Origin of the sequence: Gluconacetobacter tumulicola, assembly GCF_014174215.1 — a bacterium.
GTDB classification, from domain to species: Bacteria; Pseudomonadota; Alphaproteobacteria; order Acetobacterales; family Acetobacteraceae; genus Gluconacetobacter; species Gluconacetobacter tumulicola.
The window spans coordinates 57,672-107,917 of the sequence record NZ_JABEQL010000015.1 but is presented as its reverse complement, the minus strand read 5'-3'; the positions used below and the strand labels follow the sequence as shown (position 1 = coordinate 107,917).

Sequence of the window (50,246 nt, the reverse complement as noted above, 5' to 3'; positions counted from 1 at the left end):
CGCCGGCGCACCGCCGCAGCCTGAACCCCCTCGTGCCACGGAGGGCGAGAGAGCTCACCTGATAGATGATGATCGGTCGATCCGACGATCCGGAACACTCCGTGATGCTCACAGGCCATCAAGGTCGTGGCTGTGTTTGGAGCCGGATCGCGGAACCCATCTGGGCCAGCGGGCATGAGCCCGCACCAACAGGCCGGACACATGACCGCAATCGCTCCGATCCTCACATATCAGTCAGATCCCTCTTGCTTTCCCAGGGCCGTCCACACATGACCGCAATCGCTCCGATCCTCACATATCAGTCAGATCCCTCTTGCTTTCCCAGGGCCGTCCACACATGAGCATCGGAGCACAGGAAACGCGCGCTGGATCGCCGCCAGCGCGCATTTACGAGCAGGGTCTCAGGGTTGGCGGCGGAGGAAGGCGGGGATGTCCAACCCCACCTCGTCGGCCGAGGCCTGGCGGACCGTGGCGGAGGGTTCCTGTTCCGGCAGGGCGGGTTCGGCGCGCTGGGTATCCTGAGCCGGGGGCGCGCCACGGCGCAGGACGCCGGTGACGATGTTGAACAGGCTGCCGCGCTGGGCCGTGGGCTGCGGTTCGGGCGCGCGCGGCTGTTCGGAGAACAGGGACGAGCGCGGCGAGGGGCGGGCGCCCTGGTGGAACATCTGCTGCGGCGTGGAATGGGGCGAGGGGGCCGACACCGGCGGGGTGTTCATGAAATTGGGCGCGGGGCGGGCGGCCTGTGCGGCGGCATCGGCCTGCGCCTGGGCTTCGGCCGTCGGGTGGGCAGCGGCCGAAGCCGGCTGGGTGTCGATGCCCTGCGCCGGTGCGGCTTCGGCGGGTTGCGGCTCTGCCGCGCGGACCGAGGGCGTGTCGATGCCCGTGGCGACCACGGACACGCGGATGCGGCCGGTCAGCGATTCGTCGATGGCCGAGCCGAAGATGATGTTGGCGTCCTCGGCCACTTCCTCGCGGATGCGGTTGGCGGCCTGATCGACCTCGTACAGCGTCATGTCGTCGCCGCCGGTGATGTTGATCAGCAGGCCGCGTGCGCCGGCCATCGAGGTATCTTCCAGCAGCGGGTTGGAGATGGCGTCCTCGGCGGCGGAAATGGCGCGGTTGTCGCCCTCGGCCTCGCCGGTGCCCATCATCGCCTTGCCCATCTCGGCCATGACGGTGCGGATGTCGGCGAAATCGAGATTGACCAGGCCGGGTGCCATCATCAGGTCGGTGACGCCGCGCACGCCCATATACAGGACGTTGTCGGCCATCTTGAACGCGTCCTTCCAGCTCGTCCGCTCGGTGGCGAGGCGGAAGAGGTTCTGGTTGGGGATGACGATGAGCGTGTCGACATATTGCTGAAGCTCGGCGATGCCGGCATCGGCCGATTTGGTGCGGCGGCCGCCCTCGAAGGTGAAGGGCTTGGTGACGACGCCCACGGTGAGGATGCCGCGCTCGCGCGCCATGCGGGCGATGACCGGTGCCGCACCCGTGCCCGTGCCGCCGCCCATGCCGGCGGTGATGAAGACCATGTGCGCGCCTTCGAGATGGCGCGCCAGTTCGTCGGCGGCTTCCTCGGCGGCGGCGCGGCCGATTTCCGGCTTGGCGCCGGCGCCCAGGCCCTGCGTGAGATGCGGGCCGAGCTGGACGCGGCGATCGGCCCGGCTGTGGGACAATTGCTGCGCGTCGGTGTTGGCGACGACGAATTCCACGCCCTGGAGCTGCGACTGGATCATGTTGTCGACAGCGTTGGTTCCGCCGCCGCCCACGCCGATCACGGTAATCCGCGGCGTGAAATCGGAGTGGTTTTGCTGCGGAATGCTGAGATTCAGGGTCATCGACGTCTCCCAGGACGAGTCGTTAGATTTTGGGTACCGATTCGCATGCGGATTTTCAGGGGATAGTGTGAATCATCTTCCTATACCCTGTCTCGTATGAATTCCACGACGCGGCGAAGGAAACCGCGCGGCCGGGGCTCGGAGAAATCCATGTCGCCCAGCGCGCCGCCGCCGCCCGCCGCCCAGGCCAGCAGGCCGGCCGAGGTGGCGAAGGAGGGCCAGGCCGCCGCATCCTCGGGCAGGCCGCGAATATTGTTCGGCCGGCCCAGCCGCACCTGGCGGTTGAGGATGCGCGCGGCCATGTTGCCCACCCCGTCGAGCAGGGACGCGCCGCCCGTCAGGACCACGCGGCCGTCGGTTGCCCGGCCGACGCCCGCCGATTCCAGCCGGTCGCGCACCATCTCCAGCGTTTCCTCGATCCGTGGCCGGATGATGGAGACCACCTTGGAGCGGGAAATATTGACGAATTGATGTTCGTTGTCGCCGATGAGCTGCACCGGCAGCACGTCCAGATCGTCATCGCCCGACAGTTCGGCCGAACCATACATCGTCTTCAGCCATTCCGCGCTGTCGATCGAGGTGGACAGAACATGGGCGATGTCGCGGGTGACATGCATGCCGCCGACCGGCAGGCAGGCGGTGTGCAGCAGATGGCCCTCGCCGAAGATGGCGATGGAGGTGGTGCCGCCGCCCATGTCGACCACCGTGACGCCCAGTTCGCGCTCGTCCTCGTCCAGCACCGACAGGCCGGAGGCGAGGGGGGCGGAGACCAGTTCCTCGATCTTGAGTTCGGCGCGCGAGAGCACGGTTTCCAGGTTGCGCAGCGCGGTGGTCGATGAGTCGATGACGTGCAGGCGCGAAGTGAGCTGGTCGCACAGATGGCCGCGCGGATCGGGGACGCCGGCGGTCTCGTCCACCGAGAAATCCAGCGGGATGGTGTGGATGGTCGAGCGGCCCTCGGTCTGGGCGCGCATCTGGCCCTCGGTCACGACGCGGCGGACGTCGGCGGCCGTGATCTCGCGCCCACCCACCGGCCAGCGGACATTGAACAGCCGGCTTTCCGGATGGCCGCAGGACAGGTTGACATACACGCGGTCCAGCCGCCGTTCGGCGGCGTCCTCGGCCTGGCCGACCGCGGCGCGGATGGCGGCCTCGGCATCGTGCAGGTTGACGATGCCGCCGCAGCGCACGCCATGCGACCGGCGCCAGCCATGGCCCAGCACGCGCAGCGTGCCGTCGGCCTCGCCCCGTCCGATCAGGCACATGATCTTGGTCGAGCCGATATCCAGCACCCCGAACGTGCCCGGCCGCCAGGCGCGTGGCGGCACGGGTTCGTCCGGCGGCGGCAGCGCCACGCTGCGGCCGGACTGTGTGGCCGGCACCAGGGACTGGTCGCGCCGCCGGGCACGGCGGCGGCGCGGGGCGCGGGGGGCGGATTCGCTATCCTGCGGGACCACGACCAGATCGTTCATGCGCGCCTCCTCGCTTCGGGCTCGCCATTCGGCGGCAGGTTGGGAACCGGTGGGGGCAGGGCCTTGCGGGGCTGGGCCTGCCCGGATGGGGTAGACGGGAAGGCGGCTGGCGGTGCCAGCGCCGAAACCGGCGGCGGGAGGCCGTGTGGCGCGGCGGCAGGCGCGTGGGAGGGCGCCCGTTGGTCGGTGGGCGGTACCCGGGGGGCGGCCTTGGGCGGCGGGGCGCTGCCGTTGCCGGCGGAGGCGGCGGGTGCGGTGCCGTCATGGGGTGTGGCGGCCGGCTTCGGTGCGCCCGGCGTGGTCGGGGCCTGCGGGTTTGCCGCGGGCTGGCCGTTGGCGGCGGGGTCGGCCGGGGGGGGCTGTTCCACCACCATCCGGTCGGGCAGGCGCAAATCGATGCTGATCACCGGGCGGTCCAGCAGCTTCATCGCGGCCTGGAGATCGGTCAGCCGTTTCAGGGCCGGGATTTCCTCGCCTTCGGGCAGAAGCACTGTGGTGCCGTCGCGCAGGACCAGGTTCCAGCGGCGCAGGCCGACGCGGACGGCGGCGGCCACATGGTCGCGTACCACGGGCTGGCCCGTCAGCGCGTCGATCAGCGGTGCGGCGGCTTCATTGGCGCCCAGCCCCACCACCAGCGGCAATTGCATGAAGGCCTGGGCGTCCTTGCCGGTCATGCCCTGGTCGCGCACCTGGTTGCCGGCGCGGTCGATCAGCATGAAGCGCCCTTGGTTCTGCCAGACGGCGAAGGGGCTGCGTTCGGTCAGGCGCACGACGATGGTGCCGGGCAGGTGGCGTTCGACCACCGAATGATCGACGAAGGGCAGGGCGTCGATCCGTTCGCGCGCGCCCTCGACCGAGAAGCCCAGGACCGGATCGCCCACATGCACGCCCAGCGCGTCGCGCAATGCGGCCTCGCTGGTCAGCACGCGGCCGCTGACCTGGATATCGGTGATGCGCAGCGGCAGCATGCTGACCAGCCGGGCGCGGATCGGGGCGAATTGTTCCTCGGACTTCATGTCGCGGACCACCACCGCGCCGCCGGCCCCGGCGGCCAGGAGGACGATCGCCAGCCCAAGCGGCCGCACCATGCGGCGTCGCCGCCGCAGGAAGATCGACAGCCGCGAGGGGCGGTCGTCGCGATTGTCTCCTGTCCGTCTCATGGAAGGCTCATGGGGGAGGGCTCATGGGATCGTCAGCCGCCCGTGCGTATCGTCATGTGCGGCATGCGGCGTGCTGGACCATCCAGCGGCAGAGCGCGCCATAGCCGATTCCCTGCGTCTGGGCCTGTTCGGGCAGCAGGGAGGTCGGGGTCATGCCGGGTTGGGTGTTGACCTCCAGGATGACGAGGCGGCCGGGGCCGTCGCCGCACTGCGTGTCGTCATAGCGGAAATCGGTGCGGGTGGCGCCTGTGCAGCCGAGCGCGCGGTGGGCGGCGACGGCGAGGTCCAGCGCCTGGGCGAAGGCATCCGGATGGATCCGCGCGGGCAGGACGTGCTGCGATCCACCGGCCTGGTATTTGGCGGCGTAATCGTAGAATTCGTGCCCCGTGGCGGGATTGGGGGTGATGTCGGTGACGGTGAGGGCGCGGTCGCCCATCACGCCCACCGTCAGTTCGCGGCCGGGGATGAATTCCTCGACCAGGGCGTGGGGGCCGAAGGTCCAGGCGGTGGCAATGGCGGCGCGGCGGTTGGAGCCGGTGCGGACGATTTCGACCCCCACCGACGAGCCCTCGTTCAGCGGCTTGATGACATAGGGGGCGGGCAGCGGGTCGGCGGCCGGGAAATCGGCGATGTCGATGACGGCGCCCGCGGCCACCGGCAGGCCGGCGGCGAGGAAGACGGCGCGGGCCGCTGCCTTGTCCATGGCGGTGGCCGAGGCGCGGACGCCGGAATGGGTGTAGGGGATGTCCATCCAGTCCAGCACGCCCTGGATCGCGCCATCCTCGCCCAGGCGGCCGTGCAGGGCGTTGAACACCACGTCGGGGCGGTGGGTGGTGAGGTCGGCCACGATCGCGCCCAGGTCGGGGCCGGCATCGAGCACGCGGACCTCGTACCCTTCCTCGCGCAGGGCGGCGCTGATGCCCGCGCCGCTGGAGACGCTGACCCTGCGCTCGGCGGAGATGCCGCCCATCAGGACGGTGACGCGCCGCGCCGGGGTGCGGGTGGTCATGGCGTTTCCCCTGTCTCGGCGTCGGTGGGCGTGGCATCGACTGGCGGGGTGGCGCGACCGATGCGCTTGATTTCCCATTCCAGCAGGATGCCGGTGCGGGCCTGCACCCGCGCGCGGACCATCTCGCCCAGTTCTTCCAGGTCGGCGGCGCTGGCGTGGCCGGTGTTGAGCATGAAATTGCAGTGTTTCTCGCTGATCTGCGCGTCGTGCAGTGCCAGGCCCCGGCAGCCGGCGGCGTCGATCAGTTCCCACGCCTTGCCGTGCTCGGGATTGCGGAAGGTCGAGCCGCCGGTGCGGGCCCGCGTGGGTTGCGACTCTTCGCGCGACTGGCGGATGGTGGCGATGGCCTGGCGGATCTCGGCCGGGTCGGCCGGGGTGGCGCGCAGGCGGGCGCGGGTGACGACGGCGCCGGCCGGCAGGCGCGAGCGGCGATAGCCGAAGCCCAGCGCCGGGCCGGACAGGCGGACGGTGCTGCCGTCGCGGGTCACGATGTCCGCCCAGTCGAGGACGGTTGCGATGTCCGAGCCGTAGGCGCCGGCATTCATGGCCACCGCGCCGCCGATCGAGCCGGGGATGCCGGCGAGGAATTCCAGCCCCTTGAGGCCGGCGCCGGCCGCGTGTTCGGCCACCACCATGTCGAGGCACGCGGCGCCGACGACCAGCCCGTCGGGCTCGACCGTGATGTCGGCGAAGCCGCCGCCGAGGCGGATCACCAGCCCGTCGATGCCGCCGTCGCGCACGATGACGTTGGAGCAGGCGCCCAGCACCGTGACCGGCAGGTCCGGCGGCAGGTGGCGCAGCGCGTGGGCGAGATCGTCGGCGTCGGCCGGTTGCAGCAGCAGGTCCGCCGGGCCGCCGACGCGGAACCAGGTGCGCGGGCCCAGCGGCGCGTCCGCGCTCAGCCGGCCGCGCAGGCCGGCGAGGGCCGCGCGGACCGTGTCGGTCCAGTTCTGGTCCGTGGTGGCGGCCGGCATGGTCATGCCGCGCAGTCGCCCTTGCGGGCATTGGGGTTCTGCAGGGTGGCGAGCTGGGCGGGGAGGGCCTGCGCCCAGCCGGTGATGTTGCCCGCGCCCAGGCAGACGACGAAATCGCCCGGCTTGGCGATGGCATGGACCATTTCCGCCAGATGTTCCGGATCGGGCAGCGGCACCACCGAACGGTGGCCGCGCTCGCGCAGGCCGTCGACCAGCGTGTCGCGGTTGATGCCGTCGATCGGGGCTTCGCCGGCCGCGTAGACATCGGCGACGATCACGGTGCCGGCGTCGTTCATGCAGGTGCAGAATTCGCCGAACAGGCTTTGCAGGCGCGAATAGCGGTGGGGCTGCACCACGGCGATGACGTCGCGCGCGCCGGCCTGGCGGGCGGCCTTGAGCACGGCGGCGATTTCCACCGGGTGGTGGCCGTAATCGTCGATCACGGTGATGCCGCCGGTCTCGCCCGTGCGGGTGAAGCGGCGCTTGACGCCCCGGAAGCCGGCGAAGGCCGAGCGGATGGTGGCGTCGTCGATATCCATCTCCACCGCCACGGCGATCGCGGCCAGCGCGTTCTGCACGTTGTGGTGGCCCAGCATCGGCAGGCGGAACGGCCCCGCGCGGCGGGTGCGGTTGCGGTTGCGGTTGGTGACCACGACCTCGAACGTCGCGCCCAGCTTGTCGGTGATCACCTTCTCGGCGCGGATGTCGGCCTGGGGCGAGAAGCCGTAGGTGACGATCCGGTGGTCGGAGAGGCGGGGGATCATCTGCTGTACCGCCGGGTGGTCGATGCACAGGACCGCGAAGCCGTAGAAGGGGATGTTGGAGACGAACTGGTCATAGGCCGCCTGCATGGCCTCCGGCGTGCCCCAGTGATCCAGATGTTCCGGGTCCATGTTGGTGACCACGGTGATGACCGAGGGGAGGCGCAGGAACGAGCCGTCGCTCTCATCGGCCTCGACCACCATCCAGTCGCCCGAGCCCATGCGGGTGTTGGTGCCGTAGGCCTCGATGATGCCGCCGTTGATGACGGTGGGGTCGAGCTTCGCGGCTTCCAGTACCGCCGCGACCAGGCTGGTGGTGGTGGTCTTGCCGTGGGTGCCGCCGACCGCGACGGACCAGCGCAGGCGCATCAGTTCGGCCAGCATCTCGGCCCGGCGCACGACGGGGATGAGGCGGGCGCGTGCGGCCACGACCTCCGGATTGTCGCGCTTGACGGCGGTGGAGGTGACGACGACCTGGGCCTGGCCGAGATTGGCGGCGTCGTGACCGATGGCGACCGGGATGCCCGCCGCGCGCAGGCGCAGCACGTTGGCGCTCTCGGCGATATCCGAACCCTGCACGGCATAGCCCAGCATGTACAGCACCTCGGCAATGCCGGACATGCCGATGCCGCCGATCCCGACGAAATGAATGGTGCCGATGGAAAGGGGCAGGGCTCTCATGAGGTGGTCTCCGTGGTGGCGGCTGTCAGCGTGGCGGCGGCTGTCGGATAGGCGGGGTCGGGGCGGTGATGCAAGAGTCCTTCGACCAGATCGGCCAGACGTTCCGCGGCGTCGGGCCGGCCGAGGCTGCGTGCGGCTGCTGCCGCGCCGGCCAGGGTGGCGGGGTCGGAGAGCAGGGACTCCAGCCGTGCCGCCAGCGAGGGGGCGGTGAAATCGGGCTGGCGGATCATCCAGCCGGCGCCGGCCGCGACCAGGGAGGCCGCGTTGGCGCCCTGTTCGTCGCTGGCGGCGATGGGCAGCGGGACCAGGATCGCCGGCCGCCCGGCATCGGTCAGTTCGGCCACCGAGGAGCCGCCGGCGCGCCCGATGACCAGATGGGCCGCGCCCAGCAGGTCGGGCACGTTGGAGAAGAAGGGCGAGATCTCGGCGGGGATGCCCAGCGTGGCGTAGGTGGCGCGCACGCGCTCGGCATCCTCGGCGCGGGCCTGCTGGGTGATGCGCAGGCGCGCGCGCAGGGTGGCGGGCAGGCGGGTGATGGCGCCCGGCACCACGTCGCTGAAGACCCGGGCCCCCAGCGATCCGCCCCAGACCAGAAGGCGGATCTCGTTCCCCGGCGGGGTGTAGGGCCGGTCGTGCAGGGCGGCGATGGCGTCGCGCACGGGCATGCCGGTCAGGGTGGTGCGGGCGCCGGCCGGCAGGCGGGCGACCTGGGGGAAGGAGGTGGCGATGCCGTCGGCGAAGCGTGCGAGCTGGGCGTTGGCCTGGCCCAGCACGGCATTGCCCTCGTGCAGGATGATCAGCGGCCGGTGGCGGCCGAGCAGGCGCGCGCCCAGCAGCGGGGGCACGGACGGGTAGCCGCCGAAGCCCACCACCGCCGCCGCATCCAGCCGGCGCAGGATCGCGCGAGCCTGGAGCGTGCCGCGCGCCAGTGCCACGACGGCACGGGCGGCGCGGGCCAGCCCGTGTCCGGCGATGCCGGCGCCGGGGAGGACGAATTGCTGCCCCTGGGCGAAAATGCCGTGGTCGCGCGCGCCCGCGCGCTGGTCGGTCATCAGGGCGATCGCGTGTCCGCGTGCCGCCAGCGCGTGGGCCAGGGCCTCGGCCGGAATGAAATGGCCGCCGGTTCCGCCGGCGGCGATGACGATCGGGCGGGGTGCGCCGGCGGGGGGCTGCGTGCTCATGCGGTGGCCTTTCGTGCCCGGAAGGCGGGGCGCCCGCGCGGAATCCGGCTTTCGCCCACGCGGTGCCGTGTCAGGGCCAGCACCATGCCGATGGTCAGCGCCACCGACATGGCCGACGAGCCGCCATAGGAGATGAACGGCAGCGTCATGCCCTTGGTCGGGATCAGGTGCAGGGTCGAGCCCATGTTGACGAAGGCCTGGAGGCCGAAACCCGTGACCAGCCCCACGGTTGCCACGACGATGAACGGGTCGTCCTCGCGCAGCAGTTTCAGCAGGGTCCGCACCACGATCAGGCAGAACACGCCGATGATGAACAGGCAGACCAGCATGCCGAATTCCTCGCCCGCGACGGCGAAGACGAAATCGGCATGGGCGTCGGGCAGCAGGTCCTTCACCCGACCCTCGCCCGGGCCGCGCCCCATCAGGCCGCCATTGCCGAAGGCGCGCAATGCGGTGTCGATCTGGTAATGGTCGCCGACATTGGGGTGCAGGAAGCGTTCGACGCGCGAGCGGACATGGGGAAAGGCCACGTAGGCGCCCAGGAAGGCCGCGATCATGCAGCCGGCGCCGGCGCCGACGAAGAAGATGTTCAGCCCGTCGATGAAGAGCTGGGCCATGAAGACCGTGGTGATGACGCTGAGCATGCCGATATCGGGCTGCGATTTCAGCAGCAGCAGGATGACGGCGAACAGGCCCAGCGCGATGGGCATGCCCGGCAGCAGGCGGCGGTGGCGGCGTTCGGTCAGCAGCCAGGCCGTGACGACGGCGAAGCAGGGTTTGAGGAATTCCGAGGGCTGGACAGACATCATCGGCAGGGCGATCCAGCGCCGGGCGCCCTTGATTTCGATACCGTGGACCAGGGTGAGGGCCGTGGCGGCGGTGGCCAGGACGAAGCCCGCCAGCGCCAGCCGCCGGATGCCGCGCGGCGAGAGCAGGGAGGTGGCCACCACGATCAGGCCGGCCAGGGACAGGAAGACCACCTGCTTGAGGATGAACATGTCGCGCGAGGCGCCGATGCGCGTGGCCACGGCCGGGCTGGCGGCCAGCATCAGCACATAGCCGAAGCCGATCAGGATGCAGACGCAGGAGAGCGTCACGCGGTCGACATTGCGCCACCAGCGGGCAAGGAACGAGGTATCGACGCGTGACGCGGCCATCAGCCTTCTCCCTTAGCCAGTTCGTGGACGCGCTCGGCGAAATGCCGGCCGCGATGTTCGAAGCTCTTGTACTGGTCGAAGCTGGCGCAGGCGGGGGACAGCAGGACGGTGCCGGCGCCGGTCTGGCGTGCCAGGTCGAAGGCCAGGGGAACGGCTGCTTCCATCGTGCCCGCCAGCGTATGGGGGACATTATGCGCCGCCAGTGTCTCGGCCAGGGCCGGGGCGTCCTGCCCGATCAGCATGGCATGGGCGATGCGGGGGAAAAGCGGCGCGAGGTCGTCGATTCCGCCGGCCTTGGCGACCCCGCCCGCGATCCAGACCAGCCGGTCGTAGCAGCTCAGGGCGCGGGACGCGGAATCGGCGTTGGTGGCCTTGCTGTCGTCGATGAAGAGGATGCCCGCCACCGTGGCGACCGGTTTCTGCCGGTGGGGCAGGCCGGCGAAGCTGCGCAGGGCGGGGGCGATGTCGGCGCGCGGTACGCCCAGCGCCAGGGCCATGACCGTGGCCGCCGCCGCGTTTTCGGCATTGTGCGCGCCCGGCAGGGCGGGGGCCTGGGCCAGGTCGGCGATCACGCCTTCATCGTCGCGCAGGATGCCGCCGGCGCCGGAGAGGTCGGCGTTGGGGGAGGTGCCCGAGATCGTCAGGACCCGGTCGCCGCTGGCGGCCAGCCTGTCGACCATGAGGGGAACGCTGTCCCCCGGCGCGTCGCCGAAGCCCAGCACGGCCAGGTCGCCCATGCGCTGGCTGTCGAAGATATGCCATTTGGCGCGCAGATAGCCCTGCATGTCGCCATGGCGGTCCAGATGGTCGGGCGTCAGGTTCAGCAGGCAGGCGACGGTGAAATGCAGGTCCTGCAGGCGTTCCAGCATGTAGGACGACATTTCCAGCACGTAGACGCCATTATCAGCCAGCAGCGGCAGGGACAGCGATGCCGGCCCCAGATTGCCGCCCGCCACCGCCGGGATGCCGGCCGTGGCCAGCATGTGCGTCAGCAGGGCGGTGGTGGTCGATTTGCCGTTCGTCCCGGTGATGCCGACGAAGCGGGCCCGCGAACCCGCGCGGCGTACCGCCTGGAACAGCAGGTCGGCGTCGGACAGGATGGGGATGCCGGCCTCGCGCGCCATCAGCGCCACCGGATGCGGCTTGGGCAGCAGATGCGGGATGCCCGGCGACAGGATCAGCGCGTCCAGCCCGTCGAGGGATTCGAAGGGGGCCACGGTGACGCCGGGGATGTCGCCCAGCGCCTGGCGGGCGCCCGCGTTGTCGTCCCATGTGCGGACCGAGGCGCCCATGGCGGCCAGGGCGCGGACCACCGGGGCGCCGTTATTGCCCAGGCCCAGCACGGCGTAGCGCCGCCCGGCGAAGAGGAGGGTGGGAAAGCGGCTCATCGCAGTTTCAGCGTGGCGAGGCCACACAGTCCCAGCACGATGGAGACGATCCAGAAGCGGATCACGATCTTGGGCTCCTGCCAGCCTTTCTTTTCGAAATGATGGTGCAGGGGGGCCATCAGGAACACCCGCCGGCCGGTGCGGCGGAACCAGAAGACCTGGATGATCACCGACAGGGTTTCGACCACGAACAGGCCGCCGACGATGCACAGCACCAGCTCATGCTTGACCGCGACTGCGACCGCCCCCAGCGCGCCGCCCAGCGAGAGCGAGCCGGTATCGCCCATGAACACCGCCGCCGGAGGGGCGTTGAACCACAGGAAGCCCAAGCCTGCGCCGACCAGGGCCGAGCAGAAGACGCAGAGTTCGCCCGTGCCCGGCACCGCGTGCAGTTGCAGATAGTCCGCGAAGACATGGTTGCCGACCAGATAGGCGATCAGCCCGAAGACCAGGGCGGCGATGATCACCGGCACGATCGCCAGCCCGTCCAGCCCGTCGGTGAAATTGACCGCGTTGCCGAAGCCGGTGATCGTGATCATGGCGAAGAGCGGGAAGGCGAAGCCCAGCGGCAGCAGCCAGTCCTTCATGAAGGGAAAGGCCAGGTGATTGGCCAGGTCGGCCGGCATCAGGCTTTGCAGCCAGTAGCCGCCGATCAGCGAGACGGCGAATTCGCTGCCCAGCCGGGCGCGCTTGGACACGCCGGCCGTGTTGCGCCGCGAAAGCTTGAGGTAATCGTCGGCGAAGCCCACGGCACCGAAGCCGAGCGTGATCAGCAGCACCGCCCAGACGAAGCCGTTGGTCAGGTCCGCCCACAGCAGGGTGGAGGCGAACAGGGCGACCAGGATCAGCACGCCGCCCATGGTGGGGGTGCCGGCCTTTTCCAGGATATGGCGTTCCGGCCCCAGGGCGCGGATCGGCTGGCCGCCGCGCTGGATGCGGCGCAATTGCGCGATCAGCGGCTGGCCCAGCAGCAGCGAGATGACCAGCGCCGTCAGGCACGCCGCCCCGGCGCGGAAGGTGATGTAGCGGAACAGGTTGAGCGCCGTGATGTGCGCGCCGGCGTGATGCTGGACGAGATCGTAGAGCATCAGTGCGTATCCGTCCCGGCGGTGGTCAGCACCGCGACGACATCGCGCATGCGGCTGCCCAGGCTGCCCTTGACCAGGACGGTGTCGCCGGGGGTGAGGGCGGCCAGGACCATCGGGGCCAGGGTGGCCGCGTCGGGCGCCCATGCGCCGCGTCGGGAGGGGGGAAGCAGGTCGAAGAGATATTGCATGTTCGGGCCGGAGCAGAAGACGAGGTCCGCATGTGCCAGGGCGGCGGACAGGAGGGATTCATGTTCGGCGCGCGCGAAGGCGCCGAGTTCGCGGATGTCGCCCAGCACGGCGACGCGGCGGGCGGCGGCGAGCAGGTCGAGCACCGCGAGCGAGGAGCGGATGGACAGGGTGGAGGCGTTGTAGCTTTCGTCGAGCAGCGCCGCCCTTCCGCCCAGGATCGGCGCCAGCTGGCCGCGTCCGGCGCCGGGGCGGAATGCGGCGAGGGCCGACGCCGCCGTCGCGATATCGGCGCCCAGGGCCGCCACCGACGCCAGGACGGTGGTGGCGTTGCGTGCCAGGTGGCGGCCGGGGGCGTCGAGGCGCAGCGGGTAGGGCCGGCCGGCGATGGTGACGACGGCGTCGCTGCCGTCGGCGGCGAGGGTGAGGTCCGAAAGGATGGCCATGCTGTCGGGGGCCTGTCCGGCCCGCCATAAATGGGCGTCGGCGCGGGCCGCCTGTTCGGCGAAGATCGGCTGGCCCTCGGCATCGTCGGGGACGATGGCGGTGCCGCCGGGCGGCAGGGCGGTGATCAGGTCCGATTTTTCGCGCGCGATGGCGTCCAGGCTGCCCATATGGCCCAGATGGGCGCCGGCGATGGTGGTGACGATCGCGACCTCGGGACGGACCACGGCGGCCAGTGGGGCGATCTCGCCCGGATGGTTCATGCCCACTTCGCACACGCAGAACGCGGCGTCGGCGGGCAGGCGGGCCAGGGTCAGCGGCACGCCCCAATGGTTGTTGTAGGACGCGGCGGCGACATGGGTCGGCCCGATGGCGCCCAGCGCCAGGCCCAGCATGTCCTTGGTCGTCGTCTTGCCCACGCTGCCGGTGACGGCGACCATGCGGCCGGTGAAGCGGGAGCGCGCATGGCGGGCCAGGTCGTTCAGCGCCGCCATCGTGTCGGGCACCAGCAGGACGCGCGGGTCGACGGCATCGGTGCCGGCGGCCGCGCGGTCATGGATCAGCACTACCGAAGCGCCGCGCTCCAGCGCCGTGCGGACATGGGCGTGGCCGTCGCTGCTGTCGCCGACCAGGGCGATGAACAGGTCGCCGGGGGCCAGCGTGCGGGTGTCGATGGAGATGCCGGTCACGCTGACCGGTGCGTTGCCGGCGAAATGGCCGCCGGTTGCCGCTTCCAGCGCGTCGCGGGTCCACAAGACCGTCATGCCGCCACCCCGGCCATCTGGCGGATGACGGACGCGTCGTCGAAGGGCAGGGTGGTGGTGCCGATGGTCTGGCCCTGTTCGTGGCCCTTGCCGGCCACCACCAGCACGTCGCCCGACCGCAGCATCGACAGGGCCTCGGCAATCGCGCGGGCGCGGTCGCCGATTTCGATCGCGTTTGGCGCGCCGGCCAGCACGTCGCGGCGGATCGCTTCCGGGGCCTCGGTGCGGGGATTGTCGTCGGTGACGATGGCGATATCGGCGCGGTTGGCGGCCTCCTGCCCCATCAGGGGCCGTTTGCCGCGATCGCGGTCGCCGCCGGCGCCGAACACGGCGATCAGCCGGCCGGTGGCGTGGGGGCGCAGCGCGTCCAGCAGGCGGGCCAGGGCGTCGGGCGTGTGGGCGTAATCGACATAGGCCGCGGCGCCGTTGGGCAGCAGGGCCGCGCGTTCCATGCGGCCGCGCACCCCTGTCAGCGTGGGCAGGAGGGCGATGGCCTGGGCCAGCCCCTCGGCGCCCGGTGCGGCCAGGGCGGCGGCCAGTAGGGCGTTGTCGGCCTGGAAGCGGCCGGGCAGGGCCAGGGTGATGTCGTGGATCGTGCCGCCGGAGTCCAGCCGGAGGTGCTGGCCCTCGGGCAGCGGAGTGCTTTCGATCAGGCGGATCGCGTCGCCTGCCATACCGACCAATCGCAGGTCGAAGCGTCGCCGGGCCGCGATGGCGCGCAGGGCGGCCAGGGTTTCGGGCGCCATGTCGGCATTGGCGGCCGCCAGCGCGCCTTCCGGCAGCAGCCGGTCGAACAGGGCCAGCTTGGCGGTGCGGTAGGCGTCCAGCGTGCCGTGATAGTCCAGGTGGTCGCGGGTGAGGTTGGTGAAGCCGGCGGCCGTGAGGCGCAGCCCGTCGAGCCGGTGCTGTTCCAGCCCGTGGGAGGAGGCCTCGATCGCCAATTCGGTCACGCCGCCCTGTGCCATGGCGGCCAGCGTGTCGGCCAGCACGACACTGTCGGGCGTGGTCAGGACCGGGCCGGTCGGGGGGAGGGCCACCGGCGCGATGACGCCCAGTGTGCCGATGCTGGCGGCCTGGCGGCCCTGATGCGCCCAGAGCTGGCGCAGGAAATCGACGGTGCTGGTCTTGCCGTTGGTGCCGGTGACGGCGACGATCCGGCCCGGCTGCGCGCCTGCGAAGGCGGCGGCCAGCAGGGCCAGCGCCTGCCTTGGCTCATTGGCGTGGATCAGCGGGATGCCGGGGGCCGTATCGGGCGACACGTCGGGCGGGGCGACGATCGCGACGGCACCTGCCGCGAGGGCTGCAGGGATGAAGGCGCGCCCGTCGGCCCGTGTGCCGGGGATGGCGACGAACAGCGTGCCGGGGCGCACCTTGCGGCTGTCGGCGGTTACCAGGCCGATCGCGGGGGCCGCCATTTCGGGGGCGGGCAGGCCGGCGGCGGCCAGCAGATGGGACAGGATGTGCGTCATCCCCGGACCTCCGGATGCGTGGGACGCCCTGGCACGGCCTGTTCGGCCCGCGCGGCGTGCAGCCGCGTGCGGGGCGTCTGGGTGGCGGCGGCGGTGTGTGCGGCCTCGTGGGACGGCGTTTTCGGCTGGTTGCGTGGGTCGCCCGGGTCGTTGCCGGGGCCCAGCGGGCGATAGCCGTGCGGCACGGCGGGTTCCAGCGGGATCGCCAGCGCGTCTTCGACCGCCTGCGGATTGGTCGTGTTGGGGAACAGGCCGAGCATCGGGCCGACGCGGGTCACGATCTTCGACACGGTGGGCGCGGCGTTCCACGCGGCCGTGGTCCAGCCGTGGGTCTGCGGGGTCGCCTTGGGGCTGTCGAGCATGACATAGACGGCGTAGCGCGGGGTGTTCATCGGAAAGATGCTGGTGAAGGCGGCGATGTTGACATGTTTCAAATAGCCGCCATGCGGGCCGATCTTCTCGGCGGTGCCGGTCTTGCCGCCCACGAAATAGCCGGGTGATTCCGCCGTCTTGCCGGTGCCCTTGGTCACGTCCAGGCGCAGGATGCGGCGCAGCAGGGCCGAGATCTCGGGCGAGATGACGCGCGTGGCGCCCGGCATGCTGGCGGCGTTGGCGGTTTCTGTGGTTTCGGCGGTGGCGGGGGTGGTGAGGACTGCCGGGGTGAGGGTGGGGGCGGCCCCGTCCGCGACAGCCGGGGTGAGCGGGGCGGTGTCGTCCGGCTGTTCGCCGTCGCGGGCCATCAGGGTCGGGTGGAGCAGGATGCCGCCATTCACGGTGGCGGCGGTGCCGCGCACGATGGCCAGCGGGGGTTCGGCGACGCCGTGGCCGAAGCCGACGGTCATGACCGTGGAGATGCCCCAGTTGCGCATCTGCGGCACGATGGGGCGCCCTGCCTCGGGCAGTTCGATCGGTACCGGGGCGAAGAAGCCCATGCCGCGCAGCCAGTCCTGCTGGCGCTGGGCGCCGACATCCAGCGCCACATGGGCGGCGGCGGGGTTGGACGAATAGGCCATCACCTCGTTCAGCGTCAGCCATGGGGCGAAATGATCGCTCTTCATGTCCGCGATGGTGAAGCGGCCGATATGGATGGGGATGGAGGAAAACCGGTCCCACGGATGGGCCACGCCCAGTTGCAGCGCCATGGCCGCCGTCTGGAGCTTGAAGGTCGATCCGGGTTCGTACATGCCGGTGACGGCGCGGTTGAAGCGGGCGTCGGGGTCGGCGCGGCCGAAATCGTTGGCGTCGTAATCGGGCAGGCTGACCATGGCGATGATCTCGCCGGTATTGACGTCCATGACGATGGCGCAGGCGCCGATGGCCTGGAACAGGTCCTTGGCCGCCGCCAGTTCGTCGCGCACCACGGCCTGGATGCGGACGTCGAGCGACAGGCGCAGGGGCGTGCGGTCGCGGTCCAGCCGCTTGTCCATCGAGCGTTCGATGCCGGCCACGCCGTGATCGTCGATATCGACCGCGCCGAGGATGTGGGCGGCGACCCGGCCCAGCGGGTAGTGGCGGCGCTCGCCCGGTTCGAAATAGATGCCGGGAATGCCCAGATTGTTGATGGCGACTTCCTGCATCGGCGAGATGTCGCGGGCCAGGTAGACGAATTGCTTCTTGGTCGACAGGCGGCGGATGAGTTCGGCTTCGTCAAGCGCAGGCAGGACGGTGCGCAGCTTCCTGGCCGTGTCCTGGGCGTCGATCATTTCCTGCGGGTTGGCATACACCTGCGCCACCGGCAGCGAGATGGCCAGCACCTGCCCGTTGCGGTCGGTGACCGAGGCGCGGTGGACCTGCGGCAGCGCGAAATCGCCGGCCAGCATGCCCTTGGGGTCGCTGCGCGGAATCGGGGGGACCTGGGGGGCGATCTGCCGCTGTTCCGGCGCCATCGGCATGATGACCGTGGCGGTCGCCAGCTTGAGCGCCACGGCGCCGAACAGGCCGAAGAAGCCGGCCGACAGGACGAGCAGGCGGGATTGCGTGCGTTCGCGCGCCGTGCGCGTGCGCAGATCGTCGCCGGTGACCCGCACATCCATTCGTGCGGGCCGGGAGGGCCCGTCCCGCATATCATCTGGTGTGTCGGTCGGGCCGTGGGTCATGTCACCTGTGGGGGGTCGTCAGTTGCTGACTGGAACGGGGGGCGGAAGCGCGCCGGAACGGGAGAAGCCAAGAGAAGAGCCCCTGCCGTATCCCCTTGCCTCCTCATACGGCGTGGGGGGCGCTGCCGGCCTCCAGGCCGCGACCGCGACCGGCAGCGGATGGACCGGCCTGGCAGCTGCGAAGCGCGGCGTGGATGCGGCCGCTGGCGGTAGCACGGGGCGCGCGGCGCGGGCAACGGAGAGAGCGGCATGACGGTCGGCATTATGTGTCAAATCGGGCGAAACCGGGGCGAGGCGCGGCTTCGGGGCCGCCACATGCGCCACGGCCGGCTCGATCGCGGCCTGGGCCATCATGATCGGGCGCTCGGGGCGGGCCACGGCCGGGGTCGAATCGGCGACGGAGAGGTGGTGCGTTGCGAGCGGGTGCTGCACCGCCGCCGCGACCACCATCGGGGGCTGGGCGACATGGGCCGGCGCCGGCGGGACCGACGCCGCCGCCATCGGGGTGGGGGGCGCGGCGGGGCTGTCGGCGGGGGCCGGTGCGTGGGAGGCCAGGCTGTCATCGAGATGGGCGCGGGGATCGACCGCCGCCAGCGGGCGCGATCCGGGCGCGGGCAGGCGCTCGGCCAGCGTGGCCATCTGGATGAACTGGGTGGGGGCCATCGGGTGCATGTCGGGCAGGAAGCGCGCGGACAGGCTGCCCAGCCGGTCGGGCTGGTTCAGCAGGGCCCATTCCGCGCGCAGCATCGCCGTCTGCTCGCGGATATGCTGCGTGTCGCCGACGATCTGCGCGATCTGATGGTCGAGGAGCGTCGTCTGGTGCTTCTTGGAATAGAGGAACAATCCGGACAGGCCGGCCATCACGGCGCAGAGGACGGTGAAGGATCGCATCATGGGCGGCGCTCCGTGGGGCTGGTGTCTGATGTGTCCGCGATGGGGAGGCGTTCGATCGCGCGCAGGCGGGCGCTGCGGGCGCGGGGATTGGCGCGGCATTCGGCGTCGCCGGGGCGCAGCGTGCGCCCGGTGAGCAGCCGGAAGGCAGGGGCTTCGTCCCTGGCCTGGATCGAGCGGGGGTCGTGGCGCGACGGGCCGGGCAGGCGGCCGGCCGCGCGGTGCATGGCCTGCTTGACCAGCCGGTCCTCCAGCGAATGGAAGGACACGACGACCAGCCGGCCGCCGGGGGCCAGCATCTCCAGCGCCTGCTCCAGCCCCGAGCGGATCTGCCCCAGCTCGTCATTGACGTGGATGCGCAGGCCCTGGAACGACCGGGTGGCGGGGTCGATGCCCGAGCGGTCGCCGGGCACGACCGAGCGGATGATCTCGGCCAGGCGGAAGGTGGTCAGGATCGGTTCCTGGGCGCGGGCGGCGACGATGGCGCGCGCCACGCGGCGGGAGAGCCGTTCCTCGCCATATTGATAGAGAATGTCGGCGAGGTCGGATTCATCCGTCCGATTCACGATATCCGCCGCCGTCGGGCCGGTATCGCCCATGCGCATGTCCAGCGGCCCGTCATGGCGGAACGAGAAGCCGCGCGCGCCCTCGTCGATCTGGAAGGACGAGACGCCGAGATCCAGCACCACGCCGTCCAGCGCCGGGGCGCCGCGTTCCTGGAGCAGGGCGCGCATGTCGCCGAATCCGCCTTCGACCATGTGCAGGCGGCTGGCGCCCTCGGCGGCGCGCAGTTCGGCCTGCAGGGCCTCGCCGCGGCGGATGGCGGCGGGATCGCGGTCGATGGCCCACAGGGTGCAGCGGGCGGCGGCCAGGATGGCGCGGGCATAGCCGCCGCCGCCGAACGTGCCGTCGAGATAGGTCGCGCCGTCCCTGGGGGCCAGCATCTGCAGCACTTCGGCCAGCATGACGGGGACGTGGCCGGGCGGCGGCGTGGTGCTGAGGGGCGGGGTGGTCATGGCGTTCATGCGTCGGCTTCCGGGCGCGGGGCGGCGGGGCGGGCGCCGGACAGGGCGCGCGAACGGGTCCGGGCTTCCGCACGGCGGCGTTCGGCGGCGGCGGGTTCCCAGATCTGGAAGATCTTGCCCACGCCCATGAAGGCCACCGTTTCCGTCAGGCCGGCATGCTCCTTCAGCGGGTCGGGCAGGATGATCCGGCCCTCGCGGTCCGCGTCGATGGGATAGGCGTCGGCGTAGAGGGCGGCGGCGAGGTCGTCATGGTCGTCGGAGAAGATGTCCATGCGGTCCAGCGGCTGGCTCAGGGCTGCGAACGCGGCGGGCGGCCAGGCTTCGATGCAGGGGTGCAGGTGCGAGGGGCGCAGGATCACCAGCGATTCGCCGGGGGTGGCGTGCGTGCGCAGGGCGGTGCGGAAGGCGGCCGGGATCGAGACGCGGCCCTTGGCGTCGAGACGGTTCTGGTGGGTGCCAAGGAACACACTCACGCTATGCGATGCTCCCTTGGGTGGAATGGTTCTGAACGCAGGCGTGGCCGGGCGCCGGATGGTGCCATGCTGGGTCTGCATGGGATATCATGGGATTTTATGGGACGTCAAATTAAACGCGCGGAAATTCTGGCGGAAAACCGCTGTTTTTCGAGAATTCGTGCAGTCGTGGCATTGCGGGCGGCCAGTCTTCGTCCCAGCTCGGGAGAGCAATGAGGCTGGATGACGGATGTTTATGTTATGTTCTAGTTTTGATGAGATCAAAACGAGAACAGATATTGTTCGCATGACTGCCGCGCCGATGGGCGGCCCGGCGGGTGCGGCGATGGATACAAGAGGGAAACGAGGCCAGACGGTCTGTAAGCCGGGTTCTGTCCACCTTCCGAAGAAGGATGGGCGACCATTCCTCTGGGACGCGCCTTGCGGCACGCCTCACGCGACCAACCCGAACGACGGGGCGGAGGAGCCCCCGACGGTGCCGCAAGCGACCCGTCTGCCGTTCCTATTCGGTCTTGCTCCCGGTGGGGTTTGCCCTGCCGCCCGCGTTGCCGCGGGCGCGGTGCGCTCTTACCGCACCGTTTCACCCTTACCCGCACCATCTCCGGCGAACCGGAATGCCGTGGGGGCGGTCTGTTTTCTGTGGCACTTTCCCTGGGGTCGCCCCCGCCGGCCGTTAGCCGGCACCGTTCCTCCGTGGAGCCCGGACTTTCCTCCATCGCATGGAAATCCATGCAACAGCGGTCGCCCGACCGTCTGGCTGGCGGAAACTGACCGCCACCCCGGGTTGCGTCAAGGGGGAATGCGCCGCATCAAAAATATATAGAGAGTGGGCGGGAGAGATGGCGCATGGATCAGTCGGTGGCACGACGGGAGCAGCCCGGGGTGATGGCGCGCCTGCTGATGCGGCATCTGGCCGGTCGCGGACGGAGCGGGCGGGCGGCGGGGCGGCCGCGTACGCTCGATACGTTGCGTCGCGCACTGGACCAGCCCTGTTTTCCGCAGGTGCTGTCCGGCCTGCCCTTGCGGCGGGTTCTGGCGCTACGGGTGCCGGGGGCGGAGGAATTGCGGCCGGCACGGCTGTATGTGCCTCATGGCCGGGTGCGGGGCGCTGTGCTGTTCCTGCATGGAGGCGGGTTCGTGCATTGCGGGCTGAATTCGCATCATGGGATCTGCTGCCGGCTGGCGCGGGAATCGGGGGCGGCGGTGCTGTCCTACGATTATCGTCTGGCGCCGGAACATCGCTTTCCCGCCGCGGTCGAAGATTGCCTGGCGGCGCTGGACTGGCTGGCGGGCGAGGCCTGGCGCTGGGGTGGGCCGCTTGCCGTGGCGGGCGATAGCGCGGGCGGCAACCTGGCGGCGGTGCTGTCGCTGCTGGCGCGGGACCGGGGCGGGCCGGAGCTGGCGATGCAGTTGCTCTATTACCCGTCATTGTATGGCGCGCGGGATGTGCCGTCGCGGCATCGCTATGCCGAGGGCTATATGCTGACGGCCCGGCTGATGGAGTGGTACGGCCAGCAATATGCCCGCACGCCCGAGGACCTGAGCCATCCGCTGCTGGCGCCGATCTTTGCCGATTCGCTGGCCGGGCTGCCGCCGGCGGTGATCGTGCCTGCGCAGTTCGACCCGCTGTATGACGAGGCCACGGGCTATGCCGAGGTGCTGCGGGAGGCTGGGGGGCAGGCGGAAATCCGCTGCTTTCCCGGGACCATCCATGGCTATCTGAACATGTATTCGTTCATGCCGTGGGGGAAGGCGGCGATCCGCTTTGGCGGGCGGCGGCTGCGCGCGGCCTTTGCCGGGGCGGCCGGTCGGGCGGTCAGATCTGCTGGATAGACGAGAAGTCGAAATCCACGCCCGGCGGGTTTTCGCCGATGCGGATCGTGGTCGGGGTGGGCATGGCGTAGGGGGGGACCGGCAGGTTGTAGGGGGCCGGTGCGCCGATGAAGACCCGGCCGGCGAGATCGAACTTGGAGCCATGGCAGGGGCAGGCATAGCCGCCCGGCCAGTTGGCGACCGGCGTGGTGGGGTCTGGCGCCGGGGAATAAGTGGGCACGCAGCCCAGATGGGTGCAGATCCCGACCACCACCCCATAGGCGGGCACGATCGAGCGGTGCCAGTTGGCGGCGTATGGTGGCTGCTGCAGCACGCCCGAGGACGGGTCGCGCAGCCGGGCGGCCAGCGACGCCTGTTGCAGCCGCTCCAGCGCCTGGGGTGTGCGATGGGTGATGAAGACCGGGCTGCCGTGCCAGACCACGGTGATCTGCTGGCCCGGGGGGAGTTTCGACACGTCGACATCGACCGGCGGGCGGGCCGAGCCCGCATCGCCGGGGCGCAGACTGTCCAGGAACGGCCAGGAGAAGGCCGCCACCCCCGCACCACCGACCGCCAGCGTCAGCAGGGTCAGGAAATCGCGCCGGTTGCCGGTGGCCGGGGTATCGGTCGCGGGGCTGTCGGTTTCGGTTGGGCCGGTCGTTGTCATGCGCTCTGCCGGGTCTCGGTCATTTGGAACGTGAGAGCCTGCCGGGAAATGTGGGCTGGTGAGCGGGAGTAGCCCGTCAGGGCTACGGCCGGCGTGTGTTCCCGAGCACAGAAGCGGAGCGGCCTTGATGGCCGTGAGCATCGGAGCGCAGGGAACGCGCGTCGGACCGCCGCCAGCGCGCATTTCCCGGTAGGCGTCAGTGGGGCATGGGGTGGAAGGTGCCCGGCGACCCCCAATCGGTCTGCACTGTCTGGTCGATGCGGTTGACCTTGAGCGTGAACAGCTTGGGCAGTGTCTTGCTGTCGCCGGGGCAGGAGCCGGAATGTTTTTCCATCACGTCGAAGCGGGCGGCATCCGGCGGGTCGTTGCCGTTGACGATGAACAGCAGGCAGCGGCCGGGGGTGTCGGTCATGCCGTCATGCGTCACCACGGTGCGGAAATGCTCGACCAGGGCGGTGTCGTCGAACCAGTTCGCGTGGCGGAAGGTGATCTGGTCCGCCGCCTGGTCCAGCCAGCCCATGCGGGCGGCGACCGTCGCCAGCAGCACCAGCGGCACCACCATCACCACCCGGCGGACGATGCGCTGGCGCATGGTCCGCCGGGGGCGGCGTGGCGTTCCGGACGGTGTGGCTGCCATGCCGGCGGGTGACTTCATGTCATGTCCTCATGCCACGCATGGCCGTCCTCGGCCAGCAGCGCGCGGGCGGCTTCAGGGCCCCAGCTTCCGGCCGGATAGGTCTGGAGGGGGACCTTGTTCTCGGCCCAGCCGTGCAGGATCGGGTCGACCCAGCGCCATGCGGCCTCGACCTCGTCGCGGCGGATGAACAGGATCGGGTCGCCGCGCACCACGTCGAGCAGCAGGCGCTCATAGGCGTCGGGGTAGCGGGTGCCGAATGCCTTCTCGAAGGCGATGTTGATGTCGGCCTGGCGCAGGGTCAGGCTGTCGGTGGGCGTCGGGTCCTTGGTCGAGACCGACAGGGTCACGCCCTCGTCGGGCTGGATGCGGATCACCAGCCGGTTGGCGCGCGGGGTGCCGGGGAAGATCGACCAGGGGGCGGCCTTGAACTGGATGACGATCTCGCTGCACTTTTCGGCCAGGCGCTTGCCCGAGCGCAGGTAGAACGGCACGTTGCCCCAGCGCCAGGAATGGATTTCGGCCCGGATGGCGACGTAGGTTTCGGTGCTGCTGGTGGCGTCCTCGCCCAGATCTTCCAGATAGCTCGGCAGGGTGTTGTCGCCGCTGCGGCCGCGCGCGTACTGGCCGCGCACCGTGAACGCCGCCACGTCGTCGGGCGCGATGGGACGCAGGGCGCGCAGCACCTTCAGCTTCTCGTTGCGCAGGCTGTCGGCCTCCAGCGAGCCGGGCGGGTCCATCGCCACCAGGCACAGCACCTGCAGCAGGTGGTTCTGGATCATGTCGCGCAGCGCGCCGGACTTGTCGTAGTACGGACCGCGGCTTTCCACGCCCACCGTCTCGGCCGCCGTGATCTGGACATAGTCGATCGCGTCGCTGGACCACAGCCGCTCGAACACCGGGTTGGCGAAGCGCAGCGCGATCAGGTTCTGGACCGTTTCCTTGCCCAGGTAATGGTCGATGCGGAAGATGTGGTTCTCGGGGAAATGCCGGCCGACATGGTCGTTGATCGCGTCGGCGCTTTGCAGGTCGGTGCCGATCGGCTTTTCCAGCACCACGCGCGACTGCTCGGTCACCAGCCCCTGGGTGCTGAGATTCTCGCAGATCTGGCCGTACAGGCCGGGGGCGGTGGCCAGGTAGTAGACGCGGATACGGTCCTTGGGCGCCTGTTCCAGCAGGCCCTTCAGCGCGGGCCAGGTGCTGTTGGCTTCGGCGCCGTTCAGGCTGACATAATGCAGCAGGTCGAGGAAGCGGCGCGCGGTGGCCTGGTCGAGGTCCGCCGGCTTGACGAACTCGGTCAGGGCCTTTTCGGCGCGCTCCTGATAGTCGGCGCGCGAGAGGGAGGAGCGTGCGGTGCCGATGATCCGGGACTGATCGGGGATCTGCCCGTCGCGGTAGCGATAATACAGCGCCGGCAGCAGCTTGCGCATCGTCAGGTCGCCGGTGGCGCCGAAGACGATATAGTCGAAAACATCAACGGGAGGGAGCTGGGGCATCGAATACGGCCTCCTTGCATCGGGTCGGAGCGTTAGGGGGGCGCACATGGCCTTTGTCGAGACCGGCACCGTTGTCATAGGGGGGATGACCTGCCTGCACGGGTTTGGGCCGAGCCCCCGCGCCCTGTCAAGTTGCCATTGACCGGCCGCCACCGTCACGATAAGCCCCCCGTTCCCTGACCGGTTGCGGCCCGATCCTCGATCCGGGGCGGATCGGAGGGGCCAGATTCCATTCCCATGCTGGAGGCAGGCCGTTCCATGGACGCGGAAAATTTCGGTGATGACGACAAGGCGGCGGCGGTCGGCGGGATTGCGGCGGACCGGCTGCGCAGCATTATCGAGCGTGTCGAGCGCCTGGAAGAAGAGCGCAAGGCCCTGGCCGGCGACATCAAGGACATTTTCACCGAGGCGAAATCGGCCGGCTTCGACGTGAAGGTCATCCGCCAGATCATCCGCCTGCGCAAGCAGGAGCCGGCCGAGGTGGAAGAGCAGGAGACGCTGCTCGACATCTACCGCCGCGCCCTCGGCATGTAAAAAGCTGTCGTGCAGGCCGCTCTGCCGGCGATCCGACGCGCGTTTCCTGTGCTCCGGTGCTCACGGCCATTGAGGCCGCTCCGCTCCGGTGCTCGGAAACACACGACGGGCGTGCCGCTGCGCGGCACTCTCGCTCGGCAGACCAGCCTGCACGACAGCTTTTACGTTTCAAGGGGTGTTTGTCTCGGGTATTGAGAGACTGCTTCAAAAGCTCCGATGGTGAGTGGAAGCGCGGCGTCAGCCGCGCGTCTGGCGGTGGTTTTTGAGCATCGGAGCGGAGCGGCCTTGTGGGCCGTGAGCACCGAAGCGCAGAAAAGCGCCGTCAGGCCGCCGCCAGCGGGGCTTTTGAAGCAGTCTCTAGGCGTTCACGCGATCCTTGCGCGGGTGGTGGCTGATCTGGTCACATGCGCGGCGGGGTTCGTTTTTTCCGTGGTCGTGCGCAGATGCCGTTTCCGTTTTCCGACTGGATGCCCTGGTGGCTGCAGCTTGTGCTGCTGATCCTGGGGATGCTGTTCATCTTCCTCTGGATGCTGGTGCCGTTCGCGGTGTTCGGCGTGAAGGGGCGGCTGGATGCCCTGGCGTTGCAGATCGAGGATCTGCAGGCCGAATTGCGCGTGCTGGCCCTTCGGCCTGAGGAGCGGGCGCCGGTTTCGGCGCCGGCTCCGCGCCCGGCGGCTGCTGCCGCGCCGGTGGTGGAGCCTGTGGCCCCCGCGCCGCCGCCCGTGCGGTCGCCCGGGCCCGTTTCGGCCAGCGATGCCTATGTGGCGCGGTCCGAGCGGCCGGTTTCGGCGCGTCCGACCCGTTTCGATCCGCCGCCTTCCGCGCCAGCCAGCGTGCGTGCCGCGCCGCCGGTCGAGCCGCCGGCCTATGTTCCGCGTTCGGGCGCGCCGGTTTCGCATGATGCCAGCCGGCCCATGCCCTGGCATGACCGGCCGGCCGCAGCCCCGCGCGATCCGATTTTTTTCGTGCCGCCGGAAGAGGCGCGGCCGCCTTATACGTCGCCGCCGACCGTTCCCGATGCGCCGCCGACAGCCGAAGAGACACCGTTTCGGCCGGCCTATCGCACGCCTGACGAGCGCGCGGTCCGGCCGCAGCGCGACGATGAATGGGATGACCGGCCTCGGTCGGAGCCCACCTTGCGTTGGCCCCCTAGAACCTGAAAGCCTGATTGTAAATGCGGGCTGGTGGCGATCCGGCGCGCGTTTCCTGCGCTTCGGTGCTCATGGCCATCAAGGCCACTCCGCTCCGATGCTCGGAAACACACGACGGGCGCGGCCCGTTCCGGGCCGCTCTCGCTCACCAGCCCACATTTCCAATCAGGCTTTGCGCGGCTACCTCAGAACGAGGTCGTCGCGGTGGATGATTTCGTCGCGTCCGCGCCAGCCGAGCAGGGCCTCGATATCGTCCGAGCGGTGGCCGGCGATCTGGCGGGCGTCGGTTGCGCCGTAGGCTGACAGGCCGCGGGCGATTTCGTTGCCGTCCAGGTCGGTGACCAGGACCAGGTCGCCGCGTTCGAACGTGCCGTGGACCGCGCGCACGCCGGCCGGCAGCAGGGACGACCCAGCCGCCAGGGCCTGCCGGGCGCCGTCGTCGATGGCCAGTTGGCCGGCCGGCGCGAGGCCGCCGGCGATCCAGCGCTTGCGGGCCGACCGCCCGTCGGGCAGCGGCAGGAACCACGAGCAGCGTGCCCCGTCGCGCAGGCGTGCCAGCGGGTGCGCGTCCTTGCCCAGCGTGATCGCCATGGCGCAGCCGGCCTGGGTGGCGATGCGGGCGGCCATCAGCTTGGTGCGCATGCCGCCGGAGGAATAGCCGGGCGGAGGCGCGCCGCCCATGGCCTCGATATCCGCCGTCAGGGTGGCGATGACGGGCAGGTGGCGGGCGGTGGGGTCGATTCTGGGGTCGGCCGTATAGAGCCCGTCGATATCCGACAGCAGCACGAGCTGGTCGGCGCCGGTCATTTCCGCGACCCGCGCCGCCAGGCGGTCATTGTCGCCGAAGCGGATCTCGGTGGTGGCGATGGCGTCGTTTTCGTTGATCACGGGGACGCAGCCCAATCCCAGCAGCGTGTCGAGCGTGGCGCGGGCGTTGAGGTAGCGGCGCCGGTCTTCGGTATCGCCGGGGGTCAGCAGCAATTGCGCGGCGACCAGCCCGTGCGCGGATAGCGCGTCGGTCCAGGCCTGGGCCAGGCGGATCTGCCCGACCGAGGCGGCGGCCTGTTTTTCCTCCAGCCGCAGGGTGCGGCGCGTCAGGCCCAGGCTGTGCCGTGCCAGCGCGATGGCGCCGGATGAGACGAGGATGACCTCGATGCCCGCTCCCCGCAAAGTGGCGACGTCCTGCGCCACGCTGTCCAGCCAGTCGGTGCGTGGGGCGGCGTTGTGCGAATCCACCACCAGCGCGCTGCCGATCTTCACGACCACGCGGCGGGCCGTGGCCAGGCTGGGCAGTGCCGCGCCGGTCACGGCGTGGGCTCGGGCCATTGGGTGGCGGCCGGCGGAGCCTCGTTGCGTTCGGCCTCGCGAATTGCGGTGACCTCGTCCTGCAGCAGGCGCAGCACGTCGTCCAGTCCCTGGCGGGTGACGCCGGACAGGGTGACGACCCTGGCGCCGCTGGCCTTTTCCAGCGCGCGGCGGCGGCTGGAAATCTGCTGCGGGGTCATGGCGTCGATCTTGTTGAGCGCGATGATCTCGGGCTTGGCGGCCAGGCCGGGATCGTAGGCCTCCAGCTCGTGGCGGATGGTGCGCCAGGCCTTGACCACGTCGCCGGCCGCGCCGTCGATCAGGTGCAGCAGCACCGCGCAGCGTTCGACATGGCCCAGGAAGCGGTCGCCCAGGCCCGCGCCCTCATGCGCGCCGGCGATCAGGCCGGGGATGTCGGCGATGACGAATTCCTCGGACACCGACAGGCGCACGACGCCGAGCTGCGGGTGCAGGGTGGTGAAGGGATAGTCCGCGATCTTGGGCCGCGCGGCCGAGACGACGGAGAGGAAGGTGGATTTGCCGGCGTTCGGCAGGCCGACCAGCCCGACATCGGCGATCAGCTTCAGGCGCAGCCAGATCCAGCGTTCCTCGCCCGGCCAGCCCTTGTCGGCGCGGCGGGGGGCGCGGTTGGTGCTGGTCTTGTAATGTGCGTTGCCGTGGCCGCCATCGCCGCCATGGCACAGCACGATGCGCTTGCCGGGTTCGTCGAGGTCGGCGAGCATCGTCTCGCGGTCTTCATCGAAGATCTGGGTGCCGATCGGCACCTGGATCACGACCGGGGGGGCGGCAGCACCCGTACGGTCCGAGCCGGCACCGTTTCCGCCCTTGCGGGCGCGGAAATGCTGGGTGTAGCGGAAATCGATCAGTGTGTTCAGGTTGCTGGCGGCGACGAACACGATGTCGCCGCCACGCCCGCCCTTGCCGCCGTCCGGACCGCCGAATTCGATGTATTTCTCGCGCCGGAAGGCCACGACGCCGTCGCCGCCGTCACCGGACTTTACGTAGATCTTGGCTTGGTCGAGGAATTTCATCGTACTGGTCCGGTGGCAGCTTGTGGTCCTGGCTGGAGATAATACCCCGCCATGACGCAAAAAGGGCCGGTCCCGAGGACCGGCCCTTCGCGGGTCGAAAACGGTCCCGAGAAGCGGGGTGCTTACTCGGCCGCGATCGGCAGCGCCTCGACCGACACGTGCACGCGGCCTTCGGCGCGGCGCTCGAACTTCACGTGGCCATCGACCAGCGCGAAGATCGTGTGGTCGCGGCCGAGGCCGACATTGGTGCCCGGCTTCATCTTGGTGCCGCGCTGACGCAGGATGATGTTGCCGGCGATCACGCTCTCGCCGCCGAACTTCTTGACGCCGAGACGACGTCCGGCGCTATCGCGCCCGTTGCGGGATGAACCGCCTGCCTTTTTTTGTGCCATTGCCTGAACTCCTGACTCTGAACTGACCTGATAAGCCTGTCGGCGGCGCTGTTAGGCCGCCTGACGGGTTCAGGCGGCGTTGATCTCGGCGATGCGCAGCACGGTGACGGGCTGGCGATGGCCGTTCTTGCGGCGGCTGTTCTGCCGGCGGCGCTTCTTGAAGATGATGACCGTGTCCAGACGGTCCTGCGCGATGACCGTGGCGGTCACGGTGGCGCCGGGGACCAGCGGGGCGCCGATCGTCGTGCCGCTCTCGCCGCCGACGGCGAGGACGTCGGTGAAGGTGATGGTGGCGCCGGCTTCGGCTTCCAGCTTCTCGACCTTCAGGACGGTGTTGGGGGAAACGCGATACTGCTTTCCGCCGGTACGAATGACTGCAAACATGTTCTAACCTGTCTTTCCGATCTCTTGGCGCGTGCGGCCCCGTGGCGGGACAGGCGACGCGACCCAGTCGCTTTTTTTTATTGGCCGTGCGGACACGGCTACCCCTCGTCAGCGCGGGGGCGAGGTGCGGCTTTTACTGCCGGCTGCCGCGCGCCGTCAACCGCCGATTGATGGGCTGGGCGGGAGAGGGGGGAATATTATGTCGGAAAAACGCATCAAGGTCTCTTGCGCACCCTTTCACGCCACCCTATAAGCCCGACCCATCGCCGCTAGCGAAGACGGAGAGGTGCCGGAGCGGTCGATCGGGGCGGTCTCGAAAACCGTTGTGCGTGCAAGCGTACCGTGGGTTCGAATCCCACCCTCTCCGCCAGTTTTATCAATCCCCATGATGACCAGAGCGTTGTTGTATATACGCTTTCTGGTCTGGCGTGTCCATACGAATCGTGGAAAACGGCTGAAAACAGGCATTTTTTGCCTGATTTGTCAACCTCTATCTGCCAACAACAAATCCAACAACAATCCTGTGGCTCCCTTTTGTTGTTGTTCCGGATTTGTTCACAGTGACGGCATGCTGGGACCAATCCTGCGGACCCGGTGACTGGCCTGTGTAGGCGGGGGTGGTGGAGCCACAATCACAGCAGCCTGCGCGGCCCTATGGTCAGTGATTGCTCGACGAGGCTCCGATAGGAACCGAGCCAGTCGTTCACGGTCACGGCGGCTGTGGATATCTTTCGCCATCTGTTCCATGACCTCCAGGTCAGCCAAACGACCCCGGTTTTCAGGAGCCCGGCTCCAGGCTTCTCGTTCACGTTTTCTGGCGGCCACGAGTTTGCTGGCGGCGATACCACACGTGTAGCCGATATCATTGTGGCTAATGACATCATCCAGGCAAATGCCAATTGTCGGGTGGTTCCAGCGGCACCGCTTCATCGCTGCCAGAAGTTCATCTGAGCCACCACGACGAACCGATGGCCTCAATGATTTTCTTGATGACTGATAGGTAGCCCATGCTGGCTTCATTATGCTCACCATGGACTGCGCCACGTCGTATTTGTCGCGATGTTGAGGAATGGGCCATGGTTGAACCTTCGAGTCAGGCCATATACGCCGCTGCATCACTGAATAGATATCAGCCCAGCCGCTGGGTTTATTCCATGATGAGGCAATGGATTCCCACATGGCAATTTCTGTTGCGACTGCTTTGCGCTGCTGTTCTTCAAGAGCCTCTTTTACCTCGATTGCTTGAATCTGCTCTTTCGACATCCCTTTGACGCGCAGGTTCACGCCAGTATCCGGGATACGGTGCGTTTCATGCTGTTTATGCTGCCCACGATGAACCTGATGGCCCACTGGACGCGATATAGCTGCTGACGATGCCTGCGAAGGCTGCTTCGCCCCTTGGGTGATTTGAGCCCCATTTGCGATATCTACGTGGGCCGCAGGAGTAGGGGGCACCTTATCAAAGTTCATCGCGTTTTTGATGTCAGCGACCTTGATGCCGGTCAGTCGGGTCACGGACCCGATAACGTTGCCTTCGCTGTCGGCCAGTACGACGACATCCGGCTTCCTTGTGCCACAACACATATGGAATCCGCGATTACCTACCGCCTCCTTGAACGATGACCATGAGCCATTGGATTCTGTCCATGCAGACCGCATGAACGCCCTGATTTCAGGCATGGAGATGCCAGACCGTTTTGCTCTTTGATGCTGGCTTTTTGTATAGGCGGCTGTTGGCTCCGGCATATCTGCCAGCCCGGCCAGCCGTTCGCGTAAATCGTCATCAACGGCATTCAGGACTGCTCGATTGTGCTTTCCGTTCACCAATTGGAATCCAAATTCAGATTCCAGGGTCCTGGCTACCTTTTCGCCTCTCGCAAAGCTGTGAGACATTTTCATGGTCTTGCCGGATTCAGGATTTACGTTTCGAACGAGAAGATGCCAATGCCGGTCACAACCCGCAGCATCGTATCTGGCTTTCTGATGTCTGACGGCCAATGCGATATCAGATTCCATAAATCCAAATTCGGACATCAGGGCTTGCACGGTTCTTTTGACTTGCTGGCTTGTGATATCCTCCTTTGACGTAAGGATGAACTGTTGCATGCATGATTTACGATTGAACCGTTCGGCATCGGACAGGCAGTCCATGACGTCATCGCGGCTTCCCATAATTGTGCTGATGTCATCGTTGTCCCATGGCTTATCGAGAAGATGACGAGTCAGATTTCTGACTGCATCACATGTCGCGCGGGTTGGGACGATTTCGATAATCACAGCACAGGTTCGCTCATGTTACGCGAGACAAGATGGCGTTCAGCTTGCCACGCAGTTCAGGCAGCGCCTCAATTTCGGTATAAAGCTCACCTGCGAGTTCATGACCACTGTTCAGCTTCTTGGCTATTTGGTTAAGGTTGTTACCTATTGCCGACAGTTCTGAGCGGATGGCAACGATGTCGTCTCGCAGTGCCGGGCCGCTGGCTTGATAATCAAGCAGGCAGCGCCTGATGAATCCAGATGCACCTCTTGAACCAGCATTCTGACGAATCATTGATTCTTCGCTTGGCGTCATTCTGACTCTGACGTTTGCTGTCTTTTTCATGTTGGTGGTCTCCTGAATCTGTTCTTCAGGATTCTACCATCTCTTATTGCCAGGAATGCTCTGCGTGGGACATTCGGCTTCGCCTCATGACGCCACACACAGCACCTGGCAAGGGGGCTGCGCCCCCGTTGACCCCCACCTGATGGCTCATGGATAGGTCCATTGATGTCCACCGGCTGGCCCCCATGATGGCCACCCTGGTCAACCAGACCCCCCGCCCTTCACGACGAGCAGGCATTAGGCGCACCCGCGAGATACCCGGCATACAGCACCCCCAGGCTGCTGGGGTCATTAATATATGACACACACTGAACCGCCGAGTCTCCAGCCGACGTGGACACCACGCCATTCCCGGTTCCGGTTGATACAGCCTGCCGATTTGCCCAATCTGTTGTTCCGCTATCATATTCCGCCAGCGCGACATCAGGCGTCAGGCTCCCATGCTCGGCGTACAGATTAAACGGGTTCGACCGAGCATAACTGTCAATGCTGCCCCAAGTGTTCGTTATGCCGCTCGGCGTGGAGGCCGTGGAAACATCAATCCCGTAATCAGCCACCCACGAATTTGGAATCGTCAAGGACGATGCTGATGGGGCCACGACCTCGGCAACCCAGTATGTTCCGGATGATTTTGAACAAAGAAGATACGCCTTCGTGGACCCACCATCGGCCGAATAATCAACATACACCCCGCAACTCGTATATACAGCCGCGACAATCGGAGAGAAGGCCGGCGTTGGCATCACCTGGGCCGGCGGACTCACAGGAGGCGGCGGTGGTGGAGGTGGAGGGGGTGGTGGCAATGGTGGTGGAGGTGGTGACGGCAAAGGAGGTGCTACAGCCACAGCTACAGGCGGCGCATACGTTGCTCTTGGCGTGAGGTCTTCGACGAGGATTTCGGGAGAATCTGGCGGCACAGCAAGCACCGCAGGCGGCGAGGATGCGGCAGGATGCGAGTATTCGAACGGTATATACGGAGACGGCATATCAGGAGCCGTTGCCGGCGAGGATGCCGGAGGACCAGGATTTGCTACAGGTGGCGAGGGTGGCGCTGTTACCGCTGCATAGACCTGCACATCAGTTGACGTGACCGGCGGGGGTGCGTCAACTGTAATCCCGGCCCCAACGCTGGACGCTGGATGCAGGACGAATGTCAGCGTATTTCCATCGTTTTTGCATGAGGATTCTGCTGATTGGATTGTGCTGGTTTTGACCTGACTATTGTTAATCGATACGCCTTGGAACAGTGTTTTATCGCTTGCTGCGGATGTAGCGATTTCATAGCATGATGCTCGTGCCAGGCCCGATACGGTAATTCCATATCCTGATGATGTTGTTCCGACGGAGACATTTGAGCCGAAGGGTGAAATCAAGCGACCGGCTTTTAGATACGAAGCTGGCAGTCCGCCGGAGCCGACGACATCATTTGTGCTTGGTTCATAGATATGGGTTTGACGCGTCATTGTCGCAATGGCTGATGCGATATTCGCGACTTCTGATGTTGTCGCGTCATCTTTGTAGCGCGTATGAGAACCACCCAGCCAATACGCCGTTCCACCCGCGATAATCGTTGTGACACTCAAGGCGAATAATGTTTCCAACAGGGTGACGCCACGTCGATAGATAATCTGTTCGTTGGTATTCATGACAATTCCATCCCTGCTCATGTCCATGGATTATAGCGTGGGACAAGAACATGATTTTCGATGTCATGCGTGACCGTAGTTATCCACAAAGCCACGATGGCTACCGTATGTGAGGCGTCCGCCATCATGGCTTTATGGATAACTACTGGCTATGGCTACAGAAGCCAGTGGATATCAGGGTCGTTTTTGACACGATTTAAAGCCTGGGCCATTTCTACCAATGTCATGTTTTTGCAGTCATGTCCCAGGTATTCGGTTAAATCGTTCACCATTGCTTTCAGTGTTGCGCGTTGTCCGTGTGATATCCTGCCGTTCAGTCCGCCATAGATTATCTTTCCCATTTTTATGATGGCATCATTTTCCAAGGCTATGGAATCCATGACAGCCACCTCTGGCTCTGACTTCGACTTATTGAGAATTATTTGCATCTCTGATTCACTGCGGATAATGACCTTTCTTCGATTGGGCCGGCGGAATCTCGGTTTTTTCTCCTGCGGCGGAGATTGTGTCTGTATCGGCTCCTGGATGACTTCTGTCGGGGTGTCCTGGGACGGTGTTTCGGGGATGATTATCGGGTCATCGACCTGTTCTGGCACCTGCTCGCGCGCGCGTTCCTTCTTGTCTAATATATTTACTCTTTTTCTTTCATTTTCGTTTCTTTCTTCGTTTTCAGTCAATTTTGAGTTTTTGGTTCTGATGTTCCAGACTGTGAGAGACGCGAGTTCCTTATCTCTGAAAGCTCGCAGGTGAACGGTGTTGAAACTCACGTCGAGATTAACGGAGATTCGTCCATATGCTGTTGTGTAGAAGATGTCTTGTCCCTTTTCATTTTTGATAATGACCATATTGTCGATATATCGATGTTCGACTGACACGGCACCAGGGACGGTCCAAGTTCCTTTATCCACACCAAGGTTAGCGATGACCTGTGATTCATCGTGTCTTACTGTCAGGTTACCGACGCCGGGAATCACGGTTATGACCTGTTCGCTATCGTCGTGCTTGGAATCATCATCTTTGTCATCTTCATCATCCTGTTCCGGAACTGGCTCTGGTTTTATGCTAGATAGAGCCTCATCGACCTGTTGCAGCATATCATCGTCGTCGTCAGCATCTACGTTTACATCCTCGACAACGATTCCATCCTGAATGCCCAGTTCCTTGTTTATCCGTTGGTCCAGACTTGCATTATATTCCTCATCTCTGAATCCGCGCATGAGGAACAGCCAATCTTCCAGGCGTTGTTTGCTCTGCATAAGTCGATGTAGGAGAGTCAGTTTTCTAGGGTCTATTCCAGGGACTATCTCCCCGGCATAGCATTTATCCCAACGTCCCTTGATTCCCTTTGCCATTCCGATAAATCCGACACGTTTGCGGAAAGGTTCATCGACTGTCTTGAGGATGTAATCCAACCAACCGTCGAGACTTTCGACTGGTTCCATCTCTGCGAGAGGATTATCAGGAAACTGCCTGCGGATGATTGCATTGAGTGTTTGAGCCTGTCCTGGGAATGTATATAGGACGAGGTGGAGATGAGGCGTTTCGTCCATATGCTGTTCAAGGGCATATGTCCCTAACAGGGGAATACCGCGTCTGACGCATGTTTGTTTGATGTTATTGAACCTGCGGTTAATTTCATCTTCAGCATCCTTCAGGTGAGAACAGCCATGAAACTCGCCTGGGAGAGTGAATGTCATTGCGAATGGAGTTAGGCGAATCTCGACCGTTGCGGATTTAGATAGTGCCTGAGTCATGGCATAGTTTCTGGCATCTTGGCGGCGCTTCTTATCCTTTTTTGCATCATGAGCGGTATACGACCCATCGTAACTAACTGTCTTGGCTCGGTCGTTCTGTTGTGCCTGATACAGCAAAGCTGCTTCTACGGGGTCGTTATCTGGGTCCAGACCGATTGCGCGGCGGATATCGCTTCTGACATGACGAGCTTGTGAATCTCGCGGACTGGACAGTGCATTTCGGAGCATGACCGGCGACCAATACCAATCATGTTTTCTTTCTCTGCGCTCGCGAGCAAAAACGACCCCGGCAACATGATTGATGGTTGCTGACAGGCCGATGGCAAACACATTGGCATGACTGGCATTGTCGATATCGCTACCTGTCAGGGATTTTTCTCGGCGTATTGCGTATTCCAGAACATGAGCCTGATATTCGCCAAGCTCACGCCACATTTTTGAGCGCCAGCGTCCGTTGTCCCTGGTCAGGAACGTTTGGACAATATCGTCATATTTTTGGAGGTATGGGGTTTTATCATCGTCTGGATGTGCTATACTGGTCATATCGCGAGGCGCTCCTTGCCCGTGGGATGAATCAGCCTTGCAGGGCGAGATTCACATATAACCATTATAGCAAGCCTGTTAGCAGTTATCTGCTAACAGGCTTTTCTATTGTTATCGAGGCATATGGAAGTCTTCAGAGATAATGCCCCAATGCGTTCAGGGTAGCCCACCCTGGACGCATTGGACGCATTGGGGGCAATTCACGCTCAAGCCGATTTTGAGAAATCGACTCCGCCTTAATTCTGTTCCTCGCCGTTCAGCTTACCGTCATTGTCACGATAGAATCTATATTGTGTAGAAATCGGATGACCGCTGACTACGGCGCTGACCTTACATTTCCATACATTTTTGAAACCCTCCTCGGATTTGCAATCCAAGCCTTGTATATCGATACTCTTCTTCACCGCATCGACATTAACTGATGGCGCTGGGCCTGCTGCGCGAGAGCCAACGCCCATTGCCATTAAGTCATGCGATGACTGCATGCTGGAAACTACCTCTTTGGCGATGAAATCCTGAACCTCACTTTTCGAGGGGGTGCTTTGGCCGCACCCGGCCAGGATGAAAAGTGATGTTCCGACAGAGAAAGTTTTGATTCTGCTGTAAATTGTCATTGTTCTAGCCATGTTGTTTCAGGGTTTTTTGGATTTTAGGGCGATAGATATCTGACGCGGACAGACTAACCAAACAATAGCCGAATGATGGCCATCGGTATAAAGAATATTATCCGGAATATTTTTAATAGAAATGAAAACAGTGTGAGAAGAAATACGGCGGATAGCCGATAAGATATGGAGAGTCCGAAAACAAACAATACAACAGCGGCGTACATCATATACGCTGGTGGATACTCCACCAGTCCGGTGTGGTATCTATGTTGGATATACTGCCACATTCCTATAGGTGGATATACATAGAAACACATTGCCGGTATAATTACTGTCAGGAAAAACAGCACCAGAACTGAACCCAGGGCAGGTCCGGCATTGCTCTCTTTTGCCGACCAATGCTTGTATAGGCCGCCAGCGATATGGCTGGTGTAATGCACTGTATGTTCTTCATTGACATCAATTTTTTCCCACTCTCGCTTAATCAATATAAACTGCGGTGGAATAGAGCGTGACGCCTTGAAAAGTATTGCGACCAGAGGAATATACGTCAGCCAGAATATGGACATTGAGGCCATGACGCAGTTAATAATAAATACTGCGAATATCAAAAAGTACAGTCTATATCCTAAACGGATTATGTCCTTCTCAGTCATTTGTGCCTCTCATTCTTGAACGCAGGCATCAAGACTGTCTGATGGCACAATCGGAGTCCTACGCCATAAGTCGAGCGTATCTCATAAGCACCTGATTCTGTTACACTTTCCCAGTACGCTCAAAGGCATAGGCCGAATATCAAAAACGTGTATCAGAATCAGGACAGGGACCGATGGCAAAATATGGATATGCACGGGTCAGTACACATAGACAGCAAACCGATACTCAAGTCGCGGATTTGGGACGCGAGGGTGTCACGGAAACGAATATCGTTACCGAGACGATTTCAGGAGCGACCCCATGGAAGAGCCGGCCGAAGCTCCGAAACCTCATCCGAAAACTTCAGGCAGGCGACACCATTACCGTTGTCAAGCTCGACCGTCTTGGACGGAATGCTGTCGATGTTCTGGCGCTCATTGACCGCCTGAAAATTCGTGGCATATCCATCAGAATCCTGAATCTTGGGATTGATACGTCAGGGGCTGGAGGCAAGCTGTTTCTGCTGCTGTTGGCTGGCTTCGCAGAATTTGAACGCAACATTATCCGCGAACGTGTTATGTCCGGCTTGGAAACAGCCCGAGCCAAAGGCAAACGCCTTGGAAGAAAGCCAAGCCTCCCTGATGATGCTATCGCACAGGCACGTCGCCTGAAGGAACAGGGCCTATCTGCCAGACAGGTCGCAGAGCTTCTGCATGTGTCCAAGATGACAGCGTGGCGAGCAATGCAGACCTGAAAACCGTATCATAATCCCTATATCAGAAATGCACTAAAAGCATATCAGATATGCTAATGATGCATGTTTCCCAATCAGGTGTTTTAGGGACAAAAATGTTATGCGGCGATGGAAGAGAGCTTTGCCCTGATATCGTCTTCTCTGGCATTCACATATCGCAATAGCATCTGAGCCGTTTTATGGCCGCTCATTTTTGACAATGCACCAATGGACATGCCTGCATCTGCCATTCTGCTGATGGCTTCATGGCGTAGGTCGTGGATTCTTAAATCATCTAACCCAGCCTTGGCTCTGGCGGCTCTCCATGTGTTATCGAGCATGGTGCTTTTCATGGAAAACAGTCGTTGTCTGGGATTTTTTCCATAGGCGAGGCGCTGAGCGATATCAGCAGCCCTGTCGGACAGGTAGATAGTTCTCGGCGAACCGTTCTTTGTGAGAGCTTTGCGGATTGCGAAGCCCTGGGTTGTGTGTTGTATGTCGGCGACAGTGGTGGTCAGAATCTCAGACTTTCGCATTCCGGTATCCAAGGCAATTCTCATGAATGCGAGAACTTCTTCGCCATGTTCATTGAGTGTCATCAGTGCGGCGGCGAGGCGTTGTTCATCACCTTTCTGGAGCCTGATATCGCGACCAGCATCTGGTGTAGGAAGTGCGATGTCTCGTGTCGGATTTTTGATTGCAGTAAGCCCCCATCCGTTTTTTGTAACCGGGGCGCGTGCTATTTCGAATATGGCTGACAATCTATAGATGTCATTGCGAATTGTGGATGGCGATACGGGAATGGATTTTCCGTTCACGATTTTGCGACGATTCTTCATCCATGAAAAAATTGCCTGGGCTGTAATATCGGTGAGCTTCATGCTGGCAAATTCGGAGCGGTCCCACGCTTTCAATCGTAAGATGGCTTGCTTTTCGCCTCGAAGCTTTGGCGCCTCTTCATATAGATACTTTTTGATTGCCTGTCTCAATGTCCACGACATATCGGGAACGCCATCAAGAAGCCAGATGCCGGTCTCTACCTTCGGCTTAGGCGCGGGCTTGGGCTTTTTGGCGAGGAAATTTTCGCGGCGGAAGATTTTATTGGGATTGGCAATTTCATCTCTGATTGCCATGTCAACCCTTGTGGCCCATTCATTGGCTTGGGTTTTACGGGGGAACGTAGCTGACAATGAGTGGCCGTTTAGGCGAACCGTTGCGGTATATTTTGCACCGCGTTTCTGAACCTGTTTCATGTATATACGCCTTCATCAATCCATGTTAGCTCCGGTCCTGGGGCTTGATGAAGCATTATAACAACAAATTAGAATTTTTTCGGTTATCGGCAGATTACTGAGAAAGTATAGTCTCTCGAAAACCGTTGTGCGTGCAAGCGTACCGTGGGTTCGAATCCCACCCTCTCCGCCATTTCAGTTCGTCTCTGGGCATGCCAATAGGCGCCCCCCTTCGAGGCGGATGTCCTCGTGTGCGGTCTACGAAAGCCGCCGGATCATGTCCCGGTTGATCGCCTTGTGGCCGGTGCTGCCCAGCATGGCTTCGGCTCGATCTCCGGCTGGGGCCAGGCACTCCGCTATGCGGGCGTATCGCCGTTCGACAAACAGCCGGTGGCCACACGCAGCGCCTGGTTACGTCAGGACAATCCGGTCCTTCGTCGCCTGAAGGCCGCATCGGAACAGTTTCTGCACCGCGCGAGCGAAATCGTAGGGTTGAAGCAGGCTGAAGCGGCCAGTCACAAGCTGGTCGGCAAGAACGGGATTGTCGATGGAAATGACGATCGGCGAATATTTCATAAACTGCGACGCAGCAGCGACAAGGGACGTGTTTCGTAGCACGATCTGCCCGCCGCGCCAGGCCCGCCTGGTCAGGGATTCGGCATCCTTCATGCTGTCATGGCGGGCGACCGCCGGCGTGCCTTCGGCAGGCAGCGACAACCGGTAAACGGCTGGTGCGTCCAGGCGCATGACGGAGCCATGGGAGGACACCCGGACGTCTCCGCCATAATTGACCAGTTCAATCCCGTCGCGATGTACCGACAGGTCGAAATCCGCATGACGTGTCTGCACGCTGAAACCGCCGGCGGACAGGCGGCACCCGCTTCCCGTTCCTTCCACCCCGATACGGCCGCTCAACACTTGGAGGGTCCCCCTGGAACTCTGGGGTACATCCATGTCCGACAGAGCGTCGAGGATAAGAACATTCCCCTGCCACGCATAGCGCCGGGGTGCTTCATGGGCATGGCGCACAAAAAAGAGCGGGTCCGGCGGCACGCGCTTCGTGACGAAGAGGGCCCCGCACGCGGCGGCGGCCCCGGCGATCGCCATTCGCCGCGAGACAGGAAACCGCGCATTGACCGGCACGCTCTGCGGCGCGGCGGCATAGTCCAGCGCGCGGTAAAGCGCGGCAGCCCGTATATATGCGCCAAAATTGCGGCTGTCTTCCTTCAGCCAGGCGTCCAAACGCGCGGAATCGGCTGCGGGCAACGGCTCGCCGTCCTGGCGGATAATCCATTCTTCCGCCTGTCTCGCGCGCTGTGTTCCGATCTTCCGCACGGCGGCTGTCACGCGATCTCCGGGAGATGCATCATATGTGTCATTTTCCTGCCCCGCATATAGAAGTCCATCATATATCGGTCGCTATTTCTTTATCTTCTCGGGTTTCCGTACATGATCGAACGTATCATCTCCCGCCATTTCTTCGGACGACACTGACATCGTCGTGATTTCAAGATCATCCGAAATCAGCTTGAGCCCGCGCAGAACGCGGCGCTCGACCGTGCGTCTTGTGATGCCGAGTTTTTTCGCGATCTGATTGTAGGTCATGCAATAGATCTTACGCAGCAGAAAAGCGTCGCGATATTCCTTCGGCAGACTCAGCACGCGTCCCCTGATACGCGCCATCTCCTGTCGCGATGCGGCATGCCTTTCCGGGGTAAGCTGGGTCATGGGCTCGTGCCCGTCATCGAATGCGAGGGCCTGGCCAACATAGCGGACGTTCGCCTTGCGCGCCTCCTCGATGACCAGATTATGGGCGCAGCGAAAGAAAAGCGCCCTCCCGTTCAGGATTTCTCGCTCCGGCCCCGCGCAAAGACGGGCATAACATTCCTGGATGACGTCGTCGGGATCGACCAGCGTGAACCGCCTGAGCCACTGCCTCACCTCACGCTCATGCGGCAACACATGGTCGATGATCCATGCCAGTCGGGACTCATCGAGAGGCTTCGGAGGCCTCTCCCCGCGTTCTGTCCTGCTGGTTTCTTCCACGGCCTTGCGGCATCCCCTGCCAGATCTCGGTGGCTACGTATCACGCCTCGCTTCCGCCCTTAAAGCCAGGCACGGGCTGCTGACGATCGGCCGCCGCCGCGTGCTGTTAAAGGTCGCCCTTATGAAACAAAGCCTTTTCCATGCTTTAGGGGCGAACTCGTCGAGACAGAAATTATCCTCAATATTTCCGTCATATAATTTTCACAATAATTATGGTCATCGGGGGAGGGAAAAACGACATCGCCGCTCGTCTTAGCTGTGCTTTTCACAAACCCTGAGGTTCGAGCGTGATGCGTCGGTTCATTTGTCCTTTTTCCGCAATTCTTTTGGGGACAAGCCTCTATTTTTCAGATGCGGCCAGGGCGGCAACGCATCAGTTCGACATCCCGGCCGAAAACGCGCCGGATGCCCTGTCCAGGTGGCAGAAGCAATGCGGGATCGGCGTTCTGGCAAAGGGCGCCGATGTCGAAAGCCTGAGGTTTCACGCCGTGCGGGGGAGCATGGACGACCAGGCTGCCCTTCGCATGATGATGCAGGGTTCTCCCTTGTTCATAGAACGATTCGACGGAAAATTTGTCGTTATTGTCAGGAAATCTCCAAAGAGAGAGACCATTGTACGAAAGGTCAAGGGAACGGAGGACGTCTTCGCGATCGGCTATCACAACGCTCTCTCGCATAAAAGGGCGTCTGATGTCGTGGTGGACAGTATTGCCTACGACCCCATCCAGACGCTGGGCGGTGCGTCGTCCATCGCGCAATCCCTGGTCCTTTTGCCTGGGGTCACGGCGATTACCGACGGCGACGAGCCGCGTTATGTCAGCCTGCGCGGTATTTCTCCTGACCTCAATCATACCAGCATCGACGGCATCGCCCTGGCAACCGTGGGAGAAAACGGAACCGGGGCGCGACGTGTGAACTTGCAGAACATTCCGAGCGACATGACGGCGCGGACGGATATCTATAAATCGTTCACGGCAGAGCAGGATGCCGGCGCCATCGGCGGCGTCGTGGACCTGATTCCAATGAGTGCCTACGACCATAAGGGATTCTATAAATTCATCGATGCGGACGCGATCTATTCTACCCTGGCGGGCATCGCGGGCAAGGATGGCGCCAAAGGCGGCACGCCGCACTGGGGCCAGGGCGTCAAGGGGATCGTCTCGGACCAGTTCGGCAAGGACAACGAATTCGGTATCGTCCTGTCGGGTCGCTATCAGTATCGGGTTAGAAACTCCAGCAAGACCTTTGGCTATTCGCAATATTATAATACCGCCGGGCAAGCGATCAATTCACCTGCCCTGCCTGGCTGGAATGGCCTCTTGACGCCGAGCAGATTTCAAAGTGCCGACTATTCCGATGCGATCACCAATGTCGGCGGTTCGGGTCGATTCGAGTGGAGGCCCACCAGAAGCAACCTGCAAGCCTCCGTCATGGGATGGGCCTATCGTCGTGGTGAGGGCAATACCGGCTCTTACGACACGATGTACACCAACAGCGTGACTCATCAGACGGGAGCCGGCGGACGCGAGAAGATCGGCAGTGTGTATCTCAGCCAACGCACCGGTGATACGTGGCAGCGCGACAGCTATGGTGTACTCGGCCATCTGGAGTGGCGCAGCAGGCAATCACTGCTGTCGCTGAAGGCAGGCTACACATGGGAGACCTATGCCAATGGCGAACGCTACCTCGAAGCCCGGACCTACCCGACCAATCAGTCCCTGACCTATGGCGGCGGTGGTCCGAATAATAATATGACCTATATCACCGGTTATGATCAGCCCGGCTTCTGGAACAACGCCGTCTTCAAGATCGACTCCGCTGACATTTACGCGGAACGCGCGATTGAGAAACTGCCGACCGCGCGGCTGGATTATTCGTGGAACACCGGAAAGAGCGATCGCGGCTTCGGCGTGGCGGCCGGATTCGAATGGCGTGAAATGTCGATCTCCCGCAATGCCAGCGAGGACATGTTCAATACAGGGCAGGTTCTGGACCCGAAATACTTCCTGCATCCTGACTACACGCTGGTCGGTTTCGCGAAACCCCTGCCGGTCATTAACGTGTCCGGTTTTCCGTTCTCGACTCTGCCCCTCAATGCCGCGCAGACGGCATATTATTCCGGCACGTCGGATTATGCCTATCAGGAAGATCTGTATGATGGCTATGTCTCGCTGCGCTATCGCCTGCCGCGTACGGTGATCATCGCCGGCGTCAGGACGGACGCGGTGAATTATACTGGTTGGACGCCGCAGATCAGCAACAGCATGCTGACGGGAGCGACGACGGTCACGCATGGCGGGTATCTCAATCCGCTACCGTCCGTCGATGTCATCCATCACTTTCCCTACGCGGTCAATCTGCATGCATCCTTCAGCATGACGGTGGGCCGCCCCAACCCAAGCCAGCTGGCCGCCGCCGAATATATCAGCTGCGGGAACACCAGCACGCCGGGCAGCATCACCGACTGCTCGATCTCGATGGGCAATCCCAACCTGCGACCGCGTCGAGCCAAGAATTTCGACATTTCAGTCGATAAATATTTCAACAACAATAACGGATTTGTCAGCCTGGCGTTTTTTGACAAATGGATTAAAGACGATATCTATACTCTTAGTTCATTCCAAACTATCAACAACCAGCTTTATACGGTCAATCGGCCAGAAAATGCCAACGGATCGACGATCATGGGGCTCGAATTCAGTGCGACGGAGCGAAATATCCGTTTCCTGCATCAGGTTTTCGACCTGTCCGCCAATGCGACGTGGATGAACGGCAGCATGCAGTACATGTTCGGGACGCAGATGGCCACCACCCACAGTCTGATCAATCAGCCGACCGTCCTGGCAAATGGCGCGGTGACATGGAAGATTCCCCAGATAGATGGCGGTCTTCGCGTAACGGCTAATTATTCTGGCGGCTATGTCACGAGTTTCGGCGCCACGCCGGGCCTGTATTACGGATTCGGCTCGCTCTTCACGATGAACCTGGCCTTCTGGCACCGGGTTATTCCGCATCTGATGTTCAAATACGAACTGATGAATGTCGCCGACCAGCAGCCATATAATACTTACGGGTATGAAGGCCATGTCAGCTTTATCAACCAGTACCAGTACTACGGTCGGGGCGCCTATTTCCATGTGATCTTCGATTGAAGTCTTTGCGGACGATCGTTCGCTTTCCCGAAACGCATCGCAGGAAGGAATTGCCTCGTCATGTCATACCGCACGCCATCTGCCGAAAAATGCAGGGCGGCAGGGCGTCCGGCCCGTCGGCCTGCCATCAGGGCATCACTATGCGCGTTCTGCATTTCCTCCGCCATCGTGATGGGACATGGCGACGGCAGGGCGAGGACGGCCATTGGTGATGGTCCGAAGCCGGGTGCCATCCCCGGTGGCATGCTCCTGCCCAATGGCTGGAAGATCAGTCCGGCCGGCACGGCCTTTGTCGAATTGTCGGACATGGTCTCGAACCTCTCCCTGTCACCGGATGGAAAGATCCTGGTCGCCAGCCATCCTGGATGGCTGAAGGAAGGCATCGACGTCATCGACACGAAGACACAGGAGAAAATCCAGTCGATCACGCTGCCTGCCGTGGGGCAGGGGCTGCATTGGTCGGCCGACGGCAAGCGGCTCTATGTCGCGGGAGGCAACGCGACGGGGCCGAAGAACAGGAGAAGCCACCAGGCATCGATCTATGTCTTCGATTATCGGGGCGGTCGGCTGGATGCCGACCGGATGATGCATTTTGCCCGGGACGATGATCCGGCCAGGATCTGGTGGTCGGACATGGTCGAAGATGCGTCCAGTCATCGGCTTTACGCCGTGGACCGCACGACCGGGCATGAGCCGGGCAGCGTCTATGCGTTCGACCTGGCGACCCGAAAGCCCGTGGCGCGTGTCGGGGTGGGGATAACCCCCTATCAGATCGTATCCAGCCGCGACGGAAGGCGGCTCTTTGTCTCGAACTGGTCCGACGGCACGGTCAGCGTCATCGATACCCGGACCAACAGCGTGCTCCAGACGCTGCGTGTCGGGGCCAATCCCAATGCGATGGTCATGTCGTCGGATGATCGGCTGTTCGTGGCCTGTTCGAATGACAATTCGGTTTTTGTGATCGATGGGCGGACATTGAAGGTCATGGACAGAATCCTGACCACGCAGACACCCCAGGCGCCGGAAGGGGCCACGCCCGATGCGCTGGCGATCGACGGGGAACGGCGTCTGCTCTATATCGCCAATGCTGGGAACAACGCGATCGCGGTCGTCGATATCGCGCGTCCGGATAATAGTGCTGTCCTGGGCTTCATTCCAACCGGCTGGTACCCGTCCGCGCTGGCCCTGGGCGATAACGGACGCGTCCTCTACATCGCCGACGCGAAAGGTGAACGCGGACGCGGCCCCAATCCCTACGGTTCCTTCAGCCCGTTACGCGACGGCGCGAGGATGGATGAGTTGGAGAAACAGACCAGCACGATGGCGCTGCAACTGAGTACCATCGCCTCGCTGTCCCTGGCCGACCTGAAACGCCGGCTGCCTGCCTGGACGCGGCAGGTCGTGGAGAATACACCCTATCGTGACTCCCTGCTGTCCGAGGCACGCCCTCCGCGCGAACCCAGCATCCTGCCCCAGCGGGTAGGCGCGCCGTCGCCGATCCAGCATGTCATTTATATTATCAAGGAAAATCATAGTTACGATAATCTGTTCGGCGATCTGCGTCAGGCGGACGGGGACCCCAGCCTGACATTGTTCGGCTGGGATGTGACGCCGAACCAGCACGAGCTGGCCAGTACCTACATGATTTTCGACAATCTCTATTGCGACGGCGAGGTCAGCGTCGATGGCCATTCCTGGTCCGATTCAGCCTATGCGACCGACTTCAATGAAAAACAATGGCCACCACTTTATGGCGGCTACAGTGTGGGCGAGTACAATGTCAAGGCGATGGTCCCTTCGGCTGGGCATATCTGGGACCTGGCCAGAAAAAAGGGACTGACATATCGTTCCTACGGCGAATTCGCCACCCGCGTCAGTACGGGACCGACCGTGATGGAGGCGGCTCCGGGGGCGGAAAATCTGAAGGGCCATATCGCGCGCGACTATTTCAACTGGTTCCCAGACCGGGATACCGACCGGGCCCGAATTTTTATCCGCGATCTCCATGCCTATGATAGAAACTATCGCAGTCCGGATCCAGAACGACGTCTGCCCAATTTCGTGATCATGAGCATGCCCGAGGACCACACGATGGGGACGCGGCCGGGTGCCAATACCCCCATTGCCATGGTCGCCAACAGCGACTACGCGATCGGGCAGGTTGTGGATGCGGTCAGTCACAGCCCATACTGGCCACAGACGGCGATCTTCATCATCGAGGACGATCCGGGTGGCGGTCCCGACCATATCGATGCGCGCCGTACGGTGGGTTTGGTCATCAGCCCCTATACGCGGCGTCGTCGCGTCGACAGCACGCTCTATACCACCAGCTCCATGATCCGGTCCATGGAACTGCTGCTGGGCCTGCCGCCGATGAGCCAGTACGATGCCGCGGCCATGCCGATGTATGCGGCCTTCGGTGTCGATAGCGACCCGACCCCCTTTACGGTTATCGCACCGAAAGTCGATGTGAACGCGATCAACAGCGCCCATGCCTATGGCGCGGGACAGAGCCTGCGGATGGATTTTTCCGGTCTCGACAAGGCCCCCATGCATGACCTGAGCGAGGTGATCTGGAAAGATATCAGAGGCATGGATTCCGCCATGCCCCTGCCGGCGCATCGCTTTCGGCCGATCATCGATATCGCCGATATCGACGACGATGATTAGGGGCGAACCCGCATTGCCCGTTGGCCCCGGACGTTTCGCACGAAAGGCACCTGCATGATGGATCTTGATCGGCGACAGCTTATGAAGCTCGCCGGGATGACTGGCCTTGCCAGCCTGTCACGACCGCCGCGTTCCCTGGGGGCGGTTCCTGACCGTCCTCCGCTGTTACCCCATGAACCGTTCTGCCTGCAGCAGCGATTCCGCCACGTCATCAATCCTTGCGGGTCGTCAATGCGAGCGAGATCCTCGACCTGTTCGACACCGTGAATGTCATCGCGGTGCTGCAGGGACACACGCATGTGCTCGAACGGGTCGACTGGCACGGCGTGCCCTATATTACCGGTGGCGCGGTAAGCGGCAATTGGTGGCACGGCACACGTTTGGGCACCCGGGAAGGCTTTCTGGTCGTCGATGTGGCCAATGGCCGCGTAAGCACGCGTTACGAGATTTATGGTTTCAAAAGTATCGATCCACACGACACATGACGCCGGGCGCCCCCTCTCCGATCACGTCACATGAATCCGCGCGCAGGACAGGTCCACACCCCTGCGGAGCGGGGTATCCCACCCGGCTGGTGCAGTGCGGTTTCCCGTCCAGAGGCCCGGCCCCATTCCGGGCTGCGCGCATTGAGGGGCTGGTAGTCGCCGCAAGTGGGGCGCTGGCAGTTGACTGTGTGGGACTGGCTGGGAACGATCGGCGTGCCGGTGGGCCGCCGGTTGTATAGAGGACGATGGACATGCCCCTGAAGCCGCCCCATGCTTGGAAGCCGCTCAACTGGTTTTACCGCGATCGCCATCGGGCTGATCGGCCGCCCAGTGCTCCGCGATGGATCGACACGTTCAACGATCGGCTGGCCGTCAAGATGACGGTGATGTTCGGTAGTATCTGGTGCGTCTATATGTTTACGGTCTTTTCGCTGCTGCCGGTGCTCCATGCGTCGTGGCAGGGGCCGCTGCTGTATATCAGCAACTGCATTCAGCTCGTCGCACTGCCAGCGCTGATGGTCGGCAATGCGGTCATCGCGCGTGGCACCGACCAGCGGGCGATCGAGGACCATACGGCGCTGGTCGAGATCCTGAACGATGTGCGCGAGGAACTGGCGCAATTGCGGGCCTTCACCGCCGGCATTGCCCGGACCGAGCAGGAGAACAAGGAGCGGCCGGCGGGTGTCATCGCCTTTGCCAATGAAGCCACCATCACGGTGAATGAGCCGGCGGCGCCGACAGGCAGCCACGCCGATGGATCGTTGAGCGGACCGGCGGCCGGGTGATCGGCCCTGCGCCGGGGCAGGAGCGTATTCGGGTCATGTTCGGGTCGCTGACACCAGCAGCATCATGGGCCGTTCGATTTCCTCGGCCAGGGTCGGCATCTGTGCGATCTGTTCCTGTGTCGGCGCGAATTCATCGATCCGGCGCAGGGTGAAGCCCGTGTCGGTCAGTATGTTGAGCGTGGTGGCCAGCCGGCGGTGATATTTCAGGACGCCTTTGGCGAACCAGTCGGTGCGGCGTTCGCCCTCGGTCGCGTAACCGTTGACGGGCCAGGTCTTGCGGCCGTCTTCGTCCAGCACCCAGTGCGGGTGGGCCGCCGCCATGAAGATCGGGTGTTCGATGGTGAAGACCAGATCGCCCGCTGGGACCAGTGCCGCGTGGATCATGCGGATCAGCCGCCCGAAGTCGCGTACATAGTGGAAGGCCAGGGCGCTGTAGACGAGTTCGCAGGCGGCCGTGGGCAGGTCCAGCGTTTCCAGGTCGGCGATCTGGTATGTGATGGCGGGATCGCTCGTATCGGCGCGGGCACGGGCGATCATGTTCTGCGAGAGGTCGAAGCCGTGGACTGAGGACGCGCCCTGTTCTCGGAACCAGCGCGCGGCCCAGCCGAAGCCGCAGCCCAGATCGGCCACGCGCTTGCCCGTCACGTCCGGCAGCATGCTGCGGATGGCGGGCCATTCCGGTGCGCCGGCCAGCCCGTGCACCTGCCGGGGAAGCTGGCTGTAGCCTGCGAAGAAAGCGGGATTGTCGTAGATATTCTGGGACATGTTCGTCTTCTCCGGCCTGGGAAGGCGGGGTCTTTCAGGACATGACGAGCCCGGCGATGGCGGCACTCGTCAGGTTGGAGAGCGTGCCGGCCAGCACCGCCCGTCCGCCCAGGATTGCGACATCCTGCCTGCGCTCGGGGCACTGGCTGCCGAAGGCGCCGATCAGGATGCCGATGGAGGAGAGATTGGCGAACCCGCATACCGCGAAGGATGCGATGGCCAGCACGCGCGCGTCCAGCGCGTGGGCGTGGATGAGGGGCGAGAGGCTGCCATAGGCCACGAATTCGTTGACCACGATCTTGGTGCCGATGATGCCTGCCAGGGCCTGGCATTGGTCCCACGGTGTGCCCAGGAGCCAGACCAGGGGTTTCAGCAGGAAGCCGATGGCGCCGCTGAGGGTGAGGCCGGTCAGTCCGATCTGCTGCCCGAACTGGCCGAGCAGGGCGTTCAGCAGGGCGATGGCGCTGATGAAGGCGATCAGCATCGCCGTGACCGACAGGGCGACCTTGAGCCCGTTGGAGGCGCCCACCGCCAGCGCGTCGAACAGATTGGCCGAGCGGATCTCGTCCAGTTCTCCCGCCGGCGGGATGTGCTGGTGGACCTGCGATGCGGGCATCAGGATCTTGGCGTAGAGCAGGCCGCCCGGTATCGCCATGAAGGACGCGGCCAGCAGGTCGTCCATCGGGACGCCCAGCCCGGCATAGGCACCGAGCATGGACATGGAAATGGAGGCGGTGCCGCTGCTGAGGGCCGAAAACAGCTCGGCCTGGCTGAAGCCGGCCAGGTAGGGGCGGATGGCGATCGGCACCTCGGTCTGGCCCAGGAACATGGCCATGACGGCGGAAAAGCCCTCCACCGGGCTGACGCCGATCGTCCGTGTCAGCAGGCCGCCCAGCATGTGGGCGATCAGTTGCATGACCTTGTAGTGATACAGGACCGAGATCAGCGCGCTGAGATAGATGATCTGGGGCAGGACATGCAGGGCGAAGATGAAGGCGGCCGACGGTACCACCCGCGCCAGGTCCGGCCCCGCCAGCGCCCCGAACACGAAATCGATCCCGGCATGGCCGAAGGAAATGATCCAGGAGACGCCCCGTGCGACGGC

41 protein-coding genes, 1 tRNA gene, 1 other RNA gene and 1 pseudogene (1 of these 44 only partly in view) are annotated in these 50,246 nt (G+C 64.3%); 9 read left to right on the top strand and 35 right to left on the bottom strand.

Going from position 1 to position 50,246, the window contains the following annotated elements; translation table 11 throughout:
* Window positions 1–401 precede the first annotated feature (401 nt).
* From ftsZ to rnpB, 17 genes and pseudogenes are all read right to left on the bottom strand, one after another.
* Window positions 402–1,838 (bottom strand): cell division protein FtsZ, encoded by a 1,437-nt coding sequence (ftsZ, locus tag HLH29_RS12250; RefSeq protein ID WP_182967183.1) that lies wholly within the window; start codon window positions 1,836–1,838, stop codon window positions 402–404.
* A gap of 80 nt (window positions 1,839–1,918) precedes the next feature.
* Complete coding sequence (gene ftsA / locus HLH29_RS12245) at window positions 1,919–3,310, bottom strand: cell division protein FtsA (protein ID WP_182967181.1); 1,392 nt, start codon at window positions 3,308–3,310, stop codon at window positions 1,919–1,921.
* A 251-nt stretch (window positions 3,311–3,561) separates the two neighbouring features.
* Window positions 3,562–4,470, bottom strand: a pseudogene (locus HLH29_RS12240) (cell division protein FtsQ/DivIB); the annotation flags it as partial.
* Window positions 4,471–4,522: 52 nt separating this feature from the next.
* Window positions 4,523–5,479, bottom strand: coding sequence for a D-alanine--D-alanine ligase (locus HLH29_RS12235; protein WP_182967176.1), 957 nt, complete (start codon window positions 5,477–5,479; stop codon window positions 4,523–4,525).
* Complete coding sequence (gene murB / locus HLH29_RS12230; RefSeq protein WP_182967203.1) at window positions 5,476–6,453, bottom strand: UDP-N-acetylmuramate dehydrogenase; 978 nt, start codon at window positions 6,451–6,453, stop codon at window positions 5,476–5,478. The genes HLH29_RS12235 and murB overlap by 4 nt, the downstream gene beginning before the upstream one ends.
* A 2-nt stretch (window positions 6,454–6,455) precedes the next feature.
* Window positions 6,456–7,895, bottom strand: coding sequence for a UDP-N-acetylmuramate--L-alanine ligase (murC, locus tag HLH29_RS12225; RefSeq protein WP_182967174.1), 1,440 nt, complete (start codon window positions 7,893–7,895; stop codon window positions 6,456–6,458).
* Complete coding sequence (murG, locus tag HLH29_RS12220; RefSeq protein WP_182967173.1) at window positions 7,892–9,076, bottom strand: undecaprenyldiphospho-muramoylpentapeptide beta-N-acetylglucosaminyltransferase; 1,185 nt, start codon at window positions 9,074–9,076, stop codon at window positions 7,892–7,894. The genes murC and murG overlap by 4 nt, the downstream gene beginning before the upstream one ends.
* On the bottom strand, window positions 9,073–10,236 hold the full coding sequence (locus HLH29_RS12215; RefSeq protein ID WP_182967201.1) for an FtsW/RodA/SpoVE family cell cycle protein: 1,164 nt from the start codon (window positions 10,234–10,236) through the stop codon (window positions 9,073–9,075). The genes murG and HLH29_RS12215 overlap by 4 nt, the downstream gene beginning before the upstream one ends.
* Window positions 10,233–11,621 (bottom strand): UDP-N-acetylmuramoyl-L-alanine--D-glutamate ligase, encoded by a 1,389-nt coding sequence (gene murD / locus HLH29_RS12210; protein WP_182967171.1) that lies wholly within the window; start codon window positions 11,619–11,621, stop codon window positions 10,233–10,235. Before murD ends, HLH29_RS12215 begins: the two co-directional genes overlap by 4 nt.
* Window positions 11,618–12,709 carry a phospho-N-acetylmuramoyl-pentapeptide-transferase gene (mraY, locus tag HLH29_RS12205; RefSeq protein WP_182967169.1) on the bottom strand — a complete coding sequence of 364 codons (1,092 nt, stop codon included), beginning with the start codon at window positions 12,707–12,709 and terminating at the stop codon, window positions 11,618–11,620. Before mraY ends, murD begins: the two co-directional genes overlap by 4 nt.
* Window positions 12,709–14,103, bottom strand: a complete 1,395-nt coding sequence (locus tag HLH29_RS12200; protein ID WP_182967167.1) for a UDP-N-acetylmuramoyl-tripeptide--D-alanyl-D-alanine ligase — start codon at window positions 14,101–14,103, stop codon at window positions 12,709–12,711. Before HLH29_RS12200 ends, mraY begins: the two co-directional genes overlap by 1 nt.
* Window positions 14,100–15,572, bottom strand: a complete 1,473-nt coding sequence (locus HLH29_RS12195) for a UDP-N-acetylmuramoyl-L-alanyl-D-glutamate--2,6-diaminopimelate ligase (RefSeq protein ID WP_182967165.1) — start codon at window positions 15,570–15,572, stop codon at window positions 14,100–14,102. Before HLH29_RS12195 ends, HLH29_RS12200 begins: the two co-directional genes overlap by 4 nt.
* Window positions 15,569–17,635: a peptidoglycan D,D-transpeptidase FtsI family protein gene (locus HLH29_RS12190; protein ID WP_408871971.1), complete on the bottom strand. Its 2,067-nt coding sequence runs from the start codon at window positions 17,633–17,635 to the stop codon at window positions 15,569–15,571. Before HLH29_RS12190 ends, HLH29_RS12195 begins: the two co-directional genes overlap by 4 nt.
* A gap of 51 nt (window positions 17,636–17,686) precedes the next feature.
* Window positions 17,687–18,562 carry a cell division protein FtsL gene (gene ftsL / locus HLH29_RS12185; protein ID WP_182967161.1) on the bottom strand — a complete coding sequence of 292 codons (876 nt, stop codon included), beginning with the start codon at window positions 18,560–18,562 and terminating at the stop codon, window positions 17,687–17,689.
* Window positions 18,559–19,575, bottom strand: coding sequence for a 16S rRNA (cytosine(1402)-N(4))-methyltransferase RsmH (gene rsmH, locus HLH29_RS12180; protein ID WP_408871970.1), 1,017 nt, complete (start codon window positions 19,573–19,575; stop codon window positions 18,559–18,561). Before rsmH ends, ftsL begins: the two co-directional genes overlap by 4 nt.
* Before the next feature lie 5 nt (window positions 19,576–19,580).
* On the bottom strand, window positions 19,581–20,057 hold the full coding sequence (gene mraZ, locus HLH29_RS12175) for a division/cell wall cluster transcriptional repressor MraZ (protein WP_182967157.1): 477 nt from the start codon (window positions 20,055–20,057) through the stop codon (window positions 19,581–19,583).
* Window positions 20,058–20,401: 344 nt separating this feature from the next.
* Window positions 20,402–20,814, bottom strand: an RNA gene (rnpB, locus tag HLH29_RS12170) — RNase P RNA component class A.
* Window positions 20,815–20,903: 89 nt separating this feature from the next.
* Here rnpB and HLH29_RS12165 point away from each other — a divergent pair.
* A complete protein-coding gene (locus HLH29_RS12165) occupies window positions 20,904–21,890 on the top strand; it encodes an alpha/beta hydrolase (protein ID WP_182967155.1) in 987 nt (328 codons plus the stop codon).
* On the opposite strand, the gene petA is transcribed toward HLH29_RS12165, so the two are convergent.
* The 3 genes from petA to zwf form a co-directional block, all read right to left on the bottom strand.
* The gene (gene petA / locus HLH29_RS12160; RefSeq protein WP_182967153.1) at window positions 21,874–22,536 is read right to left on the bottom strand and encodes a ubiquinol-cytochrome c reductase iron-sulfur subunit; all 663 of its coding nucleotides are present in this window, start codon (window positions 22,534–22,536) and stop codon (window positions 21,874–21,876) included. The genes HLH29_RS12165 and petA overlap by 17 nt on opposite strands.
* Before the next feature lie 196 nt (window positions 22,537–22,732).
* Window positions 22,733–23,173, bottom strand: a complete 441-nt coding sequence (locus HLH29_RS12155) for a hypothetical protein (RefSeq protein WP_182967198.1) — start codon at window positions 23,171–23,173, stop codon at window positions 22,733–22,735.
* 14 nt (window positions 23,174–23,187) lie between these two features.
* Complete coding sequence (gene zwf, locus HLH29_RS12150) at window positions 23,188–24,666, bottom strand: glucose-6-phosphate dehydrogenase (protein WP_182967151.1); 1,479 nt, start codon at window positions 24,664–24,666, stop codon at window positions 23,188–23,190.
* Window positions 24,667–24,924: 258 nt separating this feature from the next.
* Between zwf and HLH29_RS12145 the strand changes: the two genes are divergently transcribed.
* Together HLH29_RS12145 and HLH29_RS12140 are read left to right on the top strand one after the other, a co-directional pair.
* Window positions 24,925–25,200, top strand: coding sequence for a DUF2312 domain-containing protein (locus HLH29_RS12145; RefSeq protein WP_114727655.1), 276 nt, complete (start codon window positions 24,925–24,927; stop codon window positions 25,198–25,200).
* A gap of 443 nt (window positions 25,201–25,643) precedes the next feature.
* A complete protein-coding gene (locus HLH29_RS12140) occupies window positions 25,644–26,360 on the top strand; it encodes a hypothetical protein (RefSeq protein ID WP_182967149.1) in 717 nt (238 codons plus the stop codon).
* Between the two features lie 171 nt (window positions 26,361–26,531).
* Here the strand turns inward: HLH29_RS12140 and proB are convergent, their stop codons facing one another.
* From proB to rplU, 4 genes are all read right to left on the bottom strand, one after another.
* On the bottom strand, window positions 26,532–27,677 hold the full coding sequence (gene proB, locus HLH29_RS12135) for a glutamate 5-kinase (protein ID WP_182967147.1): 1,146 nt from the start codon (window positions 27,675–27,677) through the stop codon (window positions 26,532–26,534).
* Window positions 27,656–28,708, bottom strand: a complete 1,053-nt coding sequence (gene obgE, locus HLH29_RS12130; RefSeq protein WP_182967145.1) for a GTPase ObgE — start codon at window positions 28,706–28,708, stop codon at window positions 27,656–27,658. Before obgE ends, proB begins: the two co-directional genes overlap by 22 nt.
* 122 nt (window positions 28,709–28,830) lie before the next feature.
* Window positions 28,831–29,100, bottom strand: a complete 270-nt coding sequence (gene rpmA, locus HLH29_RS12125; RefSeq protein WP_114727575.1) for a 50S ribosomal protein L27 — start codon at window positions 29,098–29,100, stop codon at window positions 28,831–28,833.
* Between the two features lie 69 nt (window positions 29,101–29,169).
* Window positions 29,170–29,484 (bottom strand): 50S ribosomal protein L21, encoded by a 315-nt coding sequence (gene rplU, locus HLH29_RS12120; protein ID WP_182967143.1) that lies wholly within the window; start codon window positions 29,482–29,484, stop codon window positions 29,170–29,172.
* Window positions 29,485–29,764: 280 nt separating this feature from the next.
* Here rplU and HLH29_RS12115 point away from each other — a divergent pair.
* Window positions 29,765–29,854: transfer RNA gene (locus HLH29_RS12115), tRNA-Ser, on the top strand.
* Between the two features lie 185 nt (window positions 29,855–30,039).
* Here HLH29_RS12115 and HLH29_RS12110 read toward each other — a convergent pair.
* From HLH29_RS12110 to HLH29_RS12085, 6 genes are all read right to left on the bottom strand, one after another.
* The gene (locus HLH29_RS12110; protein WP_182967141.1) at window positions 30,040–31,761 is read right to left on the bottom strand and encodes a relaxase/mobilization nuclease domain-containing protein; all 1,722 of its coding nucleotides are present in this window, start codon (window positions 31,759–31,761) and stop codon (window positions 30,040–30,042) included.
* 13 nt (window positions 31,762–31,774) lie between these two features.
* Window positions 31,775–32,086: a plasmid mobilization protein gene (locus tag HLH29_RS12105; protein WP_182967139.1), complete on the bottom strand. Its 312-nt coding sequence runs from the start codon at window positions 32,084–32,086 to the stop codon at window positions 31,775–31,777.
* 221 nt (window positions 32,087–32,307) lie between these two features.
* On the bottom strand, window positions 32,308–33,732 hold the full coding sequence (locus tag HLH29_RS12100; RefSeq protein ID WP_182967137.1) for a type II secretion system protein: 1,425 nt from the start codon (window positions 33,730–33,732) through the stop codon (window positions 32,308–32,310).
* Between the two features lie 155 nt (window positions 33,733–33,887).
* Window positions 33,888–36,029 carry a hypothetical protein gene (locus HLH29_RS12095; RefSeq protein WP_182967135.1) on the bottom strand — a complete coding sequence of 714 codons (2,142 nt, stop codon included), beginning with the start codon at window positions 36,027–36,029 and terminating at the stop codon, window positions 33,888–33,890.
* Between the two features lie 236 nt (window positions 36,030–36,265).
* Window positions 36,266–36,643 (bottom strand): hypothetical protein, encoded by a 378-nt coding sequence (locus HLH29_RS12090; protein WP_182967133.1) that lies wholly within the window; start codon window positions 36,641–36,643, stop codon window positions 36,266–36,268.
* 65 nt (window positions 36,644–36,708) lie between these two features.
* On the bottom strand, window positions 36,709–37,293 hold the full coding sequence (locus HLH29_RS12085) for a hypothetical protein (protein WP_182967131.1): 585 nt from the start codon (window positions 37,291–37,293) through the stop codon (window positions 36,709–36,711).
* 173 nt (window positions 37,294–37,466) lie between these two features.
* Here HLH29_RS12085 and HLH29_RS12080 point away from each other — a divergent pair, with 173 nt between their 5' ends.
* Complete coding sequence (locus HLH29_RS12080; protein WP_182967130.1) at window positions 37,467–38,027, top strand: recombinase family protein; 561 nt, start codon at window positions 37,467–37,469, stop codon at window positions 38,025–38,027.
* 98 nt (window positions 38,028–38,125) lie between these two features.
* Here the strand turns inward: HLH29_RS12080 and HLH29_RS12075 are convergent, their stop codons facing one another.
* From HLH29_RS12075 to HLH29_RS12065, 3 genes are all read right to left on the bottom strand, one after another.
* Window positions 38,126–39,259, bottom strand: coding sequence for a site-specific integrase (locus HLH29_RS12075; RefSeq protein WP_182967128.1), 1,134 nt, complete (start codon window positions 39,257–39,259; stop codon window positions 38,126–38,128).
* 390 nt (window positions 39,260–39,649) lie between these two features.
* Window positions 39,650–40,585, bottom strand: a complete 936-nt coding sequence (locus tag HLH29_RS12070) for a FecR/PupR family sigma factor regulator (RefSeq protein WP_182967126.1) — start codon at window positions 40,583–40,585, stop codon at window positions 39,650–39,652.
* A 72-nt stretch (window positions 40,586–40,657) separates the two neighbouring features.
* Complete coding sequence (locus HLH29_RS12065; protein WP_182967124.1) at window positions 40,658–41,284, bottom strand: sigma-70 family RNA polymerase sigma factor; 627 nt, start codon at window positions 41,282–41,284, stop codon at window positions 40,658–40,660.
* Between the two features lie 290 nt (window positions 41,285–41,574).
* Here HLH29_RS12065 and HLH29_RS12060 point away from each other — a divergent pair, with 290 nt between their 5' ends.
* The 4 genes from HLH29_RS12060 (at window position 41,575) to HLH29_RS12045 (ending at window position 48,376) form a co-directional block, all read left to right on the top strand.
* The gene (locus tag HLH29_RS12060; RefSeq protein ID WP_182967197.1) at window positions 41,575–44,436 is read left to right on the top strand and encodes a TonB-dependent receptor; all 2,862 of its coding nucleotides are present in this window, start codon (window positions 41,575–41,577) and stop codon (window positions 44,434–44,436) included.
* Window positions 44,437–44,679: 243 nt separating this feature from the next.
* Window positions 44,680–47,106, top strand: a complete 2,427-nt coding sequence (locus tag HLH29_RS12055; protein ID WP_220791501.1) for an alkaline phosphatase family protein — start codon at window positions 44,680–44,682, stop codon at window positions 47,104–47,106.
* A gap of 218 nt (window positions 47,107–47,324) precedes the next feature.
* Window positions 47,325–47,591 (top strand): metallophosphoesterase family protein, encoded by a 267-nt coding sequence (locus tag HLH29_RS12050; RefSeq protein ID WP_246374193.1) that lies wholly within the window; start codon window positions 47,325–47,327, stop codon window positions 47,589–47,591.
* A 377-nt stretch (window positions 47,592–47,968) separates the two neighbouring features.
* Window positions 47,969–48,376: a hypothetical protein gene (locus HLH29_RS12045; RefSeq protein ID WP_246374201.1), complete on the top strand. Its 408-nt coding sequence runs from the start codon at window positions 47,969–47,971 to the stop codon at window positions 48,374–48,376.
* Window positions 48,377–48,409: 33 nt separating this feature from the next.
* Here the strand turns inward: HLH29_RS12045 and HLH29_RS12040 are convergent, their stop codons facing one another.
* The gene (locus HLH29_RS12040; RefSeq protein ID WP_182967122.1) at window positions 48,410–49,141 is read right to left on the bottom strand and encodes a class I SAM-dependent methyltransferase; all 732 of its coding nucleotides are present in this window, start codon (window positions 49,139–49,141) and stop codon (window positions 48,410–48,412) included.
* A gap of 34 nt (window positions 49,142–49,175) precedes the next feature.
* Window positions 49,176–50,246 carry the 3' portion of a NupC/NupG family nucleoside CNT transporter gene (locus HLH29_RS12035; RefSeq protein WP_182967120.1) on the bottom strand. The gene runs 174 nt beyond the window's last position, so the window shows 1,071 of its 1,245 coding nt (coding positions 175–1,245); its start codon lies beyond the right edge, outside the window; the stop codon is at window positions 49,176–49,178.

What these genes read in the sequence shown, in the direction of transcription:
- petA (WP_182967153.1), bottom strand. Translation starts at nt 22,536, where the DNA reads ATGACAACGACCGGCCCAACCGAAACCGACAGCCCCGCGACCGATACC.
- rpmA (WP_114727575.1), bottom strand. Translation starts at nt 29,100, where the DNA reads ATGGCACAAAAAAAGGCAGGCGGTTCATCCCGCAACGGGCGCGATAGC.
- HLH29_RS12155 (WP_182967198.1), bottom strand. Translation starts at nt 23,173, where the DNA reads ATGGCAGCCACACCGTCCGGAACGCCACGCCGCCCCCGGCGGACCATG.
- HLH29_RS12045 (WP_246374201.1), top strand. Translation starts at nt 47,969, where the DNA reads ATGACGGTGATGTTCGGTAGTATCTGGTGCGTCTATATGTTTACGGTC.
- HLH29_RS12075 (WP_182967128.1), bottom strand. Translation starts at nt 39,259, where the DNA reads ATGAAACAGGTTCAGAAACGCGGTGCAAAATATACCGCAACGGTTCGC.
- murG (WP_182967173.1), bottom strand. Translation starts at nt 9,076, where the DNA reads ATGAGCACGCAGCCCCCCGCCGGCGCACCCCGCCCGATCGTCATCGCC.
- HLH29_RS12190 (WP_408871971.1), bottom strand. Translation starts at nt 17,635, where the DNA reads ATGCGGGACGGGCCCTCCCGGCCCGCACGAATGGATGTGCGGGTCACC.
- HLH29_RS12145 (WP_114727655.1), top strand. Translation starts at nt 24,925, where the DNA reads ATGGACGCGGAAAATTTCGGTGATGACGACAAGGCGGCGGCGGTCGGC.
- HLH29_RS12090 (WP_182967133.1), bottom strand. Translation starts at nt 36,643, where the DNA reads ATGACAATTTACAGCAGAATCAAAACTTTCTCTGTCGGAACATCACTT.
- HLH29_RS12105 (WP_182967139.1), bottom strand. Translation starts at nt 32,086, where the DNA reads ATGAAAAAGACAGCAAACGTCAGAGTCAGAATGACGCCAAGCGAAGAA.
- ftsA (WP_182967181.1), bottom strand. Translation starts at nt 3,310, where the DNA reads ATGAACGATCTGGTCGTGGTCCCGCAGGATAGCGAATCCGCCCCCCGC.
- proB (WP_182967147.1), bottom strand. Translation starts at nt 27,677, where the DNA reads ATGGCCCGAGCCCACGCCGTGACCGGCGCGGCACTGCCCAGCCTGGCC.
- HLH29_RS12100 (WP_182967137.1), bottom strand. Translation starts at nt 33,732, where the DNA reads ATGAATACCAACGAACAGATTATCTATCGACGTGGCGTCACCCTGTTG.
- zwf (WP_182967151.1), bottom strand. Translation starts at nt 24,666, where the DNA reads ATGCCCCAGCTCCCTCCCGTTGATGTTTTCGACTATATCGTCTTCGGC.
- murD (WP_182967171.1), bottom strand. Translation starts at nt 11,621, where the DNA reads ATGAGCCGCTTTCCCACCCTCCTCTTCGCCGGGCGGCGCTACGCCGTG.
- HLH29_RS12085 (WP_182967131.1), bottom strand. Translation starts at nt 37,293, where the DNA reads ATGACTGAGAAGGACATAATCCGTTTAGGATATAGACTGTACTTTTTG.
- HLH29_RS12140 (WP_182967149.1), top strand. Translation starts at nt 25,644, where the DNA reads ATGCCGTTTCCGTTTTCCGACTGGATGCCCTGGTGGCTGCAGCTTGTG.
- rsmH (WP_408871970.1), bottom strand. Translation starts at nt 19,575, where the DNA reads ATGACCACCCCGCCCCTCAGCACCACGCCGCCGCCCGGCCACGTCCCC.
- mraY (WP_182967169.1), bottom strand. Translation starts at nt 12,709, where the DNA reads ATGCTCTACGATCTCGTCCAGCATCACGCCGGCGCGCACATCACGGCG.
- obgE (WP_182967145.1), bottom strand. Translation starts at nt 28,708, where the DNA reads ATGAAATTCCTCGACCAAGCCAAGATCTACGTAAAGTCCGGTGACGGC.
- HLH29_RS12060 (WP_182967197.1), top strand. Translation starts at nt 41,575, where the DNA reads ATGCGTCGGTTCATTTGTCCTTTTTCCGCAATTCTTTTGGGGACAAGC.
- HLH29_RS12095 (WP_182967135.1), bottom strand. Translation starts at nt 36,029, where the DNA reads ATGACCAGTATAGCACATCCAGACGATGATAAAACCCCATACCTCCAA.
- ftsZ (WP_182967183.1), bottom strand. Translation starts at nt 1,838, where the DNA reads ATGACCCTGAATCTCAGCATTCCGCAGCAAAACCACTCCGATTTCACG.
- HLH29_RS12080 (WP_182967130.1), top strand. Translation starts at nt 37,467, where the DNA reads ATGGCAAAATATGGATATGCACGGGTCAGTACACATAGACAGCAAACC.
- murC (WP_182967174.1), bottom strand. Translation starts at nt 7,895, where the DNA reads ATGAGAGCCCTGCCCCTTTCCATCGGCACCATTCATTTCGTCGGGATC.
- HLH29_RS12200 (WP_182967167.1), bottom strand. Translation starts at nt 14,103, where the DNA reads ATGACGGTCTTGTGGACCCGCGACGCGCTGGAAGCGGCAACCGGCGGC.
- murB (WP_182967203.1), bottom strand. Translation starts at nt 6,453, where the DNA reads ATGCCGGCCGCCACCACGGACCAGAACTGGACCGACACGGTCCGCGCG.
- ftsL (WP_182967161.1), bottom strand. Translation starts at nt 18,562, where the DNA reads ATGATGCGATCCTTCACCGTCCTCTGCGCCGTGATGGCCGGCCTGTCC.
- HLH29_RS12055 (WP_220791501.1), top strand. Translation starts at nt 44,680, where the DNA reads ATGCTCCTGCCCAATGGCTGGAAGATCAGTCCGGCCGGCACGGCCTTT.
- HLH29_RS12040 (WP_182967122.1), bottom strand. Translation starts at nt 49,141, where the DNA reads ATGTCCCAGAATATCTACGACAATCCCGCTTTCTTCGCAGGCTACAGC.
- HLH29_RS12195 (WP_182967165.1), bottom strand. Translation starts at nt 15,572, where the DNA reads ATGACGCACATCCTGTCCCATCTGCTGGCCGCCGCCGGCCTGCCCGCC.
- rplU (WP_182967143.1), bottom strand. Translation starts at nt 29,484, where the DNA reads ATGTTTGCAGTCATTCGTACCGGCGGAAAGCAGTATCGCGTTTCCCCC.
- HLH29_RS12235 (WP_182967176.1), bottom strand. Translation starts at nt 5,479, where the DNA reads ATGACCACCCGCACCCCGGCGCGGCGCGTCACCGTCCTGATGGGCGGC.
- HLH29_RS12165 (WP_182967155.1), top strand. Translation starts at nt 20,904, where the DNA reads ATGGATCAGTCGGTGGCACGACGGGAGCAGCCCGGGGTGATGGCGCGC.